This is a genomic window from Lysobacter antibioticus, from assembly GCF_001442535.1.
GTDB classification, from domain to species: domain Bacteria; phylum Pseudomonadota; class Gammaproteobacteria; order Xanthomonadales; family Xanthomonadaceae; genus Lysobacter; species Lysobacter antibioticus.
In genome coordinates this window covers 3,886,979-3,942,696 of record NZ_CP013141.1, presented here as the reverse complement: position 1 = coordinate 3,942,696, position 55,718 = coordinate 3,886,979, and the positions used below count along the sequence as shown (strand labels likewise).

The window sequence follows — 55,718 nt, the reverse complement described above, 5'->3', positions numbered from 1 at the left end:
GCCAAGTACCGCATCGTCCTGTTCGACCAGCGCGGCAGCGGCCGTTCGACCCCGCATGCCGACCTCGTCGACAACGGCACCTGGGAGCTCGTCGCCGATATCGAAAAACTGCGCGCCAAGCTGGGCATCGACCGTTGGCAGGTGTTCGGTGGTTCCTGGGGCTCGACCCTGGCGCTGGCCTATGCCGAAACCCATCCGCAGCAGGTGACCGAGCTGGTCCTGCGCGGCATCTTCATGCTGCGCCGTTGGGAACTGGAGTGGTTCTACCAGGAAGGCGCCTCGCGCTTGTTCCCGGATGCATGGGAGCACTACGTCAACGCGATCCCGCTGGTCGAACGCCACGATCTGATCAGTGCCTTCCATCGCCGCCTGACCAGCGAAGACGAGAAGACCCGTCTCGACGCCGCACGCGCCTGGAGCGTATGGGAAGGCGCGACCAGCTTCCTGCATGTCGACGACGATTTCGTCAGCGGCCACGAAGACGCGAAGTTCGCGCTTGCCTTCGCCCGCATCGAGAACCATTACTTCGTCAACGGCGGCTTCTTCGAAGTCGAAGACCAGTTGCTACGCGACGCGCACAAGATCGCCGACATCCCGGGCGTGATCGTGCACGGCCGTTACGACGTGGTCTGCCCGGTGCAGAACGCCTGGGAACTGAAGAAGGCCTGGCCGAAGGCCGAGCTGACGATCACCCCGGCGTCCGGGCATTCGGCGTTCGAGGACGAGAACGTCGATGCGCTGGTGCAGGCGACGGATCGGTTTGCCTGATCGGTTTCGCCTGCGCGGCGACCCGCTTGCCGCGAGTTCCCGTAGGAGCGGCGTGAGCCGCGACCGCTCCGCCTGGGCTTGCGTCGTTACTAGTTGGAGCCAAGGGTAGGAGCGGCGCAAGCCGCGACCACGGAGCCACGATCGCCCACGCCGGCAGCCGCAGATTCGCCGTCGCGGCTTGCGCCGCTCCTACCCCAAGGCTCCGAACGAGCCGTCGTAGTGGTTGCTGTTGCTGTGCGCCGATTCGTACTCGCGAAGGCAATCGAAGACCCGAAGGGCGGCGCGCAGGGATGCGCGCCGTTTTTCATCGGGACAAGGATGTCCCGTATGAAAAAGCCCTGCGGCTGCATCGATCGTGCGGGTCTGTGGTTCGAAGAAAAACAACTTCTTTAGTTGCATTTCTTTTGTTGCTTTAGACAAAATAAAAGTAAGCCGCTGCTTTAGTGGCGGAAGCTTTCGGCGTTTGATCTCGAGTTTGCTTGAGCGAGACGCCGCAAGACCGAAGCAGCGCGGCCGCGGCTTGCACCGCTCCTGCAAGGGGCTGATTCGCAAACACTCTCGTTATATTGGCGAAAGCTGGTCGCAACCTCGCAGCTTATTTGCCATATGCATTTTTTGAGTAGGTGTCTCGATCTTGTGGCAGGCCTATTAGCCCTAGATCGCTCATATTCTTTAGGATTGCATATTGTTCAATTAGGGGCTTGAATTTTTCCCCATATTTACTGATGCCGTTGTAGTGCAGGAGCGTAAGCTCACTGCTTGAGAGCTGTGCTCGAACGATTCCAGAGTAGCTGTTTTTATTTGTTATGTCGCTTTCGTCGAGAAACTTGTAGATTCGATAGAGGTGCCGAAAGTAGTGTCCAAGGTTCTGTTCGTTTTGCTTCCAGAACTCTTCGTAGCAGGTGTGGAACCCTTCGTCTTCGTCAGGATGGTAGTCCCCACGTCTGAGTTTTAGCATTTCATTCATCAAGCGCTTACGAAATACCGAGAAGCAGTCCCTTCCTTGAATGGTAACCTGCCCAGCACTGCGGAGATCTAGGCTGGAAACAATGTCGTTGTGAAGTCGTATCAGCTGAAAGAATGTGTTCTCGAAAGTCTGAGTCGCCAAAGATTTATTTTGCTCGTCAAGCGCCTTGGCTGATCGCCGTAGCTCTTCCGTAGATAATTTTAGCTCAATGCTTTGGACTCGAAGGGTTAACGCGAGTGCAATCAAGGCGAGGAAGGCAAATGTGGCATTTAAGGTGCCTCCTACATAGTCACCGAATTCCGCCCAGGCTGATTTTTCTTCACTGAACGATCCTCCGAAATTAAACGCATATAGTCCTATCGCAATGGTTCCTGCTGCTGCAGCGATGACGACTAAAGATACAAGAATCTTCGATAAGTGCGTGACAAGCCATGGGGTCTGTTCGACTACGGATTCGTTTGCCATCGCTATGTCCTCCATGAATGACTCGGGTTTTCCTTGGCGTCGAACCTTGGCAACTATTGAGCGGATGTGCCGTCCGGGTTGCGTTCGATCATCCACAGACCGGCCCACAGTTTGAGGTCGAGCTCGAAACCCTCGGCCTGTTTGCGCATCAGCCAGGCCGGGGCGTCGGCGCGCGGGACTTCGTGGACGAGGATGTCTTCGCCGTCGACGCCGCCGCCGTCGCCGACTTTGCGCATGCCGGTGGCGCGGACGAAGGCGATGCGTTCGCTGCTCATGCCGGCCGAGGTCGGGCCGGTCAACAGCACTTCGACGCGGGCAGGCTCCCAGCCGGTTTCTTCGACCAACTCGCGGCTCGCCGCCGATTCGAGGGTGTCGTGGGCGTGGTCGTCGCCGACCAGGCCGGCCGGCATCTCGATCGTGCGTGCGGCCAAGGGGACGCGGTACTGCTCGACGAACAGGATCCGGTCCTGCGGCGTCACCGCGACGATGATCACCGCCATGCCCTTGCCGTGGGTGCGTTCGGCGTACTCCCAATGGCCGCGGCGCATCATGCGCAGCCACTGGCCGTCGTACAGGGTCTCGACGCGTTCGGCGTCGTGCCCGGGGGGGTGTCGGTCGGAGTGTCCGTGGTCGGCTGGCGTCATTGCGTTCCTCGCGTCATCGCATCGCAGTCTTGTTGCAAGAGAAGGATGCTACGACGGAACCTGTGACGTCGCGAAGTCGAGCCCGACCGCTTCGTGCAGACGGCGACGGGTCATCGGCCCGAAACGCAGGCGATCGCACAGTTCCACCAGGCCGGCAGCGTCGGCCTGGCCGCGCACGAAGTGGCCGCTGCTGTCGCCGAGCGGGGCGTCGACCGCGATCGTGGTCAGTTGCCGGCACAGCAAAGCCTGGGCGCGGTGCTCGCGCAGGCGCGCGGCCGCGCTGGCGGCGCCGCGCACGCGCAGGAACGGCACTTCCTCGACCCGTGCCAGCAAGGCATCGAGGGTGTCGAAGTGGCCGAGCAGGGCGGCGGCGGTCTTGGCGCCGATGCCGGGCACGCCGGGGATGTTGTCGACCGCATCGCCGGTCAGGGCCAGATAGTCGGCGATCTGTCGCGCCAGCACGCCGTGCCGCGCCGGCACGCCCTCGGCGGTCCAGCGCTGGCCGCGGGCGAAGTCCCACTGTTCGTCGTGGCCGTCGAGCAATTGCGACAGGTCCTTGTCGGCCGAGACGATCACGCCGCGGTAGCCGTGCGTGCGCATCGAGGCCAGGGCGCTGCCGATCAGGTCGTCGGCTTCGTACTCGACGTGGGCCAGCACCGGCAGGCCGAGCGCGCTGCACAAGGCCTTGCAGTGGCCGAACTGGCGGCGCAGCGCTTCCGGAGCCGGGTCGCGGTTGGCCTTGTAGGCCGGGTACAGCGCGTTGCGGAAGCACGAATCCAGGGCTTCGTCGAAGGCGATGGCGATGTGGCGCGGCCGCTCGCGTTCGATCAGCTCGAGCAGGAAGCGGGCGAAGCCGTGGACGGCATTGGTCGGCCAGCCCTCGGCATCCTGGAACTCGTCCGGGATCGAATGCCAGGCGCGAAAGACGTAGAGGCTGGCGTCGACCAGATAAAGCGGAGTGCGCGGCGCGATAGTCATGGCGTCATTCAAACACGCGGCGCTCAGGCCGGCGACCAGATCTGGGTCAGGTCGGCCGGGTCCGGGCGGTCGCGCTCGGGCGCTTCGAGCTTGGGCGTGCCGATATGGATGAAGCCGGTGATGCGTTCCTCGGCGGCCAGGCCCAGCCATTGCTTGACCTGCTCGTCGTAGGCCGGCCAACCGGTCAGCCAGACCGCGCCGAAGCCGAAGGCCTGCGCCGCCTGCAGCAGGGCGAAACAGACGCAGCCGGCGGTGAGGGTGCGCTCGAACTCGGGGATCTTTTCATCCGGTCCCAGGCGGGCGATCACCGCGACGATTATCGGCGCGTGAGAAAAGCGTGTGCGATCTTTCTCTACGGCGCTGGGACCGGCCTCGGGAAACAGTTCGATGCCGCGTGCGGCGACGCGTTCGCCGAGCACGTGGCGGTCGTCGCCGCGCAGGACCAGGAAGCGGAAGGGCACGCGCTTGCCGTGGTCGGGCACGCGCACGGCCGACCGCAACATACGCTGCAGCGTCGATTCGTCCGGTCCGGGGCCGGAAAGTTGCTTCGCCGGCACCGAACGTCGGTTATCTAGCGCGCGCAGCAAGTCGAGATCATTGGGTTGCATGGAAGACAAATTGACTCCTGTCACAAAAATGAACGGCGAAGCATTAATGGACGCATCTTGGCACTATCCTGCAGAGGCAGTCGGAAACCGACGCGCTTGCGTCAAGCATCCAGGGGAACTTCGTTAGTGTCCGGTCATTTGCACGGCGTCGCTCAGACCACGCGCACCGACCCGTCGCGCGTGCTCGAAGAAATCAAACGACAGACGCTCGAGCAACTCGGGGGGCTGCCCGGCACCCTGTACGCGCCTATCGAAGAAGCCCTGAAGGCCGAGTCGCTGAAAGGCGACGGCCGCAATCACCAGTACGAAGACCAGGCCGCATTGTGGGTCCTGCGCCAGCAGCAGGCCAGTCATGTCATGGCGTTTCGGCAGCAGGTCGGGCTCGGTTTCGAGGCTTTCCGCTCGCCGGCCTCGGCGGTCGGCGGGCTGGGCGGTTCGCCGCTGCAACTGGTCGGCGAGCAGCAACTGGCTTTCGATCTCGACGGCGAACGCCTGACCGAATCGCTGGAACAACGCTATCTGCGCCCGTTGGAGATGCTGCAGGGCCGGCTCAAGATGCTGTCGGCCTCGATCGGCTCGCCGACCGGCATCAATCCTTTCGGCCCTTACCGGCTGGTCAAGGCCTTCATCTCGGTCTACGCCGAAACCCAGGTCACCGAGAGCCTGCGGCTCCGCCTGTTCCGCGAGTACGAGCACGAACTCGCGCGGCTGCTCGGCGACCTCTACGGCCGCATCAACAACTTGTTGGCGACCGCGGGTTACGGCGTCGGTCTGGGCGCGCCCGGCGCGCCGGTACGCGCGGCCGAAGAACGGCGCGAGCGCAACACGCTCGACGACGTATTCGACACCGTGCCTCATCGCGAGTCTTCGACGCCTATGCATGATTACAACGCCGCGATGGGCGGCTATGGCGGCGAAAGCCATGCCGCTCACGGTCATCCGAGCGGAGCGCGAGCGCCGAACTACGGCAGCCACGATCCGTCGCAGCCGGTCTCGCAGGCCGACGTCGCGGCGATGGCGAACGAACTGGCCGAACTGCGTTCGCAGCTGCACGCCTGGCGCGAAGGCCTGGTCAAGTCCGGCGGGCTGCCGCCCGCGCACATGCCGCAGCGCTCGATGGCGCCGCGGCGCGAGTTGCGCGTCGACGAAGTCGTCGGCATGGCCTCGTTGCTGCAGCCCGAGCCGCCGGACGCCTATGCCCGTGCGCTGGCGGTGTCCGGACGCCTGGGCGAGACCATCCGCGACCAGCTCTACGACGGCGCGCGCCGGCTCGGCTTCAATCCCGACCAGACCTGCTTCAGCGCCGAGGAAGACGATGCGATCGACCTGGTCGCCTTGTTGTTCGACTCGCTGTTCCGCAACCACGCCCTGCAGGACCGCGCGCGCCGCGTCTATGCGCGCCTGGTCATGCCTTATGTGAAGGTCGCGCTCACCGACAACGAAGTGTTCGTCAAACGCGAACATCCGGCGCGGCGCCTGCTCGATGCGATCACCGAAGCCTGCGAAGGCAACGACGGCGAGACGCCGCAGGACCGCGATCTGCTCGAGCGCGCCTCGTCGATTTCGCAGCGCATCGTCTCGGACTACAACGAAGACCTCGCGGTGTTCGAGTTGGCCCATGCCGAACTCGACGCCTTGCTGGCCCAGCACCGGCGCCGCATCGAATTGCAGGAACAGCGCGCGGCCAAGGCCACCTACGGCCGCGAGCGCCTCGGCGCGGCACGCGGCCAGGCCGATGCGGCGGTGCGCGAGCGCATCGGCGAAGCGCGCCTGACCCAGGCGGTCGCCGATTTCCTGGCCACGCCCTGGCGTCATCACATGGTCCAGGTGTTGTTGCGCGAGAACGAAGATCCCAAGCGCCGCGCGCAGGCGCTGGCGCTCGGCGATGCCCTGGTGATGGCGGACCGCCTCGCCGCCGAGAACCGCGGCCGCGAGTTGGCCGACCAGTTGCTCGCGCTGCAGCCGATCATCGTGCAGTGCCTGGCGAGTTCCGGCCTCGACGACAGCGCCGCCCAGCACGGCATGGCCGGCCTGGTGCGCGCCCTGGTGACGCCGGACAACGAACGTGCCGAGCATCCCTTGCCGAGCTCGGCCGAGGTCGAGGAAGACGTCGCCGAGGAACGCCGGCTCTATCTCGCCGCCGGCACCACCTCGGCCAATCACGACCCCTTGCTGGCCGAACGCATGCGCCAGCTCGAACCCGGCGATTGGTTGCGGCTTACCAACACCCAGGGCGAAACCATCGCGGTCAAGGTCGCCTGGAGCAGTCCGCTGACCTCGCGTTTCCTGCTGGTCAACCGCCGCGGCGTACGCACGCTGGTCGCTTCGGCGGAGGAGTTGGCGACGCTGGCCTCCGTCGGCCGTCTCGTGGTCGGCGCCGAACGCACCGCGTTCGACGAAGCCATGCGCCAAGTGCGCCGGCATCTGGACCGGGTGATCTGAGGCGGGCGGCCGTGCCGGCCGACCGTTGCGGCGTCTTTACCCCGACCCGCCGCAAGGCGGGTTTCGCATTCAGGCCTCGCCGAGCACATTCGATCCGAGCGTTCGATCCGGGCAATGGGTCCGCTTGCCGGGGCCATCGAGATCGCACGGCTGCCGGTCATTCCGCTACGATGCGGCGAACGGGGCACGGAGCGAAGCATGTCGGGCATTACGATTGGCGTTGCGAGCGAGACGGCGGTTGGCGAGAAGCGCGTGGCGCTGACGCCGGAGACCTGCAAGAAACTGGTCGCCCGAGGTGCGCGCGTGCGCATCGAGCGCGGCGCCGGACGTGCCGCCAGCTTCACCGACGAGGCCTATGTCCAGGCCGGTGCGGAACTGGCCGACGATGCCGCCGCGGCCCTGGGCCAGGCCGATGTCGTGTTGTGCGTGCAATCGCCCGATCCGGCCCGGCTGAGCGCCTTGCGCGAAGGCGCGGCCCTGGTCGGCCTGCTGGCGCCGCAGGCCGACGCCGCCCGCGGCGAGGCCATCGTCGCCCAGCGCCTGCAGGCCTTCCCGCTCGAACGCCTGCCGCGCACCACCCGCGCCCAGGCCATGGACGTGCTGAGCTCGCAGGCCGGCATGGCCGGCTACAAGGCGGTGTTGATCGCCGGCCAGCTGACGCCGCGCTTCTTCCCGATGCTGACCACCGCGGCCGGCACGATCCGCCCGTCGAAGGTGTTGATCGTCGGCGCCGGCGTCGCCGGACTGCAGGCGATCGCCACGGCCAAGCGCCTCGGGGCCCAGGTCGAAGGCTTCGACGTGCGCCCGGAAACGCGCGAGCAAATCGAATCGCTGGGCGGCAAGTTCCTCGATCTCGGCGTCAGCGCCGCGGGCGAGGGCGGTTATGCGCGCCAGCTCACCGAGGAGGAGCGCGCCGAACAGCAGCGCCGCCTCGGCGAGCATCTCAAGAACATCGACGTGATCGTCTGCACCGCGGCCGTGCCTGGGCGCCCGGCGCCGAAGATCGTCACTGCGGCGATGATCGCCGGCATGAAGCCGGGCAGTGTGCTGGTCGACCTGGCCGCCGAGACCGGCGGCAACTGCGAACTGACCCGGCCGGGCGAAACCATCGACGTCAACGGCGTCACCATCGCCGGTCCCCTGAACCTCGCCAGCAGCGGCGCGGTGCATGCCAGCGAGATGTACGCCCGCAACGTGTTCAATTTCGTCAGCCTGTTCGTCAACGACGGTGCGGTGACGTACGACTGGAACGACGAGTTGCTGGCGAAGACCGTATGGCCGGAGCGTCCGGCGGCTGCTGCACCTGCGGCGGCGTAAACCCTTCGACGGCGTTATCCATTCGCGGTCGCTCCTGTGTAGGAGCGGCGTGAGCCGCGACCGCGGGACGCGCAGAAGCCGCAACGCCGGTGTTGTTCATCGAAGCGGCGTGCCATCGCAGGGTAGGAGCGGCGCGAGCCGCGACCGCGCCGCAACAATCTTGCGCCGATGGTGGCGGTAGCCCGTCAGGGTAGGAGCGGCGCAAGCCGCGACCGCGGCGCGTCGGAGTTGCCTCGCTCCCATCAAGCAACATCTAAATAAAACGCCAAAAGCTTCCGCCACTAAAGCGGCGGGTTACTTTCTTTTGTCATAAGCAACAAAAGAAAGGTAACCAAAGAAAAGTGCTTTTCTTTGAATCAAGGGCCCGCACGAGCGATGCCAACGCAGGGATTTTTCATACGGGACATCCATGTCCCGATGAAAAACGGCGCGCATCCCTGCGCGCCGCCCTCCGGGTCTTCGATGGCCTTCGCGAGTGCTCAGCGACGCACAGCAACAGCTAAGGCTAAACCATGGCCGAGGACTTGACGTCGGCTACGAAATATCGTCACCGCCCACAGTTCGTGGTCGCGGCTCACGCCGCTCCTACAGGTGATCGCCCCCGTTGCCGTAAACAGCTTGGCGCAGTTTCGAGCTTGCGATGCGATCGTAGACCCGGAGGGCGCCGCACAGGACGTGCGGCGTTTTCCGATAAGACAAGGATGTCTTATCGGAAAATCCCGACGCGCGCTGCGTGCTCGCAGGGGGGCTTCGTCAAGGAAGGCCTTTTCTTTGGTTAGCTTTCTTTTGGGCCAGCAAAAGAAAGTAACCCGGTCGCGTCAGCGGACGGAAGCTTTGCTGTTGCTGTTGCTGTTGCTGTGGCTTCGCCGCGCTGCGGTCAGAAACGCCGCAATCGCCAGCTGCGCGGTCGCGGCTCGCGCCGCTCCTACCCAAGAGCGGCACGCCGTTGCCGTTAGCTTGGCGCAAAGAAGTCTCGGTGCGCCGCAAACTCAATCGCGCGGCGGACGCGGCCGGTCCGGCTTCGGCGGCGCCGGGTTGGCCTGGGCCCAGGCGCGGCGCTGTTCCGGGGTCATCGCGCGCCACTTGGCCATCAGGGCGCGCCGGCCCTCGTCGTCGAGGCCGTGCATCTTGGCGTACAGGGCGCGCATCTGGCCGCGATCCTCCGGGCTCATGTGCTCCCAGCGCTTCATGCCGCGGCGGGCGTTCTTGCGCTCTTCCGGGGTCATCTGCTGCCAGCGGCGGGCGTGCTCGAACATGCGCTGGCGCTCGTCGGGCGAGTTGTTCCAGCGGTCGCGCATCGGTGCGATCAGCTGTTCGCGCTGGGCCTGGGTCAGTTGTTCCCAGGCCGGCAACGGCGCGCTGGTGCGGCCGGCGGCCGGCGGATCGTCGGCGAAGGCCGGGGCGGCGGCGAGCAGGGCCAGGGCGATGAAGACCAGGCTGAGGCTGCGGCCCGTGAAGGTGCGGCTCGTGAGGGTGCGGCGCATGGCGCTTACTCCGAAGGATTCGGCAGGGCGTCGCCGTTGGACGCCAGCCACAGGTAAAGGTCGGGATTCTCGTCGAGCGCGGCGACCGCGGTGTCGGGGTCGTAAACCGCGTCGACCGCCGCCGCGCTGGCCACGGCCGGCGCCGATTCGGGCACGGCGGGCGCACCGCCGTTGCCGCCGACGAACTGCAGGCCCAGGGCCAGGGCGAACGCGGCCACGCCGCCGCTGGCCAGGGCCCAGCCGAGCACGCCGGAGCGGCGCACCGGCGCGGCCGCGGCCTCGCTGCGGATCGTGCGCAGGCGGGCGCGGGTCTGCGGGGTCACCTGATCGACGGCACGTGCGTGCAGGGCGCGCATGGCCTGATCGAAGCGCTGGTCGCGGTCCGCGGCGGGTTGAAGCTGAGGGCCCGGTCCGGGCCGTTCGTTCGGGGTCGTCATCGCCATTCCTCCAATTGCCGCTGCAGGGCTTCGCGCGCGCGCGACAGATGGGTTTTCACCGCGCCTTCGCTGCAACCCATCGCCCGCGCGGTCGTGGCGACGTCGAGTTCTTCCAGGATCCGCAGGCTGAAGGCCTCGCGTTGCCTGCGCGGCAGCTTGGTCAGCGCATCGCTCAGACGCGCATAGGCTTCGCGGCCGTCGTGGGTGCGCTGCGGGTCGGGGCCGTCGTCGGCCCAGTCCAGCGGCGCGTCGTCTTCGCGCGGGGCCGGTGCCAGCCAGCGCAGACGGAAGGTCCGCCGGCGTTGGATGTCGACGATCCGGCTGCGCAGGATGCTCCAGAACAGCGGGGTCCATTCCGACGCCGGGCGCTCGCGATAGGCCAGCATCTTCATCATCGCGTCCTGGACCGCGTCGAGCGCATCCTCGCGGTGGCGCAGGCCGAGCTCGGCGAAGCGGAACGCCCGCGTGCCCAGGCCGGCCAGGAAGGCCTCGATGGTCGCCGGCAGGCGTACGGCCGGCTCCGGCGGCCCGTCCTCGGGCAGCGGCGGCATGTCCTGGACCCGCGGATCGGCATCGATGCTCACGGTATCCAGCATACGGGCGCCTGGCGGTTGCAGCACCTGGACGGCTCCTTAGTGTGCTGCGGCCGGGCGGCGAGCGCGGCGGTCGGGTGGGGTCGGCATCGGGATTCCTGTGCGGTGGAATGTGCACCGGCTACGGAATCTGGCAACGCCCCGGCATCGGATCGGTTGACAACGCTGGCGCCGCATTCATGGCCGGTTATGATGCGGCAGACATCGCATGGGGAAAGAACGGATGAGCGACGGGTTCGTGGCGCTGTACATCTTCATGCTGGCGGGTATCGCCGGCCACGTAATCATCTCGCGGGTGCCGGTGATCCTGCACACACCGCTGATGTCGGGTTCCAACTTCATCCACGGCATCGTCCTGATCGGCGCGATCATCGTGCTGGGGCATGCCGAGACCACCCTGGAAAAAGCCATCGGCTTCGTCGCCGTGCTGCTCGGCGCCGGCAACGCCGCCGGCGGCTACGTGGTGACCGAACGCATGCTGGAGATGTTCAAGTCCAGCAAGAAGCCGGCCGGCAAGGGAGGCGCCTGATGGTCCTCGTCATTCCGGCCGGGCCGCAGCGCCGGCCGTCGCCGCTGTCTTCCTCGTCGCCGGGCACACGCTGCCGGGTCGGGGCCTGCCGTTCCGGCAATGGTGGTTTCATGAAGCGGGCGGTCCGATGAACCTGATGCTGATCCTGGTCAAGTGCAGTTACCTGGTTGCCGCAACCCTGTTCCTGCTGGGCCTGCAACGCATGGCCTCGCCGGTCACCGCGCGCAGCGGCATCCGCTGGGCCGGTGCGGGCATGGTCATCGCGACCGTGGCGACCTTCTTCCAGCCCGACCTGCACAACATGGGGCTGATCCTGCTGGCGGTCGGCATCGGCACGGCGCTGGCCTGGGTCTCGGGCAAGAAGGTCGCGATCACCGACATGCCGCAGATGGTCGCCTTGTACAACGGCATGGGCGGCGGTTCGGCGGCGGCGATCGGCGCGGTCGAGCTGTTGCGCCTGTCGGCGCGGCTGCCGGCCGACCCCTTGCAGGCGCAGATCGAGCGCGGCGTCATCGACATGCAGACGCCGAACATCGCCCTGGTGCTGGCGGTGGTCGGCGCGGCGATCGGCGCGGTGTCGCTGTCGGGTTCGGTGATCGCCTGGGCCAAGCTCGACGGGCGCCTGGACCGGCGTGTGGTGTTCCCCGGCCAGCAGATTTTCAATGGGCTGATCGCGTTGGCGATGGTGGTGTTCGGCATCGCCGCGGTCATGACCCTCAACGTGCCGGTGATCATCGCCTTCTTCGTGCTGGCCTTGCTGCTCGGCGTGCTGATGACGTTGCCGATCGGCGGCGCCGACATGCCGGTGGTGATCTCGCTGTACAACGCCTTCACCGGCCTAGCCGTGGCCTTCGAGGGCTATGTGCTCGGCAACGAAGCGCTGATCATCGCCGGCACCATGGTCGGCGCGGCCGGCATGCTGCTGACGCGCCTGATGGCCAAGGCGATGAATCGCCCGATCAGCGGCGTGCTGTTCTCCAATTTCGGCGGCGGTGGCCAGGCGCAGGAAATCAGCGGCACCCAGAAGCCGATCGAAGCCGGCGACGTCGCCGCGATGATGGCCTTCGCCGAACGCGTGGTGATCGTGCCGGGCTATGGCCTGGCGGTGGCGCAGGCGCAGCACAAGATCTGGGAGCTGACCCAGAAGCTGACCGAGCGCGGGGTCAAGGTGAAATTCGCGATCCACCCGGTCGCCGGGCGCATGCCGGGCCATATGAACGTGTTGCTTGCCGAAGCCGGCGTGCCCTACGACATGATCGCCGACATGGACGACATCAACCCCGAGTTCGCCAACACCGACGTATCGCTGGTGATCGGCGCCAACGACGTGGTCAACCCGGTCGCCAAGACCGACCCGTCCTCGCCGATCTACGGCATGCCGATTCTTGACGTGGTCAATTCCAAGAACACCATCGTGATCAAGCGAGGCAAGGGTACGGGTTTTGCGGGCATCGAGAACGCGTTGTTCTACGCCGACAACACCCGCATGTTGTACGGCGACGGTGCGGAAATGGCCAGCGCGCTGGTCTCGGAGCTGAAGGCGCTCGACGGCGGGCATTGAGCCCGCCGGTTCGGGGAGTGTCGGGGCCCAGCACGACGCTCGCGGTTTCCGGCTGGAGCCAAGGGTAGGAGCGGCGGGAGCCGCGACGGGTACTCGCAATCTCGCTTCGTCGCTTCGCATGGCCTCATGTAGGGGCGACGTCCTACTGGATTTCCTTCGGTCATAAGTCGCGACCGCGGGACGCATGAAGGCAGCAAGGCTGGTGCCATGTATCGAAGCGGCGTGGCGTCGCAGGGGTAGGAGCGGCGCAAGCCGCGACCGCGCCGTTTCGGTTTCGCGACGCATCGCTCAAGCAAGGTCAGGATCAGAATCAAACGCTAAGAGCTTCCGCCACTAAAGCGGCGGGTAACTTTCTTTTGTCTAAAGCAACAAAAGAAAGTAACTGCACTGTCTAACCTCAAGCGCATCACCCACCCTTGAGGTCAGCGCATGGGAACCCAGTACAGCCACTTCAGCGCCGAAGAACGCGGTGTGCTCATGGCCATGAAGCAGCATGGCCATAGCGGCCGCGCTATCGCCCGAATGTTGGGGCGTGCCGATAGCAGCGTGTCGCGCGAATTGGCCCGCAATGGGGTGCGTACGCCGGGGCCCACCCCGGCGCTGGGTCGACCCCGGCGAGGCTATGATGCGGTTCGTGCTGGCGAACGGGCGCGGCGCTTGCGCCGTCGAGCGCGACGCGAGCGCAAGCTGAGCGCCGACAGTGCCTTGTGGCTGGAGGTGCAGCGGCGACTGGCACGTTATTGGTCGCCACGTCAGATCAGCCAGGGACTGCGCGAAGAATATCCTGACCGACCGGAGTGGCGGGTGTCGCACGAGACCATCTATACGGCGATTTATGCCATGCCCCGTGGCCCCATTCGGCGGGAGCTGACTCGTTTACTGAAGCAGCAGCGCGCTGCCCGCCATTCGTCCGCACGGGGCCCGGAGCGGCGCGGTCGGATGCTGGATGTGCAGAGTATTCACCTGCGTCCGCCCGCCGCCACCGAACGCCTGGTGCCCGGCCACTGGGAAGGCGATTTCCTGGTCGGCGCACGCAACGCTTCGGCGATCGGCGTGCTGGTGGACCGCAAGACCCTGTTCACGGTGCTGGCGCGGATGCGTGGTTGCACGGCCGCTGACGCGCTGGAGGGATTCAGCCGGGTGCTGCGTCGTTTGCCGCTATCGGCGAGGCAGACGCTGACCTACGACCAGGGCAAGGAGATGGCGCTGCATCGGGTATTGACCCAGCGCACCAACGTATCGGTCTACTTCGCTGACCCAAGCAGTCCTTGGCAGCGCGGCATCTGCGAGAACACCAACGGTCTGCTCCGGCAATATTTTCCGAAGGGCACCGATCTGTCGGGCTACACGCAACGGCAATTGGATCGAATCGCTCATGAGTTCAACACGCGGCCACGGGCGTCGTTGGGCTATCAATTCCCGGCGGTGGTGTTCTTGCGTGAGCTGGGCATGCCTGAGTTAGCCGCGAAGGTTCGTCAGAGTGTTTTCGACTCGTTTGCTGCACTTAGACGTTGACAGTGCAAACCAAAGAAAAATGCTTTTGTTTTGAATCACAGGCCCGCACGAGCGGTGCATGCGCGGTGATTTTTCATACGGGACATCCCTGTCCCGATGAAAAACGGCGCGCATCCCTGCGCGCCGCCCTCCGGGTCTTCGATTGCCTTCGCTAGTACGAAACGGCGCACAGCAACGATAACAGCAGTGCGGCTTCGGGGTAGGAGCGGCGCGAGCCGCGACCGCATTCGTTTAGCGGCCATCGTTGGCCGGGATAGGCGCCTATGTCTCAATAGCGTTGCTGTTGCTGTTGCTGTTGCTGTTGCCGTGAAGAGCTTGGCGCAGCGACGAACTCGCGAGAATGCCTGGAGACCCGGAGGGCGGCGCACAGGACGTGTGCCGTTTTCCGATAAGACAGGGACGTCTTATCGGAAAATCCCGGCGCCAGCTGCGTGCTCGCAGGGGGGCTTCGTCAAGGAAGGCCTTTTCTTTGGTTAGCTTTGACCGAAGGGAATCCAGACGGACTTTTGGGCCAGCAAAAGAAAGTAACCCGGCCGCGTCAGCGGACGGAAGCTTTGCTCTTGCCTGAAGCTTCTAGAGAAGCAAGATCAAACGCCAAAAGCTTCCGCCACTAAAATGGTGGGTTACTTTCTTTAGCGCCAACGGAGGGTGGCAGGCAGCACAGGGTTGAACTGCGCGGCAGCCGGTTTCGATGTGCGCAGCGAATCCAGGGCACCTCTGTCAGTCTTGCTGCGCCGGCGCAGGCTCCAGCCCCGAATCCTCGCGCCAGCGGCTGAACACCTGGTCGTTCTGCTTCTGGCTGGCATGGCAGGCGGCGCAGCCGTCGCGTTGGACTGGGCGCAGTCGGTCTTGACGCTCGCCGGCGGCGAATTCGGCGTAGCCCCAGCCGCCGGTTGCGGCGAAGCGCGTGTCGTCCTTGACCATCACGTCGATGTGCCGGCGCGGTCCCTGGTCGATGGTGGCATCGCCTTTGTCGGTGGCCTCGAACAAGTCGTAGACCAGCACCGAACCATCGGGAAAACGCCCACTGCGGTAGCCCTCGAGCGCAGTAGCGTTGGCGTAGATGTGGTGCAGCCCGCCGAAACGTGCGTAGGCGGCATGGCCGGGGTTGATCAGGCCGCTCTTGATGTGGGTCCAGCGCGAGTAGCCCACCGGAAAGAGCAGCGTCTGCGTGTCGGAAGCCGCTGTCGCCGTCGCGGCTTTGGCGGCATTGCGCGGGCCGGTCTCGGCGAATCCGCCGGCGGCCAGCACGCCGCTCGCCACGACCAACGCGACGGCGGCGATCGAGAGTGCCGCGAGGTTCGGACGCCAGGCTTCAGCGGCCACGTGCGGTGCCGCCGGGTCGCAAGGCATGGCCCACGCACCAGGCGATCGGCCAGGCCACGAAGCAGACGTGCACCAGGATGCTCAGCACGATCCACAGCACGTCCTTCGGAATGCCGCCGCCACCGGCGCGCGACAGCGGCACGACGATGAAATTCATCGCCACGAACAGCCACAGGCCGTAAAGGGTCGCCGACAACCACGGCCGCCGCAGCATCCAGGTCAACTTGGTCGCCGCATAGGCGTAGACCGCGGCCATGATCAGGGCGATCAGATAGTGCAGGGCGAGCCCGAGCGCGGCGGTCGAAGCGCCGCCGGCCAGCGCCGCTTCGCGCCCGATCAGGCCGGACGCAACGCTGTGCAGGATGCGTTGCGCCGGCACGCCGGCGGTGATGCCCCAATAGCTGATGGCGTAGGCGATATCGAGCGTCGCTGCGATCAGGCCGCCGATCACGGTCCATAGCGGCAGCGATCGCGCACTGCGGTTGGCATAGGTCATTGCAGAGGTCCTGGAGAAGAGCCGCGAGGAAGTGCAGCGAAGCGGTGCGGTGAAGCGTAGCGAGAGGTGCGGTGCAACATCGAAGCCGCTGCGCCGCGTGGCGCGTTTCAGGCGGCGCAGGTGGCCGCGCGCACGAGCTGCCGGTCGAGGCGCCGTGCCTGAGTTGCGGTGAGGCCGAACGAATTCTTGAACGCGCGGCAGAACGCGCTCTGGCTCTCGAAACCCAGGGCCTCGGTGATCTCGCACACCGGCATGCGGGTTTCGCGGACCATGCGCCAGGCGCGATCCGAACGCAGGCGCGAGGCGAATTCGGTCGGCGTCTCGTCGAACACCTCGCGGTAGATCCGGATCAAGTGGCAGGGCGAGTAGTTGGCGCTGCGCGCAAGCCGGTTGAGGTCGAGGCGGATCTCCGGATGGCGGCGAATCAAATGCTGCACGCGCAACAGTCTCAGCAAGGTCTGCTGGCGTCGACGCTGGGTGCGGCCGCTGCAACGCGGCAACCGTGTCTGCAGATCGCGTTGCTGATCGATCAACAAGGCGCACAGAGTCCGCAACAGGGCGTCGCCGTTGTCGCCCAGCGCGCCCAGTGCGGTCGGTTGAGCGGCCAGCCGCGCCAGTCGCACCATCAACCGTTGCGCATCGCGCGGCGCCGGGCCTTCCCAGGGGAACAGTTCCTCGCTGGTATTGTCGGCGCTGGTCTGCAGATAGCCGCGCCAGGCGGTGTCCGGGCCGCACAGGCACAGCCACCAGCACGGCAGGCGCGCGCTGGTGCGCAGACGGCCGTCGCGCCAGATCTGCAGGTGGCCGGGCTCCAGCTCCCACATGCTGTCGGCGGCTTCCAGGCGCAGCGGTCCGCGCAGCGGCAGCCACAGCGACAGCCAGCCGGCCGGCAGGTCGAGCTGGACGGCGCGTCCGGAGGCCCGGACCAGGTGCAGGGTCGGCCGTGCGGCCGACTGCGAAAGATCGAGATGCTCGGCGAAATGAATCCGGTGATGTTGCAAGTTCATGCGACCCTCGTCCGGGAGGCGTGGCGGGCAGGCGCCACGTTCGTTGGCTCCTAAGCTAGCCATCCTGGGCCGTCATCTGGAGGGCCAATAATCCCGGCCTCGAGGGAGCCAATCGGCCTCGGCCGCTTGTGAGCGCGACAGCGGTCACGAAACACGTTGCGCCCCGCTTGTCATGCGCATGTGCCGACTTGGACCAAGTCGCTGATCGGCCCTCGCAACTCGCCCATTGGCTTGGCAATATCGATGGCACAGGCGGCCCGAGGGGGCCAATCCGGAGCCGCGAATGTACCTGCCGCTCGATGGCCGAGGACCGTTGCACGGGCAATTGGTTCGGTCGCTCAAGGACGCGGTGATGACCGGGCGGCTGCCGTCCGGGCTGCGTTTTCCACCGACCCGGCTGCTGGCCCAGCAGTTGGGGGTGTCGCGCAACACCGTGCTGGCCGCCTACGAGCAATTGCGCGCCGAAGGCTTCATGCAAGCGCGGGTCGGCTCCGGCAGCTATGTCGCCATGCCCGGCGCGCCGGTGCAGCCGCGTTCCGAGCCGCCGCAGCGGGTGGCGCCGCAAAGCGCCTATGCCCGGCGCCTGCGCCGTTATCACGACCACGCCCACATGCCGGGCCGGCGCGTGCCCGGTGCCTTGCACAGCTTCCAGTACGGCGTGCCGTTCACCAATCCGCTGCTGACCTCGGCCTGGGCGCGGGCGCTGTCGCATGCGGCGGTCTATACCCAGCCCCATTACCCGACCGCACAGGGCCTGCCGGCCTTGCGCGTGGCGGTCTGCGAATACCTGTCCCTGCGCCGCGGCGTGCATGCACGGCCTGAGGACATCGTGATCGTCACCGGCACCCAGCAAGCGGTCAGCCTGACCGCGCGCGTGGTGCTAGACGAAGGCGACGAGGTGGTGATCGAAGAGCCGCAGTACTTCGCCGTGCGCGAAGCCCTGCAGATCCACGGCGCACGCCTGCTGCCGGTGCCGGTGGACGGCGAGGGCCTGTGCACCGATCTCCTGCCGGAACGGCCGCCGCGGCTGATCTGCGTGACGCCTTCGCACCAGTTCCCCACCGGCGCCCTGATGTCGCTGGCGCGCCGTCGCGCCTTGCTCGACTACGCCTGCCGCCACGATTGCTGGATCTTCGAAGACGACTACGACGGCGAGTTCCGTTACGACGCCCAGCCGCATGCGGCCTTGTGCGGCCTCGACGACAGCCGTCGGGTGATCTACACCGGCACCTTCTCGAAAGTGCTGTTTCCTTCGTTGCGCCTGGGCTACATCGTCGCCCCGCCGGGTCTGCGCGACGACCTGATCAGCGCCAAGTGGGTCGACGATTTCGGTTCCCCGGCGATCGAACAGGCCGCGCTCGCGCACTTCCTCGCCGATGGCGGCTTCGAACGTCACCTGCGCCGCACCGCGAAGACCCTGAAACAACGCCGCGACGCCTTGCTGGGATCCCTGCGCCGCCTGGCCGGCGATGCCGTCGACATCGACGACTCCCATGCCGGCATGCACCTGGTGGTCTGGCTGCGCGACCGCAACGTCGCCCAGGGCGAGGCCTTCATCGCCTTCGCCCAGAGCCGAGGCCTCGGTTTGTACTCGATCTTGCCGTACTACTTCGAGCCGCCCGCCCGCGCCGGCCTGTTGCTGGGTTTCGGCGCGATGTCGGTGGCGGAGATCGAGGAAGCGGCGCGGGTATTCGCGGTGTGTTTGGGCGAGATGGATTGGGGGAGTGTGGGGTAGGGGAGTGGTTGCCTGGCTCGGCGATGCGGTTGTCTCCGCCGTCGCTTGTGCATCTTTTTGCCATTGCCATTGCCATTGCCATTGTCCTGGTCCTGGTCCTGGCCCTGGCCCTGGCCGTTGCTGTGCGTCGCCTCGCACTCGCGAAGGCAGTTGAAGACCCGGAGGGCGGCGCGCAGGGATGCGCGCCGTTTTTCATCGGGACAGGGATGTCCCGTATGAAAAATCCCCGCGTATGCATCGCTCGTGCGGGCCTGTGATTCAAAACAAAAGCATTTTTCTTTGGTGACTTTCTTTTGTTGCTTTAGACAAAAGAAAGTTACCCGCCGCTTTAGTGGCGGAAGCTTTAGGCGTTTGATCTTGGTCTTTGAGAAGCATCAAGCAAGTGCAGAGCTTCCGTCCGCTAACGCGGCCGGGTTACTTTCTTTTGCTAAGCCCAAAAGAAAGGTAACCAAAGAAAAGGGCTCTCCTTGCAAGGGCACAGGCCACGAGTGCGATGCCCGCGCCGGGATTTTTCGATAGGACATCCTTGTCCTATCGAAAAACGGCGCACGTCCTGTGCGCCGCCCTCCGGGTCTCCAGGTGTTCTCGCGAGCCCGATGCTGCGCCAAGCTCATCATGGCAATGGCAATGGCAATGGCAATGGCAATGGCAATGGCAATGGCAATGGCAACGGCCTAGTTGTTGTTGCCGTTGCCGTTGCCGTTGCTGTGCGTCGCCTGGCACTAGCGAAGGCAATTGAAGAACCGGAGGGCGGCGCGCAGGGATGCGCGCCGTTTTTCATCGGGACAAGGATGTCCCGTATGTAGATCCCCGCGTCGGCATCGCTCGTGCGGGCTCGTGATTCAAAAAGAAGCATTTTGCTTTGGTTACCTTTGACCGAAGGGAATCCAGACGGACTTTTGTTGCTTATGACAAAAGAAAGTAACCCGCCGCTTTAGTGGCGGAAGCTTTTAGCGTTTGATCTAGATCTAGATCTAGATCTAGATCTCGGTCTTGCTTGAGCGTTGCGCCGCAAGGCCATGACAGCGCGGTCGCGGCTTGTGACCGAAGGAAATCCAGTAGGACGCCGCTCCTACCCTTCGCGAAAGCACGCGGCTTCGATGGATAACCACAGCGATGCAACTGCTGCGCGTCCCGTGGTCGCGGCTTGCGCCGCTCCTACCCCTGCGACAGCACTCGGCTTCGATGGGTGGCCACGGCGATGCAATCGCTGCGCGTCCCGAGGTCGCGGCTCACGCCGCTTCTACAGTGGAGAATTCGCCACCTGCCTTCAGGCAAGCCGAAGCTCAGCGCGAAGCCACCACCGCCGCCACCGCCCCGGCCGCCAGCCAGGCCAGGTCGGTGCCGGTGTTGGCCAGCTGGATCAGGGTCCAGGCGAAATGCGGCCCCAGCTTGGTCGCCGCCTCGAGCGGGTCGAGTCCCAGCATGGCGCCGACCTGGGACGAAGCGATGCCCCAGTTGGCCACCACCACGATCACCACGGTCGCCGCCAGGCCCAGCGCCGCCCGGCGCGGGCCCGGGCGCCAGCCGCCCAGGCGCAGCATCCAGGCGATATCGAGCGCCCCGAACACCGCCATCCAGCTGAATTGATGGTCGTAGGCGACCGAAAACAACACCCAGAACGCCGCGAAACCGAAGGTGCCGAGCAACAGCAGCAGCCACGAGAACGGGGTGATGCGGCGTTCGCGGCGATCGGCCGAGGCTGGGCTGCGCTGTTCGGTCGGGCGGGCGACGGTCATGGGCGGAACACTGTGGGCGGGGCAAGCCCTACAGCATAGCGGTCCCAGGCCGGTAGAATGGTGCGACTTGTGCTGCGGCACGGCATCCCCATCTTTCCGCCATGTATTCCCGCAGCAGCGAACCCGTCCGTTTCGAGCGCGATTGCGCCGTCGTCCTTGTGCCGCAGGGCGATCAGGTCACCTTGCCCGCGGGCAGCGTCGGCTATATCACCCAGGCCCTCGGCGGCAGTTACACCGTTTTCGTCGAAGGCAACCTGTTCCGCATCGCCGGCCGCGACGCCGACGCGATCGGCAAGAAGCCGCCGGAACCGCTCGAATTGCCCGAGGGCGCCGACGACGAAGCCGTCGAGCAACTGGTGTGGCGGCAGCTGCGCACCTGTTTCGACCCGGAGATCCCGATCAACGTGGTCGAGCTGGGCCTGGTCTACGAGGCGACCGTCAAGCACCGCGACGACGGCCAGCGCATGGTCGAGGTCCGCATGACCCTGACCGCACCGGCGTGCGGCATGGGCGACATCCTGGTCGACGACGTGCGCGCGAAGCTCGAGATGATCCCGACCGTGGCCGAGGCCGACGTCGAGCTGGTGTTCGACCCGCCGTGGAACCGCAACATGATGTCCGAGGCCGCCCGGCTCGAAACCGGCATGCTCTGAGCGGCGCTGCGGCACCGCCGCCGGCGTTGGAACCGCGCCTCGTCCGGCCCCCGCCGACCCGCCGCTTGGCCACCTGAATACGCTGAACCGACACGGCCCGGGCCGCCGTCGTCGTGCCTCGCCGTGTCACTCGGCGAGGCCATTCATCGCGCTGCTCCGCCGCCGGTGCGACGCGTTCACGCTATCCGCCGTGAGGCCGCATGCGCCTGCGCACTGTCGGAATGCGTGACAGAAGACACGTCCGGGGCCCTGTTAATTGGTCCGTGCCGGCTTGAAGGCACATTTGCCCAGCGCTTAGCGTGATAAGGCGGACCGGGTCATAGCGAGTCCGTACACAAACAGCGCGGACGCTGTCGCGGACAACGAAGGATTGGGTTCGGGCAGACCACCGCGCGTTGACGCCGTCATTCGGCACTTCGTTTTTGGGGGTTCCATCCATGTCCGATCGTTCCATGCGCGCGATGCGCAAGCACGCGCTCGCCGCCGCCACCGTGACCGCGCTGTCCTGCGTCGCGATGTCCGCTTTCGCCGCCGATCGCATCAACCTCGCCGCCCTGGCCAATGAAAGCCAGGACGAATTCATCGTCAAATACCGCGACGGCAGCGCCCAGCGCAGCAATGCCGCCACCCTCGAGCGTTCGCTGAGCAGCGCCGCGACCGGTTTCGCCGGCAAGGGCAAGGCCCTGGGCCTCAAGCACCTGCGCCGCACCGCGCTCGGTTCGGACGTGGTCCGCGCCGGCCGCAAGCTCGACCGCGTCGAAGCCGAATCGCTGATGCGCCAGATCGCCGCCGACCCGAACGTCGAATACGTCGAGCCGAACGCGCGCATGTACCCGACCGCCACCCCGAACGACACCCGCTTCGGCGAGCAGTGGGGCTACACCGATGCCGACGCCGGCATCAACGCCACCACCGCCTGGGACATCAGCACCGGCACCGGCGTGGTCGTGGCCGTGATCGACACCGGCATCGTCAGCCACACCGATCTCAACGCCAACATCCTGCCCGGCTACGACTTCGTCAGCGACGCCACCGCCGCGCGCGACGGCAACGGTCGCGATTCCGATCCGAGCGATCAGGGCGACTGGTTCGTCGCCGGCGAGTGCGGCCGCACCTACAACAGCAATTCGAGCTGGCACGGCACCCACGTCGCCGGCACCGTCGCCGCGGTGACCAACAACGCCAAGGGCGTCGCCGGCACCGCGTACAACGCCAAGGTCGTACCGGTGCGCGTGCTCGCCAAGTGCGGCGGCAGCCTGGCCGACATCGCCGACGCCATCACCTGGGCGTCGGGCGGCACCGTGTCGGGCATCCCGGCCAACGCCAACCCGGCCGAAGTCATCAACATGAGCCTCGGCGGTTCCGGCGCTTGCGGTTCGACCTACCAGGCCGCGATCAACGGCGCCGTTTCGCGCGGCACCACCGTCGTCGTCGCTGCCGGCAACAACAACGGCAATGCCGCCGACGCGCGTCCGGCCAACTGCACCGGCGTGATCACGGTCGGTGCGGTCGACAGCGCCGGTGCGCGTTCGGTGTGGAGCAGCACGCAGAAGTCGAACTACGGTGCGGTGGTCGACATCGCCGCCCCGGGTTCGAACATCCTGTCGACGCTCAACGCCGGCACCACCACCCCGGGCGCGGAGAGCTATGCGTCCTACGGCGGCACCTCGATGGCGACGCCGCACGTCGCCGGCGTGGTCGCGCTGCTGCAGGCCAAGGCGACGACGCCGAAGACCCCGGCCGAGATCGAGACCCTGCTCAAGAACACCGCACGCGCTTTCCCGCAGACGCCGGACCAGCCGATCGGCGTGGGCATCGTCAACGCCAAGGCCGCGCTGGATGCGCTCGGCGGCACCCCGAACCCGGGCACGCAGACCTACAGCAACGGCACCGACTACAACATTCCGGACAACAACACGACCGGCGTGTCGAGCAGCATCGCGGTGTCGGGCCGCACCGGCAACGCGCCGAGCAACGCTTCGGTGACGGTCAACATCATCCACCCGTACAAGGGCGACCTGAAGGTCGACCTGATCGCGCCGGACGGTTCGGTCTACAACATCCACAACCGCAGCGGCGGCAGCGCCGACAACGTCAGCGGCACGTTCACCGTGAATCTGTCGAGCGAAGCGCTCAACGGCACCTGGAAGCTGCGCGCGGTCGATGCCGCGGCGGTCGACGTCGGCCGCATCGATACCTGGAGCATCACGTTCTGATCGACCGCCGAGGCGCTGCATAAAGCCAAGGCGCAACACCGACCCCGGCTTCGGCCGGGGTTTTTTTCGCCGCGGGCAGGGTAGAGCGGCGGCCGCGACGCGGCGCCCGAGCGAGTCGCATGGCTCAGCTCGCTGCGTCCGGTGCGGATGCGACCCGTCGCCAGGCACGCATTCAGCGATGCGTTCATGCCGATGAATGTGGACGTACAGCGAGAAATGCAGGGGCTCGGCGATGCGTGTGCAACGCATGGACATCGCCTCGTCGCGATGCCGGTGGCACCGTGCAAACAGATTTGTTCGCTGTCACTTTTTCGCGGCAGGGGTAGGGGGTTTTTGCGTTTTTGCGTTGTGACGCCTGCCACACAAGTGCGTAGCAAATGCGTGATTTATTTCACTTTTACGCCACAAAACGGTGACGCCCATCTCTTGTCGTAGCCGCCGCGCAATCGTTAGCGTGGATCGACGGATCGCATCGACATTTCGCCGAATGCGCTTCGCGAACAAGTCCGGGCATCGCGGCGTCCTCGTCGTTGCCGCCGGTTCACCGGACGACTCCGCCGCAACTGCGGCCACTTCAGTTTAGGGGTTCTCAACAGATGTCCGTTCGTTCGAATCGCGTACACGCCCTTGCCGCCGCCACCGCCCTGGTGCTGGCTTCGACCGTCGCCGGATCGGCTTTCGCCGCCGAGCGCGTCAACCTCAGCGGCCTGCAGACCGCCGCCAAGTTCGACCGATTCATCGTCAAGTACCGCGACGGCAGCGTCGAGCGCAGCAGCGCCGCCAGCGTGCAGAGCGCGCTCAGCACCGCCGCGACCGCTTCCGTCGGCAAGGCCAAGGGCAAGGCCGCACTCGGCCTGAAGCACCTGCGCCGCACCGCCATCGGCGCCGACGTGGTGCGCGCCGACCGTTCGCTCGACCGCGTCGAAGCCGAATCGCTGATGCGCCAGATCGCCGCCGACCCGAACGTCGATTTCGTCGAAGTCGACGTGCGCCGCCATGCCCTGCTGACTCCGAACGACACCCACTACGGCGTGCAGTACGGCTTCAACGGCGCCAACGGCGGCATGCGCGTCGACCAGGCCTGGGACGTCTCCACCGGCAGCGGTGCGGTCGTCGCCGTGCTCGACACCGGCATCACCCCGCACAGCGATCTCAACGCCAACATCCTGCCGGGCTACGACTTCATCACCGACACCTTCGTCTCGCGCGACGGCGACGGCCGCGATTCCAACCCGAACGACGAAGGCGACTGGAACAACGCAACCGAGTGCGACCAGCCCGGCTACGACGTCGACGCCAGCGATTCGAGCTGGCACGGCACCCACGTCGCCGGCACCGTCGCCGCAGTGACCAACAACGCCAAGGGCGTCGCCGGCACCGCGTTCAACGCCAAGGTCGTGCCGGTGCGCGTGCTCGGCCGCTGCGGCGGTTACGACTCCGACATCTCCGACGCCATCGTCTGGGCCTCGGGCGGCAGCGTGTCGGGCATCCCGGCCAATGCCAACCCGGCCGAAGTGATCAACCTCAGCCTCGGCGGCGGCGGCGCCTGCCCGAGCAGCTACCAGACCGCGATCAACGGTGCGGTAGGCCGCGGCACCACCATCGTCGTGGCCGCCGGCAACGAAAGCGCGAACGTCTCGACCTCGACGCCGGCCAACTGCGCCAACGTCATCGCCGTTGCGGCCACCACTTCGACCGGCGCCAAGGCCAGCTACTCCAACTACGGCACCGGCATCGACGTGTCGGCGCCGGGCGACCAGATCGCCTCGACCCATAACGGCGGCACCACCACCCAGGGCGCCGAGCAGTACGTGTACATGAGCGGCACCTCGATGGCTTCGCCGCACGTCGCCGGCGTGGTCGCACTGCTGCAGTCGAAGGCAACCACGCCGAAGACCCCGGCCGAGATCGAGACCCTGCTCAAGAACACCGCGCGCGCGCTCCCCGGCTCGTGCTCGGGCGGTTGCGGCGCCGGCATCGTCAATGCCAAGGCCGCGCTCGACGCGCTCGGCGGCACCCCGCCGACCGGCGTGCAGACCTACACCAACGGCACCGACGTCGCCATTCCCGACAACGCCACGGTCGAAAGCAGCATCGTCGTGTCGGGCCGCACCGGCAACGCGCCGAGCACCGCCTCGATCTCGGTCAACATCGTCCACACCTACAAGGGCGACTTGAAGGTCGACCTGGTCGCGCCGGACGGCACGCTCTACAACATCCACAACCGCACCGGCTCGGGCACCGACAACGTCATCGGTACCTTCACCAAGAACCTGTCGACCGAAACGCTCAACGGCACCTGGAAGCTGCGCGTCAACGATAACGCGAGCCAGGACACCGGCCGCATCGATACCTGGAGCATCACGTTCTAAACCCGCCGGCAGGCCGCCCGTGAGGCTCGCCGTGCGTTCAGAACCCCGGTTTCGACCGGGGTTCTTTTTTGGGCTCGCGCGCAGTCACCGAGGTGAACGCACGCCGACTCCGGGTTGTGCCACATAGCGCGCTCACATCCGTCGCCGGATGCGGGGAGTAAGCTCGGGACGTCGCTGGAAGCGGGCGGAACGGTCGCGGCGCTCCCGGTTTCGCATCGCGAGCCGCAACCCCGAATACCATGCTCATGCGTTCCATCGATACCCGATCCCAGGAGAAGCCCGCATGCCGTTTCCGATCCGCGCTCTGTGGCTGTCGTCCACGGCCTTGTTCCTTTCCTTTGCGATGACCGCCTGCATGGCCTCCAGTACGACTCCCGACAGCGCTCCCGACGCCAATCCGCAAGTCAACTCCGAAGTGAACCCGGAAGTTAACCCGTCTCCGAGGAAGGCGCCGGCCCAGGTCGGCGAACCGGTCGGTGGTGGGCCGTTCGCGCAGTTCATCGTCAAATACCGCGACGACAGCGCGCCGCTCAAGCAGCAAGGCGTGGTGCAGACGCGCCTCAACCAGACCGCGCAGCGCCTGCAGGGCGTGGCCGGCAAGGGCGGCGCACCGACCCTGACCTGGAAGCATCGCATGGGCATCAATGCCGACGTGTTCAGCGTCAGCCCGGCGCTCGACCGCGCCGGCGCGCAGCGCCTGATGCAGGCATTCGCCGCCGATCCGGACGTGCAGTTCATCGAGCCCGACAACCACATCGCACTCGATCCGATCATCCGCGGGCCGGAGGTCATCGAGAAGTAATCGGCGGAGCAACGCGTCGCCGGGACCTCCTGAAAGACTGCAAGAAATTCATTGACGCAAGGCACGCAATCTTCGCTGCGAAGCACAAAAAACCCCGGTAAAGCCGGGGTTTTTTGTTGCGCGAAAGGCGCCGTCGTGTGGAGGTTTTATCGCTCGGCGAGCAGCGGATTTCGCGTGCCCGAAAGAGTTTTCCGATGCATGACCTGCATCACGAACGGTGCCGCCGAATCGGTCGCCGAACCATTGCCGCGGCCTTGCGCGAAACGTTAGCGTCGAAGTGCGGACGGAACGACGACTCGATCCGCAATCAAGACACGAAACGCCAGATCGGACACGAGGGCGAACAGGTGCTGGCGAACAGGCCGCCTGCCTTCGATGTTCCGGCGATTACCTTTCGGCCGCGCTTGCGGCTTTACTTCCTTCGGGGGTTCCACCAATGACCAGCAAGTCTCGCAACCGCGTCCGTGCGCGCGGTCTGAACACCGCTCGCGTCGCCGTACTCGCATCCGCGATCGCCGCATTGCCGGCCTTCGCCGCACAACCCTTGTTCGTCGGCGACGCCACGCCGCGCGCCGGTATCGCCGGCAGCCAGGGCTCGTCCGCCCTCGGCCGTGCGCAGAGCCTCGCCGCCGCGCCGGCCACCGCCTCGCTGCGGCTCAAGCGCGCCGATGCCGCCGTGGTCAGCGCGCAGACGCGCGAAATCGAACTGCAACTCGGCGGCCACCTGGTCAACGCCGTGCTCGACAACGTCCGCGAAACCCGCGGCGGCAGCACCGTCTGGATGGGCCATCTGCGCGGCACCGGCAAGGCCGCCGCCGCTCGCACCGCACGCGAAGTGCGCAGCGACGAACGCAACTCGGTCGCCCTGGTGCGCCGCGGCAACGGCGTCACCGGCAACGTCCGCGTCGACGGCCAGCTGTATCGCATCCGTCCGCTCGCCGACGGCAGCCATGCGGTGATCGAGGTCGACGAAACCCGCATGCCGCCGGACCATGCCGCCGACTACAACGAGGCGAGCCTGCCCCAGATCGACATGCGCGCAGCCGCCACGCAGGCCGCTCGCAGCGGTGGCCTGGTCGGTCCGGCCGCGACCGAGCCGGGCGCCACCGCCACCATCCGTGTCCAGGTGGTCGCGACCAACGACGCGGTCACGGCTTATGGCGGCGACATGGAGGCGCTGGTCGAACTGGCCGTCGCCGAGAGCAACCAGGGTTACCTCAATTCCAACGTCGGCATCAATATGGTGCTGGCCAACTACCGCACCGTCCAATACACCTCGGTCGGCGACGGCCACGCCACCGACGTGGACCGCTTCGAAGGTACCAACGACGGTTACATGGACGACATCCACGGTACCCGCGACACCAATGCCGCCGACGTCAACGTCCTGGTCATCAACGACGACAGCAACTGCGGCCGCGCGGCCGCGATCGGTTCCAACGCCGCCACTGCGTTCGCGACCGTGCACTACGATTGCGCGACCGGCTACTACAGCTTCGCCCATGAGGTCGGCCATCTGCTGTCGGCCCGCCACAACCCGCAGAACGATCCGAACACGCTGCCTTACGCTTACGGCCACGGCTACCAGTACATGCCCGCGCAGGGCGCTCGCTGGCGCACCATCATGGCCTACCAGTGCCCGGGCACGGCCTGCACCCGCCTGAACTACTGGTCGAATCCGGACATCACCTACGGCGGCGTGGCGATGGGCACGGCCGATGTGCACCACAACCAGCGCGTACTGGTGCAGACCAAGGCGGCGATGGCGGCATTCCGCGCCGACCCGGGCGCCAACGTCGCACCGGTGGCGAACTTCAGCTCCAGCGCCAGCGGCCTGAGCGTGAGCTTCACCGACAGCTCCACCGACAGCGACGGCAGCATCGCCTCGCGCAGCTGGAACTTCGGCGACGGCACCAGCTCGACCGCGACCAACCCGAGTAAGGCCTACACCGCGGCCGGCACCTACACCGTCGTGCTGACCGTCACCGACGACGACGGCGCCACCCACAGCAAGACCGCCTCGGTCACGGTCAATGCCAGCGGCGTGCAGACCTATACCAACGGCGCCGACGTCAACATTCCGGACAACAACGCCACCGGCGTGAGCAGCAGCATCGCCGTGTCCGGGCGCAGCGGCAATGCGCCGAGCAACGCCAGCGTCTCGGTCAACATCGTCCACCCGTACAAGGGCGACTTGATCGTCGACCTGATCGCGCCGGACGGCTCGGTCTACAACCTCCACAACCGCAGCGGCGGCAGCGCCGACAACGTCACCGGCAGCTTCACCAAGGACCTGTCGAGCGAGCCGCTCAACGGTACCTGGAAGCTGCGCGCGGCCGATCGCGCCTCGCAGGATATCGGCCGCATCGACACCTGGAGCATCACGTTCTGATAAGCCTCGCGTTTTGAGGAACCTCCGTCTGGAGGGACCTCGTGTCCGGGGAGCCCCGGCTTTTGATAAGCCGGGCTCCTGAAACACAGGCGGGCTTAGGGGAGTCCGCTTTCCGCTCGACGATGACCTGAAACGACTCTGGCGAAGTGCGATCCGGACGCGGGCCGCAGCTCGCTGTGGACGCGCCCGCCCGGCATCCGGCCCTTCGCCTCGAGGGGCCGGATGTTCCGGGCCGGTCCAGGCCTCGTTGCGGAACCTCGCCACCACGTCGTCCTTCCCAACATGGAGCAAGTAATGAAACGACTGACCGCTTCCCTGGCCCTGCTCGCACTGTCGATCGGCAGCGCGCTCGCCGCCCCGACTCTGCGTCCGGCGGCTTTCGACAACGCCCGCCTTTCGCGCATCGACCGCATCGCCCTGCGCAGCATGCCGGCAGTGGACGTAGCCAAGCTGCGCGCCGAAGACCTCAAGCGCGGCCGCAACGAAGCGCCGCGCTTCGCCACCTCGCTGCCGGTGGACATGAACACCCTCAACAGCGGCACCTGGGAAGACCTCGACGCCGACCATGCGGTCTGGCGCACGCGCATCGAATCCAAGAACGCGCTGACCCTGAATTTCCATTTCGATCAGTTCAAGCTGCCCGCCGGCGCACGCATGCTGATCTATCCGGCCGACCAGACCCCGGGCTCCAACGCCTCGCGCGTGCGCAGCTTCACCGCGGCCGACAACAACGCCTTCAACGAGCTGTGGACGCCGGTGGTGATCGGCGACGAGGCGGTGATCGAAGTGGTCGTGCCGCGCGCCAAGGTCGGCGAGCTCAAGCTGCACCTGGCCGGGGTCCAGCACGATTACAGGGGCCTGGCCAGGCTCGCGCGCGAAGCCGCGCTGGAGCAGGCCACGGGCGTGTCGGGCAGCTGCAACATCGACGTGGTCTGTCCCGAAGGTAACGCCCACCGCGACGTGATCCGCTCGGTCGCGGCCTACTCCAAGCAGGGCACGATGTGGTGCACCGGCTCGCTGGTCAACAACACCGCCAACGACAAGAAGATGTACTTCCTGACCGCGAACCACTGCGGCATGACCACCGCGGCGATCGCCGCGAGCATGGTGGTGTACTGGAACTATCAGAACTCGACCTGCCGCGCGCCGGGCTCGTCCTCCAGCGGCGCCAACGGCGACGGCTCGCTGTCGCAGTCGCAGACCGGTGCGGTGGTCCGCGCGACCAACGCCGCGTCAGACTTCACCCTGCTCGAACTCAACACCGCCGCCAACCCGGCCCATAACCTGTTCTGGGCCGGCTGGGACCGCCGCGACCAGAACTTCTCCGGCGCGACCGCCATCCATCATCCCAACGTGGCCGAGAAGCGCATCAGCCACTCGACCACCGCGACCCAGATCAGCGGCTACAACGGCGCCAGCGGCAGCACTCACCTGCATGTGTTCTGGCAGGCCAACGGCGGCGTGACCGAGCCGGGTTCGTCGGGTTCGCCGATCTACAGCCCGGAGAAGCGCGTGCTGGGTCAGCTGCACGGCGGCCCGTCGAGCTGCTCGGCGACCGGCGCCGATCGTAGCGACTATTACGGTCGTATCTTCACCTCCTGGACCGGCGGCGGTTCCGCGGCCACGCGTTTGAGCAACTGGCTCGACCCGAGCGGCAGCGGCGCGCAGTTCATCGACGGCATCGATTCCAGCGGCACGCCGACCAATACGCCGCCGGTGGCCAATTTCAGCTCGAGCGCGAGCGGCCTGACCGTGAGCTTCACCGACAGCTCCAGCGACAGCGACGGCAGCATCGTCTCGCGCAGCTGGAACTTCGGCGACGGCACCACCTCGACGGCGACCAACCCGAGCAAGACCTACAACACCATCGGTACCTACACCGTCACCTTGACGGTCACCGACGACGACGGCGCCACCCACACCAAGACCGCTTCGGTCACGGTCGGCACCGGCGGTGCGCAGACCTACACCAACGGCACCGACGTCAACATTCCCGACAATGCCACGGTGGAAAGCTCGATCGTCGTGTCGGGCCGCAGCGGCAACGCGCCGGCGAGCACGCCGATCTCGGTCAACATCGTCCATACCTACAAGGGCGACCTGAAGGTCGACCTGGTCGCGCCGGACGGCACGCTGTACAACATCCACAATCGCAGCGGCGGCAGCGCCGACAACGTCACCGGCACCTTCAACAAGAACCTGTCGAGCGAAGCGCTCAACGGCACCTGGAAGCTGCGCGTCAACGACAATGCGAGCCAGGACACCGGCCGCATCGACAGCTGGAGCATCACCTTCTGATCGACCGGGGCATCGATGCGATGGCCCAGTAAAACCCCGGCTTCGGCCGGGGTTTTTCTTTGCGGAAGGCACTTCGAATCGTTCGCGAATCTGCCTGTGGGGCATAAGGACGTGGAAGCGACGATGTCGATGGAGCGGGCGAAGGCGACCGCGCTGAGCTGCAGAGACCCGAGCGCAGCTTCGTCGGCACGAACGTGCGCCTCTCTGCCGAATGAGGTCGTTCTTGATGGGGCAGACCGTAGCCGAAGAGGTATCTCACCGCGCTGGAACGGCACCGGAAAAGCGGCGCCGGCGATGGGCCGTCGACGCGGCTGCGCCGGAGTTCCCCGGGTTCGTGTCGTGCATTGCATCATGAACGCGGACGGGTTCTCAGTTTCTATTTCCGGTCCAGCACACCGATTTCAATCGAAACAAATCTTCGTTGTATGCGTGACGTCAGGCACGGATGCGATGTCGACTCGACGCGTTTGCGTCTTGTTGTGCGCGACGCGTGTGCCTCAGAGTCGCGCCGTGGTCGCAAAGGCACGGTAGCAGCGCGCACCACGCGTCGTAGAAAAAACGCACGCTCAGGGGAAGCATGCGGCCTCGCCTGCATCAAACGCTGGAGCATCCAGTTCCCATCGCCTGACCCCGTCGCCATCGCCATTGTCGAACACACCGGCCCAGCCGGCGTCGCGGTCTTGCCTCTACTACGGACGGAGAGACTCATGAAACGACTTTGTGGTTCCTTGTTGTTGCTCGGACTGTCGATCAGTGCCGCACTTGCTGCCCCGGCCACGCGCCCGGCGGCTTTCGATCACGCGAACATCTCGCGAGTGGACAAGATCGCGCTGCGCGCGATGCCGGCGGTGGACGTCGCCAAGTTGCGCGCGGAAGACCGCGTGCGCGAAGCGCGCAACGAGATTCCTCGCTTCGCCGCGCCGATGGACGTCGACATGACGCCGCTGAATTCGGGCGTGTGGGAACAACTCGACGACGAGAACGTCATCTGGCGCCAGCGCGTGCGCTCGGATAAGGCGTTGTCGTTGAACTTCGGCTTCACCCGGTACCACATGCCCGCCGGCGGCCGACTGCTGGTCTATCCGGCGACCCAGACCGCAGGCGGCGATCGCAGCCTGATCCGCGAATACACCGACCGCGACAACAGTCCTTCCGGCCAGTTGTGGACGGCGATCGTCGACGGCGAAGAGGCGGTGATCGAAGTGGTGGTGCCCAGCGCGAAGATGGGCGAGCTCAAGCTGCAGCTGACCAAGGTCAACCACGGCTACGAGGCGTTCGGACAAGTCGCGGGCCGTCTGATGGCGACCCAGGGCGAAAAGGGCGTCTCGGGCGCCTGTAACATCGACGTGGTCTGCCCCGAAGGCGACGGACGTCGCGACATCATCCGCTCGGTCGCGGCCTACTCGAAGAACGGCTCGCTGGCCTGTACCGGTTCGCTGGTCAACAACACCGCCAACGACAAGAAGATGTACTTCCTGACCGCGCACCATTGCGGCATGGGTACGGCGTCGACGGCCGCCAGCATCGTGGTGTACTGGAACTACCAGAACTCGACCTGCCGCCCGCCGAACACGCCCGCCAGCGGCGCCAACGGCGACGGCTCGATGGCCAACACCCAGTCCGGTTCGACCTACAAGGCGACCTACGCGACCTCCGACTTCACCCTGCTCGAACTCAACACGCCGGCCAACCCTGCGTTCAATCTGTTCTGGGCCGGTTGGGACCGCCGCGACCAGAACTATCCGGGCGCGATCGGCATCCATCACCCGAACGTGGCCGAGAAGCGCATCAGCAACTCGACCAGCCCCACCTCGTTCGTGGCCTGGGGCGGCGGCGCCGGTACCACCCACTTGAACGTGCAGTGGCAGCCGACCGGCGGCGTGACCGAGCCGGGTTCTTCGGGTTCGCCGATCTATAGCCCCGAGAAACGCGTGATCGGCCAACTGCACGGCGGTCCGTCGAGCTGCAGCGCCACCGGCACCAACCGCAGCGACCAGTACGGCCGCGTGTTCACCTCGTGGACCGGCGGCGGTGCCGCGGACTCGCGCCTGAGCAACTGGCTCGACCCGGGCAACACCGGTGCGCAGTTCATCGACGGCCTGGATTCGGGCGGCGGCACGCCGAACAATCCGCCGGTGGCGAACTTCACCTCGTCGGTCAGCGGCCTGACCGCGACCTTCACCGACAGCTCCACCGACAGCGACGGCAGCATTGCCTCGCGTAGCTGGAACTTCGGCGACGGCACCACCTCGACCGCGACCAACCCGTCCAAGACCTACAGCGCCGCCGGTACCTATACCGTCACGCTGACCGTCACCGATGACGACGGTGCGACCAACACCAAGACCGGTACGGTCACGGTGTCGGGCGGCCCGGGTGCGCAGACCTACACCAACGACACCGACGTGGCGATCAGCGACAACGCCACCGTGGAAAGCTCGATCACCGTGTCCGGCCGCAGCGGCAACGGCTCGGCGACCACGCCGATCCAGGTGACGATCTACCACACCTACCGGAGCGACCTGAAGGTCGACCTGGTGGCGCCGGACGGCACGGTCTACAACATCCACAACCGCACCGGCGGCAGCGCCGATAACGTCATCGGCACCTACACCAAGAACCTGTCGAGCGAACCGCTCAACGGTACCTGGAAGCTGCGCGTCAACGACAATGCGAACCTGGACACCGGCCGCATCGACAAGTGGAGCATCACGTTCTGATCCACCGACGCCGCGCGCCGTAACGGCGCGCGGCGTTTCGACTGGCGCCTGTCCGCATGCGGGCAGGCGCTTCGGGCGAAGACGTCGCCCGACCGCGACGGCACCGCAGTGCGTGACGCCGCCGCATGCCTACCGACCCAACGACGCGCCATGCGTCGTCGCCGATCACTGCGCCGTTCTGCCGTACGCATCACGAAAGCGAGGCATGGCCGCGACGGGCGACGCTTGTCAGCCCTCGTGCCGCGTACTCAGCATGGTGGCCGCACCCACCGCATCGCTGTTCAACGTACCGGTACATGGAGAGTCTCCCAATGCGCTTCCAATACGCCGCGCTGCCCCTGTTGCTGGCCTTGTCCGCCGGCGCAAAGGCGGCCGATGACCTGCCTGTCTTCGTCACCGCCAAATACACCAACAGCGCGCAGCTGCAACGCATCGCGTCGCGCTTCCAGCATCTGATCGTCGACCGCGACGCCAAGACCGTCCGCGTCGAAGCCATGCCCGAAGATCTGGCCGCGTTGAGCCGCGCCGGCTTCAAGTACGAGATCGATCGCGACGCGACCGAGAAGCTGCAGCGGCTGCAGACCGCGCTGCAGAGTTCCGCGCTGGGCATCAAGAGCATTCCCGGCTACGCCTGCTATCGCACGGTCGAGGAAACCTACACGACCATGGACCAGCTGGCGACGAGCAAGCCGCAGCTGGCGCGCGTGACCAACATCGGGCCGAGCTGGCAGAAGACCCAGAGCGCCGGCACCGGCTACGAGATGAAGGTGCTCAAGCTGACCAATTCGGCGACCGACGCCGCGCTGCCGAACAAGCCGACCCTGGTGCTGTTCGGTTCGATCCACGCGCGCGAGTACACGCCGGCCGAAACCGTCACCCGTTTCGCCGAATGGCTGGCCAACAACTACGGCACGAACGACGAGGCGACCTGGTTGCTCGACAACTTCGCCTTCCAGTTCGTGCTGCAGGCCAACCCCGACGGCCGCAAGAAGGCCGAAGCCGGCTCGTCCTGGCGCAAGAACGTCAACAACAGCAACGGCGCCTGCAGCGCCTCGTCGATCGGCGTCGACCTCAACCGCAACTTCCCGTATCACTGGAACAGCGCCGCCGGCGGCTCCAGCGGCAACGCCTGCGCCGAGACTTATCGCGGCCCGCTCGCGGCGTCGGAGCCGGAGACGCAGAACCTGATGCGCCTGGTCGCCGGCACCCGCAACAGCAGCGGCGTGTACACCGGCGGCATCTTCCCGGATCGTCGTCCCGACGACGTCAACACCGCCGCGCCCGAGGATTACCAGGGCATCTTCATGGACATCCACAGCGCCGCCCAACTGGTGCTGTGGTCGTGGGGCGATACCAGCAACCCGGCGCCGAACAGCGCGGCGCTGCGTGCGCTCGGCCGGCGCATGGCCTTCCACAACAACTACCGCCCGCAGCAATCCGACGAGCTTTACGCCACCGACGGCACCACCGACGACACCATGTACGGCCTGCTCGGCGTGCCGGCGTACACCATCGAGCTCGGCGTGTCGTTCTTCGAGAGCTGCAGCACCTTCCAGGGCACGACCCTGCCGGACAACCTGAAGTCTCTGCGCTACGCGGCGCGCAGCCTGTGGGCACCGTACAAGCTGCCGTCCGGCCCCGACACCACCGCGGTCAGCGTGTCCTCGGCGAGCGTGCCGGCCGGCACCCCGGTGACGTTGACGGCGACCGTCGACGACAGCGTGTTCAACCAAAGCAACGGCACCGAGCCGGTGCAGAACATCGCCTCGGCCCGGGCCTATCTCGATGCGCCGCCGTGGGCGGCCGGAGCGGTTTCGTATCCGCTCAACGCCAGCGACGGCAGCTACAACAGCAGCCGCGAAGTCGTGAGCGCGAGCATCCCGACCACCGGCCTGGCCAATGGCGTGCACACCTTGTACGTGCAGGGCACCGATGCCGCCGGCAAGCCGGGCACGCCGAACGCGGTGCGCTTCACCGTCGGCGGCACCGGGCCCATCAATACCCCGCCGGTCGCGAATTTCACTTCCAGCGTCAGCGGCCTAAGCGTGAACTTCACCGATAGCTCCAGCGACAGCGACGGCAGCATCGTCGCGCGCAGCTGGAACTTCGGCGACGGCACCACCTCGACCGCGACCCATCCGAGCAAGACCTACGCCGCATCGGGCACTTATACGGTCACCCTGACGGTCACCGACGACGATAACGCCAGCCATAGCAAGACCGCCTCGGTCACCGTCAGCGGAGGCGGCGGCACCCAGACCTACAGCAACGGCACCGACGTGCAGATCCCCGACAACGCGACGGTCGAGAGCAGCATCGTGGTCTCCGGCCGCACCGGCAACGCACCGAGCGACGCGTCGGTGACGGTCAACATCCTGCACACCTACAAGAGCGATCTGAAAGTCGACCTGGTGGCGCCGGACGGCACCCTCTACAACATCCACAACCGCAGCGGCGGCAGCGCCGACAACGTCGTCGGCACCTTCGTCAAGAACCTGTCGAGCGAGCCGCTCAACGGCACCTGGAAGCTGCGCGTCAACGACAACGCCACTCAGGACACCGGCCGCATCGACAGTTGGAGCATCACCTTCTGATCGTTTCCGGACGGTAGGCGAGTTGCAGCGCGCATCCCCGGCTCCGGTCGGGGATGCGCGTTTGTGGGGCGGCACACGCCATCGAACCGCGTTCGCCCGCATGTTGCACTGCATGACCGTTGCGGCCGAGCTCCGATTCGACGATGTTTCCATCGCCGAAACAGTGAAAATTCCGTGGTTTTAATAGCGATTTCGCGATCCTGACGTGCGCGGTAAGCGGTTACTGCGCGTATGCATGACCGAGGTCACGAACGCGAATGTGCGCTCGAACAGGTTGTCGCTTGTTCGTCATATCGGATCGCGCTTAGGGTCGAGTCCCGGGCGTATCGGAACGTTTCCCCCCGCACCGTTCGGCGCCGCTTTCACGCGCAGCAAACTCTCGCGACGAACCGCACTCTGCGGCCGTCATCCCAGTCCATCGCGTCCCTGCGCCGATGCCGCCCGCATCCGGCCGGGCGACGCCGAACAGGAGCGTCTTCCGTGAACAAGCACTTTGCCCCGTTGCCCGCTTTGCTCGCCCTCGCATTGTCCGCCGTCATCGCACCGGCGATGGCGCAGACGCACAGCCACGATCACGCACGTCCGGCCGATGCCACCGACGATCCGTTCCAGCCGGTGTTCATCGTCACTTCGCGCGAGACCTTCGATGCCGGCGTGCAATCGCTCGCGCGCAACGCCACCGGCGTCAGCAACCCGGCCGGAGCCAAGCTGGTGGTGGCCGAACTGAAGACCCATCAGCTCGCCGATGTGACCCGTCATGTCCACGAGAAGGAAAAGCGCTGCGGCGGCTTCGTCGCCTTCGACACGCGCGAAGAAGCCGAAGCCTTCGTACGCAGCGAGCGCAGCGTCGAAGCGATGAACACCAAGTTCGCGACCTACACCATCGACAACCAGGCCACGGTCACGCCGTGGCTGAGCCAGGTTGCCGAAGCCAACATCCGCGGCACCATCACTCACCTGTCGACCCAGTATCCGAACCGCTATTACGCCTCGACCCACGGTCGCACCTCGGCGACCTGGATCAAGGACACCTGGGCCGGCCTGGCCAACGGCCGCAGCGACGTCACCGCCGAGCTCTACACCGGTTGCACCACCTGTTCGACCCAGCCCTCGGCGATCCTGACCATCCAGGGCAGCGAGTTGCCGAACGAAGTAGTGGTGCTGGGCGCGCACCTGGATTCGATCTCCAGCAGCGGCAGCGGCGACTCGATGAACGCACCGGGCGCGGACGACGACGCCTCGGGCATCGCCACCCTGACCGAAGTGCTGCGCGTGGCGATGGCGAGCGGCTACAAGCCCAAGCGCACGATCAAGTTCATGGGCTATGCCGCCGAGGAAGTCGGCCTGCGCGGCTCCAAGGCGATCGCCACCGATTTCAAGAACCGCGGCGTCAACGTGGTCGGCGTGTTGCAGTTGGACATGACCAACTACCGCACCAGCGGTGCGCCGGCGGTGCGTCTGGTCAGCGACTATTCGAACTCCAGCCTGCAGCAGTTCCTGCGCGATCTGTACACCACCTACCTCGGCGGCACCGTCGGCAGCTACACCTGCGGCTACGGTTGCTCCGACCATGCCTCGTGGACCTCGGCCGGCTTCCCCGCGGCGATCTACTTCGAGGGCGGTAACTCCAGCGGCGGTTACTTCGGGTCCATCCACACGCCCAACGACACCCTGGCCAACATGGGCAGCTCGGCCGCCAACAGCGTGCCCTTCGCCAAGCTCGGCCTGGCCTTCCTCGGCGAACTCGGCAAGACCGCCGGCACCGGCCCGGGTCCGGGCACCCAGACCTATACCAACGGTACCGACTACGCGATCAACGACAACGCCACCGTCGACAGCCCGATCACCGTGTCCGGCCGCACCGGCAACGCGCCGACCAGCGCCTCGGTGTCGGTCAACATCATCCACACCTATCGCGGCGACATGAAGGTCGACCTGGTCGCGCCGGACGGCTCGCTCTACAACATCAGCAACCGCGCCGGCGGCAGCGCCGACAATCTGAGCGGCACCTTCAACTTCAACCTGTCCAGCGAACCGCTCAACGGCACCTGGAAGCTGCGCGTCAACGACAACGCCAATGCGGACACCGGCCGCATCGACACCTGGAGCATCACCTTCTGATGCGGGCCGGTAGCTGATCGAACCGAAACGGGCTCCGCGATGGAGCCAGTTTTTTTTGAATGCTCGCCATGCGAACGCCGGTACGCGCTAGGCCGAACGTACGGTCGCGCCGATGACGCATGCCGCCCGATACCGGCTCGGCTGGTCTCCGGTTAGGATCGAGGCCCGCACCGTGGCCGCTCGAGCCGACGATCCCCTACGCCCCTGGTGGAGCAAGTCGGTGTTCTTTCGGTTATTTCGGCTGTAACGCTGTCCGTCAAGGCGCTTCCAGGGCGGCTTTCCACTTCCCTTTGAACCGCGGCAGTCGAGGCTGGCTACTGCCTTATCCTGGCGAGTCGCGGTCGAACCGCGCCTCAGCGCGTGCAGCTCTCGCTGGCCTCGAGCGCGCCGCGTTCGCTGATGCGCCAATGGGTGACCGTGCCGAGTGCGTCGGTCTCGAAGGTCAACTGGCTGTGCTTGGCCTGCGGCGCGGCGACTTCGATGAAGGCGGAGCCTTCGAAGGTCGGATTGGCGACCTGCTTGGTCTGGCCGGCGTAGGTCTGGTTGATTTCGGCGATGCTCATGCCGATGCGGCCGCCGCCCGGGGCGATGGCCTTGGCGTCGTAGACGTCGATGCCGGCGAGCTTGTCGCCGGCCATGAGGAAGGCGTACTGGTGGGTGACTGCGCCGCGCACCGGATAGAGCAGGTGGCAGGCCGCGTCCGGGCGCTGATCGCGGTTGTCCTTCATCTCGCCGCCCCAGGCCTGGCGGACGCTCGCGCTGTCGGCGCCGAACTTCGCGGTGACGCTGCCGGCCTGGTCGCTGCCGTTGAAGCCGTCGTAGCCGATCGCGTCGCTGCGCAGCACCCGTTCCGGCGGCAATAGAGGATTGGCCGACGCCGCAGGCGATGCGGAGGGGGCCTGGCCGGTGTCGTTCTTGGCCGTCCGGGTGGAATCCGCACTGTCGGCGGGTTTCTGACAAGCCGACAGTGCCAACACCGCCAAGGCCAGGACGAGTACGCGCATCGCGATCACCATTGCTATCGGACAGCCCCAGATCCTAATACATCGATCCGGAAGCATCGCAGTGCAGCAAAGCGAGGCTTGCGCGAACTGCGGCGCGATGCGCCGCTCAGATCGCTTCGAAGCGGTTCGCGTCGACGTTCTTGCGGACCTTGCTCGGGTCCCAGATGCGGCCGTTCATGGCGATGTAGACGCCCGGCGGCAGCGACTGCACCGCGCCGACCGCGGTGCCGATGTTGAACTCGGCATCGGAGCCGCGGAAACGCGCCGGATTCAGCGCGCCGGTCATGACGATGGTCTTGTTCGGAATGGTCGCCAGCACCTTGGCCGTCTCGACCATGCTGTCGGTGCCGTGGGTGACCAGCACGTGCTGCGCGTCCTGCGCGGCGATCGCGGCGCGGATCAGCTCGCGGTCGCCGGCGTTGATGTGCAGCGAGTCCTTGCGGATGATCGGGATCACGCTGTAGCGGAAGGCCACGCCGAGCTCGTCGAGGATGCGGCCGATCTGCGGTTCGCCGATCTGGTAGTCCGACTTGTCGTCGAAGTAGATCTTGTCGATCGTGCCGCCGGTGGTGACGATGCAGAGCTGGTCCATCGTGGGTAAGGTCGCGAGGTCGGGGAAGCGGAGATTATAGGCCCATGGCCAGGGCCCGGCCGGATCGTTCGCTGCCGATACCGGCATCGTCGTGCCGCGTGGTTTTCGCGCCGCGGGCTCGGGATGCCCGCAGGGCCGGATCAGGATTTCCTGCCGAAGCGGGCCTGGATGCCGGGCAGGTTGGCGGCGAACACGACGGTCACGGCCAGGGCCAGTTCGATCCAGCCCTGCAGGCGTTCCGGCGGCCGCGACCAGGCCACCATCACCCCGTGGCTGAACCAGCCCAGCGCCAACACCCCGGCCCAGTAGGCGGCATGGCGGTTTTGGCGCCACACGCCGATCGCGAGCAGCAGCGGCGGCAGCACGAACACGACCAGGGTCGCGGCCAGATGGCGCTGCGACAGCATCCACGCCGCATACAGCGCACTCAGGCCCAGCAGGGCCAGCAGCAGGACGAGGTTGGAGCGGGGGCGCGGCGCGGCGGCGCTCATCGGCTCACCTTGGCGACCAGTTCGGCGACACGGCGGCCGAGGGCGCGCGCCAGCACGGCTTCGTCGTCGCTGAGCTGCGGGTCGTCCTGGGGCCCGGCGACATGGCTGGCGCCGTAGGGGCTGCCGCCGCCGCGCGTGGTGCTGAGCAAGGGTTCGGTATAGGGAATGCCGACGATCACGCAGCCGTGGTGGAGCAACGGCACCATCATCGTCAGCAGGGTCGATTCCTGGCCGCCGTGCTGGCTCGCGGTCGAGGTGAACACGCCGGCCGGCTTGCCGACCAGGGCGCCGCTGGCCCATTCGGCGCCGAGCCCGTCGAGCCAGTGCTTGACCGGTGCGGCCATGTTGCCGAACCGGGTCGGGCTGCCGAGCACCAGCCCGGCGCATTCGGCCAGGTCGCGGGCTTCGACGTAGGGCGCGCCGTCCTCGGGCACCGGCGGCGCCGCGGTCTGGGTGATCGCCGCCACCGGCGGCACGCTGCGCACCCGCGCGGCGATGCCGTCGACTTCGCCGATCCCGCGCGCGATCTGCCGCGCCAGCCGCGCCACCGATCCGCCGCGGCTGTAATAGAGCACCAGAACTTCGGTCATCGATCTCTCCTGTAGGCGGCAAGGATAGAGGATGGGGGCAGGGCGATTGGGGTTTTTGGGGACGAGGGCGGTTGGGGTGTCGATACGAACCCCCAGCGCATGCCCCCGTGACGCGCCATCGGTTACCCTGCGCCGGATGGAACCTTTGGACTCGATCTATCGCTGGAGCGACCGGGTGCGCGATCGCGCTCGCGCCGGGACGTTCTTCCGCTTCCTGGCCCGCCGCTTTCTCGACGACAACCTGTTCCAGGCCGCCGGCGCCTTGTCCTACACCACCGTGTTCGCGCTGGTGCCGCTGTCGATGGTCGTGTTCGGCGTGCTGTCGGCGTTCCCGATGTTCGGTGAATGGAGCGACCGCCTCAGCGACTACATCTTCTCCAACTTCGTGCCCTCGGCGGCGCGCTCGGTGGAGAGCTACCTCAAGCAGTTTTCGGCCAACGCCGGCCAGCTGACGACGGCGGGCGTGATCGCCTTGGTGGTCTCGCTGTTGATCACCCTCAACGGCGTGGAGTCGGCGTTCAACCGGATCTGGCGCATCCATTCGCCGCGCCCGCGCCTCGGCCGCTTCCTGGTCTATTGGACCGTGCTCACGCTCGGCGCCCTGATCGCCGCGGCGAGCCTGGCGATCTCGGCGCGCTTCTTCGCCATGGACGTGTTTTCGACCCAGCCCGGGCGCTGGCTCGAAAGCCTGTTGCTGCGGGTCGCGCCGATGTTGTTGGAATGGCTGGCCTTCGCCGCGATCTACCGGGTCGTGCCGCATCGCACGATCAAGTGGCGGCACGCGGTTGCCGGCGCTTTCCTGGCGATGCTGCTGTTCGAGACGATCAAGAGCGGCATCGGCCTGTACCTGGGCAGTTTCGGCTCGTACTCGAAGATCTACGGCACCCTGGCGTTCGTGCCGATCTTCCTGCTGTGGATCTATCTGAGCTGGATCGCGGTGCTGCTCGGCGCGTCGCTGGCCTCGTCGATCTCGGCCTTCCGCTACCAGCCCGCGTCGATGCGCCTGCCGCTCGGTTTCGAAATGTACGGCCTGCTGCGCCTGCTTGCGCGCTTCAACGAGGCGCGCAAGCGCGGCCGCGGCCTGCACATCGACGATATCCAGCAACTCGAGCCGATGCTGACCGATTCGCTGGTCCAGCAGATGCTCGAGCAACTCGGCGAGATCAGCGTGGTGCGTCGCGCCGAGAACGGCGAGTGGCTGCTCGCGCGCGATCTCGACGAGCTTTCGCTCGGCGAGTTGTACGAAGCCTGCAACCTGCGCATTCCGATCGCCGAGGCGATGCTGCCCTGCCGCGACGACTCGCTGGGCCAGTCCGCGGTCGCGGCGATGGACGAACTGCGTGTGCCCCTGCGCGCGCTCATGAAACGACGCGTGTCCAGCATTCACGCTGAAGAGGAAGGAACATGATCCCGAGTCATCGCAAGTCCACCCTGCCTTCGTTGTCCGCATTGGCGCTCGCCGTTGCCGTGTTGTCGCTCGGCGCTTGCAAGCAGCCGCAGACGCCGGCCAGGGACGACAACCCGGCCGCGACGACCGACGCCAAACCTGCGCCGGCCCCGGTCGTGGACACGAAACCGGCCGATGCCAAGCCGGCCGACGCGCCGCCCGCCGATGCCGCGGGCGACACGCCCGAGTTGCGCATCGCGACCATCGACGGCAAGACCTACGATCTGGGCGAGCGCCGCGGCCGTTGGGTGGTGGTGAACTTCTGGGCGACCTGGTGCGCACCGTGCATCAAGGAAATGCCCGAGTTGTCGGCGCTGGACACCATGCGCGACCACATCGAAGTGATCGGCCTGGCCTACGAGGAAATCGAACTCGCCGACATGCAGGCCTTCCTCAAGAAGCACCCGGTGTCGTATCCGATCGCGATCCTCGACGTCGCCGACCCGCCGAAGGCCTTCGATACCCCGCGCGGCTTGCCGATGACCTATCTGATCGGGCCCGACGGCAAGGTCGCGGAGAAATTCCTCGGCCCGGTCGACGCCAAGAAGATCGAGGCCGCCATCGCCAAGGCCTCGGCAAAGGTGGCCGTGCCGAAGGCATGAGCGCGGCGCGTTTCTTCGTGGCCGGCAAGGTCCAGGGCGTGTGGTTCCGCGCCTCGACCCGCGAGCAGGCGCTCGCCCTGGGGCTGCGCGGTTACGCCAACAATCTCGCCGATGGCCGGGTCGAAGTGCTGGCGGTGGGCGACGAAGCGGCCTTGGCGCGTCTTGCCGAGTGGCTGGGGCATGGTCCGGCGCAGGCGCGGGTGGACCGCGTGATCCGCGAGCCGGCGCGCGAGGACGAAGCCGGCGCCGACTTCGTCTGCGGTTGAGCCGGGCTACAACGCGCCCGGATTCGCCATCAAGCGTCCGTTGCGCCATTCGCGCTGCTCGCTGATGTGCCCGCCGCGCGCCAGGTAGTCGACGATCGAACGCACGGTCACCACCGGGTAGTCGCCGGCGAGGCGGGTGCCGATCGGGTGATCGCTGAAGGCGACATTGGCCGTGAACAAACCGCCGAGCACGCGCTTGGAATAGGGAATCCGCACGCGATCGGGGCGAAAGCCGTCGGCGATCGCAACGCGATAGGCCTCGCGCCGATTGCCGGGCGCGGATGCGTCCGGCAGGGTCGCGGCGAACAGCTCCAGCACCCATGCGGTCGAGTTCTGGTAGTCGGCGCTGCCGGGGCGTGCGATCAGGTTGTAGTGCGGCTGGTGCAGGCCCCGGCTCGGCAGGCCGCGCAGGTGGGCGGCGAGGCGTTCGGCCTGGGCCGGTTGCAGCCAGACGATGCGTGCGTCCTGATTGACCAGGTCGTCGGCGAAGAAGTTGACCAAGCCTTGCGTGTACAGGCCAGAGCGGTCGCTGCCGCACTCGTTGAGCAAATGCACCGCGGTCCAACGGCCGGCGGCATGATCGCGCACGACGAAACCGACATGGCTATAGACCAGGCCCTGCGCCGACAAGTCGGTGCCGACGCGGGCGACCAGTGCGGCGGGTGCATCGCGTTGGTCGAGCGCGGTGGCGACAGTCAGCGCGGTTTGCGCCGCCGCGGCCAGTTTCTGTGGGGTGACGGTCTGGTTCTCGCAGCGAGTGCCTGCACGTCCCTGTGCAGGCAACACTCCCAGGACCACCACCGCCAACGCGACCATGAGCATCCTGCAGGTCGCGAATCCGGAATAAACAAACCGAGCGCGCGCCGCGCTCATGCGCCGATCCGCTCGCTGTGCATCAGCGAGCGGGCGCGTTCGTTGGGGATGAAGCAGAACGGGTCGCCATCCGCGCCGCTGAGCAGCCAACCGCCGGCGACCGCCGACACCGTCAAGGCCTGGCCGACCCTGAGGCCGAGCTGTTTGACCGCCTGAGCCGACAACACGACCGTGAACGAGGTGCCCAGGCCCACCGCCGAGACGGTCAGCGTTACGCCCTGGGCGCTGGCCTCGACCCCGGCGACCGAGAATTTCGCCCCGGCCGACAGCGCCCGCGCCGCAGCCACCGGCACTTCGACCGAGGCGTTGAGGCTGAGCTCGGACTGGCGGCTGAGGCCGTCGGACTGCGCCGCCGCAAAAGCCGGCGTCCCTGCCAGCAGGCCAGCGGCGGCCGAAACGGACAGGGCGAGGGAAAACATGCGGCTGGCAATCCTTGGCATCTCGCACCGTCTCGTGAAGGTCCGGGGCCACCCTCGGTGGGACGCGAGGCGAATGCAATAATCATCGACAAAGTGTCTCGGAATTCGCCAGCGGGTAGCGTATTTTGATACGCATGGCGATTTCCATTGAACTCATCGACGGCCTGAAGCGCTTTCTGCGCGCCCAGGACCTGACCTACCGCGACCTGGCCCTGCGCCTCAAGCTCAGCGAGGCGGCGGTCAAGCGGATGTTTTCGCGGCGGGCGATGAGCCTGCAGCGGCTGCAGCAGATCTGCGACGTGCTCGATATCGGCCTGGTCGAGTTGAGCGCCGAAGCCGGCCGCGGCCGCGCGCCGATGGCCATGCTCAGCGAAGAGCAGGAGCAGGCCCTGGTCGACGATCCGGCCCTGCTATTGGCCTTGTTCCTGACCTTGAACCGATGGAAACAGGCGGACGTGCAAGCGCATTTCACCTTCGACGACGTCAAGTGGACGGCGTTGCTGGTGCGGCTGGACCGGCTGGGCATCATCGAGTTGATGCCCGGCAACCGCGGCCGGCCGCTGACCGCGCGCAACTTCCGTTGGCGCGCCGACGGCCCGATGGAGCGGCATTTCCGCCTGCGCATGCTCGGCGACTATTTCGCCGACCCCTTCGACGGCGAACAGGACGTGTTGTTGCTGCTCAGCGGCGCGCTCAGCGTCGCCGGCATCCGTCAGCTCAAGCAGCGCCTGGGCGAGGTCGCGCGCGAGTTCGACGGCTTGTTGGCGCGCGATGCTGCGTTGAGCGCGCAAGAGCGGATCGGCGTGAGTCTGGTGTTGGCGCAGAAGCCGTGGCTGTTGCAGTTGTTTCACCCGTATCGGCGTTCGCAGGGATAAGGGAGAGGAGTGGCGGGCCTGACTTGCCCGGCTCCTTCTGCAACTGTCTTGCTGTCCTTAGGGTAGGAGCGGCGTCCTACTGGATTTCCTTCGGTCACAAGCCGCGACCGCGCAGCCAGCGGTTGCTGCGCTTCTTAACGCGGAGCAGTGAAACAACAATCACAGCAAAGCTTCCGTCCGCTGACGCGGCCGGGTTACTTTCTTTTGCTAAGCCCAAAAGAAAGGTAACCAAAGAAAAGGGCTCTCCTTGCAAGGGCACAAGCCACGAGTGCGGTGCGCGCGCCGGGATTTTCCGATAAGACGTCCCTGTCTTATCGGAAAACGCCGCACGTCCTGTGCGGCGCCCTCCGGGTCTCCAGGTGTTCTCGCAAAGTCGAAACTGCGCCAAGCTTTCACGGCAACGGCAACGGCAACGGCAACGGCAACGGCAACGGCAACGGCAACGGCAACGGCAACGGCAACGGTCACCGAGGTGGCTTGAAGGGTAGGAGCGGGCGTCCTACTGGATTTCCTTCGGTCACAAGCCGCGACCGCGATGCATCGACCTCGCGGCGTTACCGGCCGTTGTCCCCTTAGGGGCAGCGTTTTACAAGCTGCGGCCGCACTACCTGAAAGACGGCTCAGCCCTTCTTGCCAGCCCGAATCGGCTTCAACACACCGTATTTCTCTTTCGACGGCTTGCCCTTGAGCGGCGCGAATTCGAGTTCCGAATCCGGCAGTTGGGTGTCGGGCAGGCGCGACAGCAGGTCTTGGATCAGGGTCAGCCGGCCTTGGCGCTGGTCATTGAAATCGACCAGGGTCCAGGGGGCGTGCTCGCTGTGGGTGGCCTTGAGCATGGCCTCGCGGGCGCGGGTGTAGTCGTCGTAGTGCCTGCGCGCCTGCAGGTCGATCGGCGAGAGTTTCCAGCGCTTGAGCGGGTCTTCCAGGCGTTCGGCGAAGCGTTCTTCCTGCTGTTCCTGGTCGCAGCACAGCCAGTACTTGAACAGCAGGATGCCGTCGTCGGTCAGCAGTTTCTCGAACACCGGCGTCTGCTGCAGGAAGGCCTTCACCTGCGCGGGTTTGGCGAAGCCCATGACCTGCTCGACGCCGGCGCGGTTGTACCAACTGCGGTCGAACAGGCTGATTTCGCCCGCGCCCGGCAGATGCGGTACGTAGCGCTGGAAATACCATTGGCCGCTTTCGCGCTCGCTCGGCTTGGGCAGGGCGACGATGTGGCATTGGCGCGGATTGAGGTGGTCGGAGATGGCGCTGATCGCGCCGCCCTTGCCGGCGGTGTCGCGGCCTTCCAGCAGCACCACCACGCGGCGGCCGCTGTGCTGCAGCCAACGCGCCATCGCCACCAGCTCGACTTGCAGCGTTTCGAGTTGGGCCTCGTAGTCCTTGCGCTTGAGCTTGCTCATCGCTTGTTCTTCTTGGCCGCGGCCTTGCGCGGCGCCGCACTGCGCGGGGTGCCGGCCATGCTGGTGGCGACTTCGAGCAAGGCGCCCTGTTGGCGCGTGTTGAGCGCGCGATAGGCAGCGAGCAGGTCGTGTTCGCCCTGGGTGCGGGCCGGGTCGAGCGTGCTGGCGAGTTCCGACAGCAGCGCGCCCGCCGGCACGCCGAAGGCGCGTGCGAGCGCATCGAGCTGGTCCTTGCCGGGCAGCTTGTCGCCGCGCAGCCAGGCGCTGACCGTGGCGACGCCGGCGCGAGGAATCGCGGTGGCGATGTCGGTGGCGTTAAGGCCGCGGGCCTTGGCAAGCAGGCGCAGGGTGGTGTCGAGCGGCATGCCGATCACTCCTTGAGGCGGGGACGCAGGGTGGCGAGGTTGCACGGCCGGGTACGCGCGTCGAGCTGTGCGCTGACGATCTTTTCCCAGGCGGTGCGGCAGGCCGAGGTCGAGCCCGGCAGGCAGAACAAGAAGGTCGCGTTGGCCAGGCCGGCGAAGGCGCGCGATTGCAGGGTCGAAGTGCCGATTTCGCCGTAGCTGATCGCGCGGAACAGCTCGCCGAAGCCGGGCATTTCCTTGTCGAGCAAGGGCAGCAGGGCCTCGGGGGTGGAATCGCGGCCGGTGAAGCCGGTGCCGCCGGTGACGAGGATGCCGTCGATGCCGTCGTCGGCGATCCACTGCGATACCGCGGCGCGCAATTTATAGCGATCGTCGGGCAGCAGCTTGCGCTCGGCGAGGCGATGGCCGGCCTGGGTGAGGGATTGGACGAGATAGTCGCCGGAACTGTCGTCGGCCAGGGTGCGCGAGTCCGAAACGGTCAGCACGCACAGCGAGAGGGGGATGAAATCGCGTTCTGCGGTCATGGGCGCAGCCTAGCGCAAACCGGGTGGGGCGGATCAAGTCAGGCGGATCAACTCAGGATGTTCAATTCAGGCGGTTCAACCCGGGTCGATCCGATCGAGTGTGTCGGAACGGCTGCGCGCCGGCCCGCGCAGCGGCGTCGGCGCTTCGCCCTTGCGCTGCCTGCGCGCCATCGCCATGGTCATCGCCGCGAAATCGACGGCGAAGCCGTCCATGTCGAACAGGCCGCTGTCGTTGCGGCGCGCGGCAAGTTCGTTGCGCAAGGCCTGCAGCGCAGTGGGATCGTTGCCGAGCGCGACCGCACGGGCGACGAAGGCGTCGTCGTCGGCGACGTTCATCGACTCCAGGCCGAGGTGGTGGTTGAGGCTGCCGGCCACGCGCGCGGCGAAGGTCGCGCCGGGGCAGGTCAACACCGGGCAGCCGGCCCAGATCGCGTCCGAGGCGGTGGTGTGGGCGTTGTAGGGATCGGTGTCGAGGAACAGGTCGGCATGGCGCAGTCGCGCCAGGTAATCGGCATGCGGCTGTTTGCGCATGAACACCAGGCGCTCCGGCGCGATGCCCTGGCTGCTCGCGAAATCGCGCAGGCGCTGGTCGGCGCGGCCCGGGCCGGACAGCAGCCACAGCACGCTGCCGGGTACGCCGCGCAGCACCGCAAGTGCGCGCGCGACGCTGCGCGGATTGAGTTTGTAGCTGTTGTTGAAGCAGCAGAACACCACGCCCTGCTCGGGCAGGCCGCATTCGCCGCGGCTCGGCGGCGTGGCCGGTTCGCGGGTGGTGTCGGAGGGCTGGAAGCAGCGCGGCAGCCAAGCCACGGTTTCGCTGAAATCGGCGCTCAGCGCTTCCGGCAGGACGTAGCGGTCGGCCAGTACGTAGTCGATCCACGGTGCCGCCGAGGTGCCGGGATACGCCAGCCAGTTGACCTGCACCGGGGCCGGCCGCATCGCCAACACCTCCGGCGTACCGCCGCCGCCCCAGCCGCGCAGGTCGAACAGCACGTCGATGCCGGCGCGGCGGATCGCCGCGGCGACCTGGGCATGCGGTTGCATGGCGACGTCGTGCAAAGCGTTTGCGGCGGCATGCAGGCGACGCCGGATGGGGCTGTCGTCGTCGCGATTGAGCGCGAACAGGTGCAGGTCGAGGCCGCCGCGCCGACGCAGCGCTTCCAGCAGGGCGACGATCAGCAGCCCGGTCGGGTGGGCGCCGAAGCCGTTGGAGAGAAAGCCGACCCGGATCGATGCCGAGGCGTCCTTCTGCGGTGCAGCCGGTAACGGCCGCACGCTGCCGGCGATCACCGTCGCGCGCAAGGCCGCGCAGCGGCGTTGTTCGGCGGCGCTGGCGTCCTCGCTGAGGAAGGCGAAGGGTTCGACCGAGGCCTGCCCGCGTGCGACCGCGTCGCGGACCTGGCCGGCGAGGGCATCGAGATCGCGCCAGTCGCACAGCTTGCGCCGCCACGCCAGCAGATAGGCAGCCAACTGCGGTTCGCGCGGGGCCAAGGCATAGGCGTGGGCATAGGCGTCGAGCGCGCCCTCGGCATCGCCGACGTCTTCGAGCGCGTGCGCCAGCCACACCGCGATTCCCGGGTGCTGCGGCGCGTTATGCGCGGCTGCGCGCAGGCTGATCACCGCGTCGTCGCGGCGGCCTTGCATCCATTGCGCACGGCCCAGGCGCGCGAGCGCTTCGGGGTGGCCCGGCCGCAGGCTCAAGGCGCGTCGCGCCGCCGCTTCGCCGCCGCGCGCATCGCCGGCGTCGAGTTCGTGTTCGGCCAGCATGATCCAGGCCATGGCATCGCCGGGATTGCGCTGCAGCGCCTGGCGCAGTTCGAGGCGCGGGTCGTTCATGGCGCCGACCTCGCGAGGAGGGCGTTCGCGCTGGGTTCGAACATGCGGCCGTTGCGCATGGCGCGGTCAGGCCGCACTGAGCGGCAAGTGGTAGCGCTGGGTGCCGTCGTAGCGCTGCCAGCCTACGCCGTCGTACAAGGCCTGGGCGGTGACGTTGTCGTGGTCGGTTTCCAGTTCCAGCCGCGCCGCGCCGTCGGCGCGTGCGAAACCGGTGGCGGCGTCGAGCAAAGCCTGGGCGACGCCGCGCCGGCGTGCGGCCGGATCGACGAACAGATCGTTGAGCACCCACACGCGCGCGGCGCGGACCGAGGAGAAGGTCGGATACAACTGGGTGAAGCCGGCGCCGTCGACGCCGTCGAGCGTAGCGAGCAGCACGACCGAGTCGCCGCGGCTCAGGCGTTCGCCGATGAAGGCGCGCGAGACGCTTTCGTCGTGGCGTTGGGTATAGAAGTGCCGGTAGTGATCGAACAGCGGAGCCAGCAGATCGAGATCGTCGAGGTTTGCGCGGCGAACTGAGAGGCTCATGGCAGGCGATCCGGCGGGAGAGGGCGGATTATGGCCGTTGAACGCGCGCGGCGTCATGACTGTGCGGCGCGACTTCGACGAATCGCGCAGCGGCGCACAAGGCGCGGGCTTTGGCTCAGGCGCTGTGCGCTATATGGCTCCATTCGATCGAGGAGGATGCCGCCGCTTCAACCCGCCGACAGGCGCGCCAGTTCGTCGGCCTGGTGCTCGTGGATCAGGCGTCCGATCAATCCGTCGAGATCGCCGGCGACGATGTTGGGCAGGTCGTACAGGGTCAGGCCTTCGACGCGGTGGTCGGTGATGCGGCCTTGCGGGAAGTTGTAGGTGCGGATGCGCTGGCTGCGGTCGCCGCTGCCGACTTGCAGGCGCCGGTCCTGCGCCTGTGCGGCCGCGGCCTTGGCCGCCGCGGCGTCGGCGAGCATCGCCTGCAGGCGCTTGAGCGCCTTGTCGCGGTTGGCGTGCTGGCTGCGTTCGGTCTGGTTCTCAACCACCACGCCGCTCGGAATATGGGTGATGCGGATCGCCGATTCGGTCTTGTTGACGTGCTGGCCGCCCGCGCCCGAAGAACGAAAGGTGTCGACCTTCAAGTCGGCCGGGTTGATCTCGATGGGTTCGCCTTCCGGCTCGACCGCGATGATCGCCACCGTGGCCGCCGAGGTGTGGATGCGGCCCTGCGATTCGGTTTCCGGCACGCGCTGGACGCGGTGGGTGCCGGACTCGAACTTGAGCCTGGAATAAGCGCCGCGGCCTTCGACGCGGGCGATGATTTCCTTGTAGCCGCCGTGTTCGCCGGCATTGGACGATTCGATTTCGACCTTCCAGCCCTGGCGTTCGGCGTAGCGCGCATACATGCGGAACAGGTCGCCGGCGAAGATAGCCGCTTCGTCGCCGCCGGTGCCGGCGCGCACTTCCAGGTACAGGTCACCTTCGTCGCGCGCGTCCTTCGGGATCAGGTGCGCCAGCAGTTCGACGTCAAGCTGTTCCAGGCGTGCCTGCGCGGCGGCGATTTCCTCGTCGGCCAGTTCGCGCAGCTCAGGATCGTTGCGCATCGCCTCGGCGGCGGCGAGATCGGCCTTCGCGCGCGCTTCCTCGGCCAGCGCCACCGCGACCGGTTCGAGCTGGGCGAATTCGCGCGAGAGCTTGCGGAACCGGTCGTTGTCGCCGATCACGCCGGGGTCGGCGAGCAGGCGCTCGAGTTCTTCGCGGCGTTCGGCCAGGGCTTCGAGCTTGCGGCGCAGGGTGGGGGTCATTGGAGAGCCAGGATTGGGGAATCGGGAGTCGGGATTCGGAAAAGCACAAGCGTTTGCGATCAGGTCTGGTCGCTAACGATCGTCCGACGAATCCGCAGTTTCGATTCCCGATTCCTGATTCCCGATTCCCGGCCCCACCGCCGGAAACAACTTGTCGGCCGCACGCGCGAGCTCGGGGTTGCCGGTCAGCGCGGCTTCGCGCAGGGCCACGGTCGGGGCGTGCAGCAGGCGGTTGGTCAAAGTGTGGGCGAGGAAGTTCAGCACTTCCGCCGGGTCCTGCCCGGCGCCGAGTTGCTGGCGCGCTTTGGCCAGCACTTCTTCGCGCGCGGCCTCGCCGTGGTCGCGCAGGCGCTTGATCGGCGCGGTGCGGGTGCTCGCGGCCAGGGTCTCGACGAAGCGGGCGACCTGCAATTCGACGATGGCCTCGGCTTCGGTCGCGGCCTCGCGGCGGCTGCGGCGGTTGTCTTCGATCGCGCGTTCCAGATCGTCGACGGTGTAGAGGAACACGTCTTTCAAACTGGCCACGTCGGCGGCGATGTCGCGCGGCACGGCCAGATCGAGCAACAGCATGGGGCGGTGCTTGCGCGTGGCGAGCGCGGCGGCGACCTGGGCGCGATGCAGCACCGGTTCGCGGCTGGCGGTCGCCGACAGCACGATGTCGGCCTCGCCCAGATGGCGTTCGAGTTCGCTCAGCGGCAGGGCCACGCCGCCGTGGCGGGTGGCGAGGTCCTGCGCATGGGCGAGGGTGCGGTTGGCGATCAGCAGGCGCTTGGCCTTGGCCTGGACCAGATGCCGTGCGGCCAGTTCGATGGTTTCGCCGGCGCCGACCAGGAGCACGGTCGAGTCTTCCAGGCGCGCGAACGACTCCTGCGCAAGGCGCACCGCGGCCGAGGCGACCGACACCGGGTTGGCGCCGATGCGGGTGTCGGTGCGCGCGCGCTTGGCGGTCGAGAAAGCTTGCTGGAACAAACGGTCGAGTTGGCTGCCCAGGGTGCCGGCGGCGCGCGCGGTCGCCCAGGCGTCCTTGACCTGGCCGAGGATCTGCGGCTCGCCGAGCACCAGCGAGTCGAGCCCGGTCGCGACCCGGAACAGGTGGCGCACGGCATCGGCGTCGCGATGGCGGTAGAGGTAGGCGTGCAGATCGCCGACTTCGTCTGGGTGCGTGGCCAGCCAGTCGGCGAGGGCGCGGCCGTCGTCGTCGGCCACCGCATACAGCTCGGTGCGATTGCAGGTCGATAGCAACGCCACCTCGCGCACCGGCGCGAGCGCGCGCAGGGCGTCGAGCGCGGCGGTGACGGTGTCGCCGGAAAACGCCACGCGCTCGCGCAGGCTGACCGGCGCGGTCTGATGGTTGATGCCTAGGACGAACAGACTCATCGGTGGGTGCGCTTCGATCCCGGGCGGCGGACGCAGTAAACCGCCGTCGCGGCGACGCAAGAAAGTTTCATGAGGCGGCGTGCGTCGCGGGACATCGGTTCAGGTGCTTGCGATAAGCTGCGGGCTGCTGAAGGCCGCCATTCTACCGGCCCACTGGTCCCGACGTGGTTCTCTACGATTCGATTTGCTCGATCGGTCCAATAGATGGCAACGATGACGGCAGCGAGCACTCGGCCGAGGCTGCGCGGCTCGCCTGCGCCGGCCTCGGTTCGCGCCCGCCTGGCGCGCCGCAGCGGGGCGTGCGGATCGCGGTTTTGGCCCTGGCCCTGGCCCTGAGCGGCTGGCTCGGCAGTGCCGCCGCCGAGCCGTCGACGCCGGTGTCGGCCGCCGCCCTGGCCACGGCCAAGTCGACGATCCAGGCGCGCGCCGCCAAGGACCCGACAGGGGCCTCGCTGGAATCGCTGCTCAGCGGTGAATTCGCCCTCCAGTCCGGCAAGCTGAACGAAGCCGCCGAGGCCTATCTCAAGGCAGCGCGCGCCGCCAACGACGTCGGCCTGGCCGAGCGGGCGACCAGCATCGCCGTGGTCGCCAAGCAGGACGCGCTGGCCGCCGACGCCTTGGCGCTGTGGCGCAAGCTGGGCGGCAAGGGCACCTCGATCGGCGCCGCCGAAGCGACCCTGTCGCTGCGTCGCGGCGACGACCGCGCCGCGCTGCGTCAGCTCAACGCTCTGATGCAGAGCGATCCCGAGGCCGGCTGGCGCCAGGCCCTGATCGTGCTGACCACCGGTTCCAAGGACCCGAAGCAGGCCGCGCGCGTGCTCGAGAAGCTCGTCGACGGCGGCAAGATCCCGTCCGGCAACCTCATGGCCTGGGTCGCGTTCGGCGGCCTGTCGCAGCGCCTCGACCAACCCAAGCTCACCGAACGCATCGTCGCCGAAGTGGTCGACCGCTTCCCCGGCGAGCCGCGCGTGGCGCTGTTGCGGGTGAGCCAGTTGCGCGAGTCGGGCAAGGACGATGAGGCCCGGCAACTGCTGCAGAGCATCGTCGCGCTGGCCGATCGCGACACCAATCTGCGCGCGCTGATCGCCGAACAGTACGAAGCGCTCAACGATTTCCAGGCGGTCGCCGCGACCCTGGCGCGCGGCCCGCAGGACGAGCAGACCTATTCGCTGCGCGCGTCCTACCTGGCCCGCGCCGAAGACAAGCCGACTCTGACCAAGCTCTACGACGAACTGCGCGCCAACGCCGCCAAGCCGGACCCGGCGCGGCGCCTGCTGCTGGGCCAGTTGGCCGAGTTCCTCGAACGCTATGAGGAAGCCCTGGGCTGGTACCAGGGCGTTCCCGCCGGGCAGCCGCGTTCGATCGCGCGCCTGCGCAGCAGCAACGTCCTGCACAAGCTCAAGCGCAACGACGAGGCCTACGCCAATCTGCGCGCGATCCAGTCCGACGCTTCGACCGGCGACGACGCCCGCCGCGACGCTTATATCGTCGAGGCCAATCTGCGCGGCGAGGACAAGAACGACGCCGGCGAGAACGATGCGTTCGCGCGCGGTTTGGCGGCGTTTCCGGACGAGCCCGAGATCCTCTACGCCCGCGCCCTGAGCTGGGAGCGCCGCGACGACATCGCCCGCGCCGAGGCCGATTTCCGCCGTATCCTGGTCGCCGAGCCCGACAACATCGCGGCGCTCAACGCGCTCGGCTACACCTTGGCCGACCGCACCACGCGCTTCCAGGAAGCGTTGGAACTGATCGAGCGCGCGCGCAATGCCGAGCCCGACAACTACGCGATCGTCGACAGCTACGGTTGGGTGCTGTACCGCATCGGCCGCATCAAGGAAGCCGAAACCGAGCTGCGCCGCGCACTGACCATGCAGAAGGACGCCGAAATCGCCGCCCATCTCGGCGAGGTGTTGTGGCAGAGCGGCCAGCGCGACGAGGCCCGCAAATACTTCGAGCAGGCGCGCAAGATCGACCCCGACAACCGCTCGCTGTTGCGCGCATTGAAGAAGCTGGGCCTGTGAGCGCGCCGTCGTTCGTTTCGCGTCTTAAGGCGCACTCTATTTCGGCGCGCCTTGTTTCGCGCCCGGCGAAGACTGTCGCGGTCGCCGTATTGGTTCTATTGCTGAGCGCCTGCGCCGGGCAGGGCGTCAAGCGCGCGCCGCCCGAAGTATTGCCGACGGCGGTGGCCGCCGAGCGCGAAGCCGGGCGCATCGCCCGCGTCCGCGCCGACGGCGAGTGGTCGCTGACCGGCCGCATCGCCGTGTCCAATGCCGGCAAGGGCGGCAGCGGCCGCATCGAATGGAGTCAGCGCGGCGAGCGCTACGAAGTCGCCCTCAGCGCGCCGGTCACCCGGCAGAGCTGGCGTCTTGCCGGCGGCCCCGGCGAAGCGCGTCTGGACGGTCTCGAAGGCGGCCCGCGCGAAGGCGTCGACGCCGCGGCGGTGCTGCACGAAGCCACCGGCTGGGATATCCCGGTCGAGGCCCTGGCCGATTGGCTGCGCGCC

Annotated in this window: 50 protein-coding genes and 1 pseudogene (2 of these 51 running past the window's edge); 26 read left to right on the top strand and 25 right to left on the bottom strand. The window is 66.8% G+C overall.

The features are described from left to right. Positions 1–768: the 3' portion of a prolyl aminopeptidase gene (gene pip, locus GLA29479_RS15910; protein ID WP_057918942.1), read on the top strand. The gene continues 174 nt to the left of window position 1, outside the view; only the last 768 of its 942 coding nucleotides appear in the window; its start codon lies off the left edge, out of view; its stop codon occupies positions 766–768. A 189-nt stretch (positions 769–957) separates the two neighbouring features. Here pip and GLA29479_RS24675 read toward each other — a convergent pair whose 3' ends face one another. The 5 genes from GLA29479_RS24675 to GLA29479_RS15895 are packed head-to-tail and all read right to left on the bottom strand — an operon-like array spanning position 958 to position 4,430. Continuing rightward, positions 958–1,320: a hypothetical protein gene (locus tag GLA29479_RS24675; RefSeq protein WP_144436549.1), complete on the bottom strand. Its 363-nt coding sequence runs from the start codon at positions 1,318–1,320 to the stop codon at positions 958–960. A gap of 43 nt (positions 1,321–1,363) precedes the next feature. Continuing rightward, the gene (locus tag GLA29479_RS23785) at positions 1,364–2,200 is read right to left on the bottom strand and encodes a putative phage abortive infection protein (RefSeq protein WP_169795677.1); all 837 of its coding nucleotides are present in this window, start codon (positions 2,198–2,200) and stop codon (positions 1,364–1,366) included. 53 nt (positions 2,201–2,253) lie between these two features. Further along, positions 2,254–2,844 carry an NUDIX hydrolase gene (locus tag GLA29479_RS15905; protein ID WP_057972155.1) on the bottom strand — a complete coding sequence of 197 codons (591 nt, stop codon included), beginning with the start codon at positions 2,842–2,844 and terminating at the stop codon, positions 2,254–2,256. A 48-nt stretch (positions 2,845–2,892) separates the two neighbouring features. Next, positions 2,893–3,822 carry a 5'-3' exonuclease gene (locus GLA29479_RS15900; protein WP_144436548.1) on the bottom strand — a complete coding sequence of 310 codons (930 nt, stop codon included), beginning with the start codon at positions 3,820–3,822 and terminating at the stop codon, positions 2,893–2,895. Between the two features lie 23 nt (positions 3,823–3,845). Then, a complete protein-coding gene (locus GLA29479_RS15895; protein ID WP_057972153.1) occupies positions 3,846–4,430 on the bottom strand; it encodes a nitroreductase family protein in 585 nt (194 codons plus the stop codon). Positions 4,431–4,556: 126 nt separating this feature from the next. On the opposite strand from GLA29479_RS15895, the gene GLA29479_RS15890 reads away from it, so the two are divergent. Next, the gene (locus GLA29479_RS15890) at positions 4,557–6,872 is read left to right on the top strand and encodes a DUF1631 family protein (protein ID WP_169795676.1); all 2,316 of its coding nucleotides are present in this window, start codon (positions 4,557–4,559) and stop codon (positions 6,870–6,872) included. A gap of 198 nt (positions 6,873–7,070) precedes the next feature. Beyond that, the gene (locus GLA29479_RS15885) at positions 7,071–8,189 is read left to right on the top strand and encodes an NAD(P) transhydrogenase subunit alpha (protein ID WP_057972151.1); all 1,119 of its coding nucleotides are present in this window, start codon (positions 7,071–7,073) and stop codon (positions 8,187–8,189) included. A gap of 989 nt (positions 8,190–9,178) precedes the next feature. On the opposite strand, the gene GLA29479_RS15880 is transcribed toward GLA29479_RS15885, so the two are convergent. Genes GLA29479_RS15880 through GLA29479_RS15870 form a run of 3 tightly spaced genes read right to left on the bottom strand, consistent with a single transcriptional unit; the run spans position 9,179 to position 10,661 of the window. Further along, the gene (locus tag GLA29479_RS15880) at positions 9,179–9,673 is read right to left on the bottom strand and encodes a DUF3106 domain-containing protein (RefSeq protein WP_057972150.1); all 495 of its coding nucleotides are present in this window, start codon (positions 9,671–9,673) and stop codon (positions 9,179–9,181) included. 5 nt (positions 9,674–9,678) lie between these two features. Then, positions 9,679–10,110, bottom strand: coding sequence for a hypothetical protein (locus tag GLA29479_RS15875; protein WP_144436547.1), 432 nt, complete (start codon positions 10,108–10,110; stop codon positions 9,679–9,681). Then, on the bottom strand, positions 10,107–10,661 hold the full coding sequence (locus GLA29479_RS15870; RefSeq protein ID WP_057973224.1) for an RNA polymerase sigma factor: 555 nt from the start codon (positions 10,659–10,661) through the stop codon (positions 10,107–10,109). The genes GLA29479_RS15875 and GLA29479_RS15870 overlap by 4 nt, the downstream gene beginning before the upstream one ends. Positions 10,662–10,926: 265 nt before the next feature. On the opposite strand from GLA29479_RS15870, the gene GLA29479_RS15865 reads away from it, so the two are divergent. From GLA29479_RS15865 to GLA29479_RS15855, 3 genes are all read left to right on the top strand, one after another. After that, positions 10,927–11,232, top strand: a complete 306-nt coding sequence (locus GLA29479_RS15865) for an NAD(P) transhydrogenase subunit alpha part 2 (protein ID WP_031374252.1) — start codon at positions 10,927–10,929, stop codon at positions 11,230–11,232. 127 nt (positions 11,233–11,359) lie between these two features. After that, positions 11,360–12,793 (top strand): NAD(P)(+) transhydrogenase (Re/Si-specific) subunit beta, encoded by a 1,434-nt coding sequence (locus GLA29479_RS15860; RefSeq protein ID WP_057972148.1) that lies wholly within the window; start codon positions 11,360–11,362, stop codon positions 12,791–12,793. 429 nt (positions 12,794–13,222) lie between these two features. After that, positions 13,223–14,308: an IS30 family transposase gene (locus tag GLA29479_RS15855; protein WP_082638210.1), complete on the top strand. Its 1,086-nt coding sequence runs from the start codon at positions 13,223–13,225 to the stop codon at positions 14,306–14,308. Positions 14,309–15,028: 720 nt separating this feature from the next. On the opposite strand, the gene GLA29479_RS15850 is transcribed toward GLA29479_RS15855, so the two are convergent. The 3 genes from GLA29479_RS15850 to GLA29479_RS15840 all read right to left on the bottom strand — a co-directional run bounded on the left by GLA29479_RS15850 (position 15,029) and on the right by GLA29479_RS15840 (position 17,137). Then, a complete protein-coding gene (locus GLA29479_RS15850) occupies positions 15,029–15,634 on the bottom strand; it encodes a cytochrome P460 family protein (RefSeq protein ID WP_169795675.1) in 606 nt (201 codons plus the stop codon). Beyond that, positions 15,624–16,130 carry a hypothetical protein gene (locus GLA29479_RS15845; RefSeq protein ID WP_057972146.1) on the bottom strand — a complete coding sequence of 169 codons (507 nt, stop codon included), beginning with the start codon at positions 16,128–16,130 and terminating at the stop codon, positions 15,624–15,626. The genes GLA29479_RS15850 and GLA29479_RS15845 overlap by 11 nt, the downstream gene beginning before the upstream one ends. A 107-nt stretch (positions 16,131–16,237) precedes the next feature. Further along, a complete protein-coding gene (locus GLA29479_RS15840) occupies positions 16,238–17,137 on the bottom strand; it encodes a helix-turn-helix domain-containing protein (protein ID WP_051885451.1) in 900 nt (299 codons plus the stop codon). 283 nt (positions 17,138–17,420) lie between these two features. Here GLA29479_RS15840 and pdxR point away from each other — a divergent pair, with 283 nt between their 5' ends. From pdxR to GLA29479_RS23780, 3 genes are all read left to right on the top strand, one after another. After that, a complete protein-coding gene (pdxR, locus tag GLA29479_RS15835; protein ID WP_057918932.1) occupies positions 17,421–18,872 on the top strand; it encodes a MocR-like pyridoxine biosynthesis transcription factor PdxR in 1,452 nt (483 codons plus the stop codon). A gap of 23 nt (positions 18,873–18,895) precedes the next feature. Beyond that, a complete protein-coding gene (locus GLA29479_RS15830) occupies positions 18,896–19,129 on the top strand; it encodes a hypothetical protein (RefSeq protein WP_144436546.1) in 234 nt (77 codons plus the stop codon). Between the two features lie 339 nt (positions 19,130–19,468). After that, complete coding sequence (locus tag GLA29479_RS23780) at positions 19,469–19,678, top strand: hypothetical protein (RefSeq protein ID WP_082638736.1); 210 nt, start codon at positions 19,469–19,471, stop codon at positions 19,676–19,678. A gap of 480 nt (positions 19,679–20,158) precedes the next feature. On the opposite strand, the gene GLA29479_RS15825 is transcribed toward GLA29479_RS23780, so the two are convergent. Further along, positions 20,159–20,611, bottom strand: a complete 453-nt coding sequence (locus tag GLA29479_RS15825) for a hypothetical protein (protein ID WP_248842741.1) — start codon at positions 20,609–20,611, stop codon at positions 20,159–20,161. Between the two features lie 101 nt (positions 20,612–20,712). Here GLA29479_RS15825 and sufT point away from each other — a divergent pair, with 101 nt between their 5' ends. The 11 genes and pseudogenes from sufT (at position 20,713) to GLA29479_RS15780 (ending at position 38,779) form a co-directional block, all read left to right on the top strand. After that, a complete protein-coding gene (gene sufT, locus GLA29479_RS15820) occupies positions 20,713–21,264 on the top strand; it encodes a putative Fe-S cluster assembly protein SufT (protein WP_057972144.1) in 552 nt (183 codons plus the stop codon). 437 nt (positions 21,265–21,701) lie between these two features. Then, positions 21,702–23,480, top strand: a complete 1,779-nt coding sequence (locus tag GLA29479_RS15815; RefSeq protein WP_057918930.1) for a S8 family peptidase — start codon at positions 21,702–21,704, stop codon at positions 23,478–23,480. 596 nt (positions 23,481–24,076) lie between these two features. After that, entirely contained in the window at positions 24,077–25,852 is a 1,776-nt protein-coding gene (locus GLA29479_RS15810; protein ID WP_057972143.1) for a S8 family peptidase, read from the top strand. A gap of 283 nt (positions 25,853–26,135) precedes the next feature. Next, entirely contained in the window at positions 26,136–26,654 is a 519-nt protein-coding gene (locus GLA29479_RS15805) for a hypothetical protein (RefSeq protein ID WP_057972142.1), read from the top strand. 194 nt (positions 26,655–26,848) lie between these two features. Then, on the top strand, positions 26,849–27,094 hold the full coding sequence (locus GLA29479_RS24670; protein WP_144436545.1) for a hypothetical protein: 246 nt from the start codon (positions 26,849–26,851) through the stop codon (positions 27,092–27,094). Next, positions 27,091–28,431: pseudogene (locus tag GLA29479_RS15800) on the top strand (M12 family metallo-peptidase); the annotation flags it as partial. The gene GLA29479_RS24670 and the pseudogene GLA29479_RS15800, both read left to right, overlap by 4 nt. Further along, positions 28,417–29,046: a PKD domain-containing protein gene (locus GLA29479_RS26140; RefSeq protein ID WP_425478948.1), complete on the top strand. Its 630-nt coding sequence runs from the start codon at positions 28,417–28,419 to the stop codon at positions 29,044–29,046. The pseudogene GLA29479_RS15800 and the gene GLA29479_RS26140, both read left to right, overlap by 15 nt. Before the next feature lie 294 nt (positions 29,047–29,340). Beyond that, positions 29,341–31,344 (top strand): PKD domain-containing protein, encoded by a 2,004-nt coding sequence (locus GLA29479_RS24665; protein WP_057972141.1) that lies wholly within the window; start codon positions 29,341–29,343, stop codon positions 31,342–31,344. Between the two features lie 707 nt (positions 31,345–32,051). Beyond that, complete coding sequence (locus GLA29479_RS15790) at positions 32,052–34,064, top strand: proprotein convertase P-domain-containing protein (protein ID WP_148649802.1); 2,013 nt, start codon at positions 32,052–32,054, stop codon at positions 34,062–34,064. Positions 34,065–34,375: 311 nt separating this feature from the next. After that, entirely contained in the window at positions 34,376–36,658 is a 2,283-nt protein-coding gene (locus GLA29479_RS15785; RefSeq protein WP_057972139.1) for a M14 family zinc carboxypeptidase, read from the top strand. 480 nt (positions 36,659–37,138) lie between these two features. Continuing rightward, on the top strand, positions 37,139–38,779 hold the full coding sequence (locus tag GLA29479_RS15780; RefSeq protein ID WP_057918923.1) for a M20/M25/M40 family metallo-hydrolase: 1,641 nt from the start codon (positions 37,139–37,141) through the stop codon (positions 38,777–38,779). A 353-nt stretch (positions 38,780–39,132) separates the two neighbouring features. Here the strand turns inward: GLA29479_RS15780 and GLA29479_RS15775 are convergent, their stop codons facing one another. The 4 genes from GLA29479_RS15775 to wrbA form a co-directional block, all read right to left on the bottom strand. Further along, complete coding sequence (locus GLA29479_RS15775; protein WP_144436543.1) at positions 39,133–39,783, bottom strand: hypothetical protein; 651 nt, start codon at positions 39,781–39,783, stop codon at positions 39,133–39,135. 106 nt (positions 39,784–39,889) lie between these two features. Next, positions 39,890–40,375: an asparaginase domain-containing protein gene (locus GLA29479_RS15770; protein WP_031373731.1), complete on the bottom strand. Its 486-nt coding sequence runs from the start codon at positions 40,373–40,375 to the stop codon at positions 39,890–39,892. 140 nt (positions 40,376–40,515) lie between these two features. Further along, positions 40,516–40,866, bottom strand: coding sequence for a DUF2069 domain-containing protein (locus tag GLA29479_RS15765; RefSeq protein WP_057972136.1), 351 nt, complete (start codon positions 40,864–40,866; stop codon positions 40,516–40,518). Further along, the gene (gene wrbA, locus GLA29479_RS15760) at positions 40,863–41,456 is read right to left on the bottom strand and encodes an NAD(P)H:quinone oxidoreductase (protein ID WP_031373733.1); all 594 of its coding nucleotides are present in this window, start codon (positions 41,454–41,456) and stop codon (positions 40,863–40,865) included. The genes GLA29479_RS15765 and wrbA overlap by 4 nt, the downstream gene beginning before the upstream one ends. Positions 41,457–41,592: 136 nt before the next feature. On the opposite strand from wrbA, the gene GLA29479_RS15755 reads away from it, so the two are divergent. Genes GLA29479_RS15755 through GLA29479_RS15745 form a run of 3 tightly spaced genes read left to right on the top strand, consistent with a single transcriptional unit; the run spans position 41,593 to position 43,771 of the window. Continuing rightward, positions 41,593–42,864 carry a YihY family inner membrane protein gene (locus GLA29479_RS15755; protein WP_057972135.1) on the top strand — a complete coding sequence of 424 codons (1,272 nt, stop codon included), beginning with the start codon at positions 41,593–41,595 and terminating at the stop codon, positions 42,862–42,864. Further along, entirely contained in the window at positions 42,861–43,505 is a 645-nt protein-coding gene (locus GLA29479_RS15750; protein WP_057972134.1) for a TlpA family protein disulfide reductase, read from the top strand. Before GLA29479_RS15755 ends, GLA29479_RS15750 begins: the two co-directional genes overlap by 4 nt. Further along, entirely contained in the window at positions 43,502–43,771 is a 270-nt protein-coding gene (locus GLA29479_RS15745; protein ID WP_057972133.1) for an acylphosphatase, read from the top strand. Before GLA29479_RS15750 ends, GLA29479_RS15745 begins: the two co-directional genes overlap by 4 nt. 6 nt (positions 43,772–43,777) lie before the next feature. On the opposite strand, the gene GLA29479_RS15740 is transcribed toward GLA29479_RS15745, so the two are convergent. Both GLA29479_RS15740 and GLA29479_RS15735 read right to left on the bottom strand, forming a co-directional pair. Continuing rightward, on the bottom strand, positions 43,778–44,587 hold the full coding sequence (locus GLA29479_RS15740; RefSeq protein ID WP_057972132.1) for a DUF2145 domain-containing protein: 810 nt from the start codon (positions 44,585–44,587) through the stop codon (positions 43,778–43,780). Between the two features lie 53 nt (positions 44,588–44,640). After that, positions 44,641–45,063: a hypothetical protein gene (locus tag GLA29479_RS15735; protein WP_057972131.1), complete on the bottom strand. Its 423-nt coding sequence runs from the start codon at positions 45,061–45,063 to the stop codon at positions 44,641–44,643. 134 nt (positions 45,064–45,197) lie between these two features. Here GLA29479_RS15735 and GLA29479_RS15730 point away from each other — a divergent pair, with 134 nt between their 5' ends. Continuing rightward, positions 45,198–45,938, top strand: coding sequence for a helix-turn-helix domain-containing protein (locus GLA29479_RS15730; protein ID WP_057972130.1), 741 nt, complete (start codon positions 45,198–45,200; stop codon positions 45,936–45,938). A 620-nt stretch (positions 45,939–46,558) separates the two neighbouring features. On the opposite strand, the gene ppk2 is transcribed toward GLA29479_RS15730, so the two are convergent. The 7 genes from ppk2 to hemA form a co-directional block, all read right to left on the bottom strand. Beyond that, positions 46,559–47,338: a polyphosphate kinase 2 gene (gene ppk2 / locus GLA29479_RS15725; protein WP_057972129.1), complete on the bottom strand. Its 780-nt coding sequence runs from the start codon at positions 47,336–47,338 to the stop codon at positions 46,559–46,561. Then, the gene (locus tag GLA29479_RS15720) at positions 47,335–47,703 is read right to left on the bottom strand and encodes a helix-turn-helix domain-containing protein (protein ID WP_057972128.1); all 369 of its coding nucleotides are present in this window, start codon (positions 47,701–47,703) and stop codon (positions 47,335–47,337) included. The genes ppk2 and GLA29479_RS15720 overlap by 4 nt, the downstream gene beginning before the upstream one ends. Before the next feature lie 5 nt (positions 47,704–47,708). After that, on the bottom strand, positions 47,709–48,227 hold the full coding sequence (gene moaB, locus GLA29479_RS15715; protein ID WP_057972127.1) for a molybdenum cofactor biosynthesis protein B: 519 nt from the start codon (positions 48,225–48,227) through the stop codon (positions 47,709–47,711). A 75-nt stretch (positions 48,228–48,302) separates the two neighbouring features. After that, the gene (locus GLA29479_RS15710) at positions 48,303–50,063 is read right to left on the bottom strand and encodes an O-linked N-acetylglucosamine transferase, SPINDLY family protein (protein WP_082638727.1); all 1,761 of its coding nucleotides are present in this window, start codon (positions 50,061–50,063) and stop codon (positions 48,303–48,305) included. A gap of 66 nt (positions 50,064–50,129) precedes the next feature. Then, positions 50,130–50,588, bottom strand: coding sequence for a GNAT family N-acetyltransferase (locus tag GLA29479_RS15705; protein WP_057972126.1), 459 nt, complete (start codon positions 50,586–50,588; stop codon positions 50,130–50,132). Between the two features lie 167 nt (positions 50,589–50,755). Next, positions 50,756–51,838 carry a peptide chain release factor 1 gene (prfA, locus tag GLA29479_RS15700; protein ID WP_057972125.1) on the bottom strand — a complete coding sequence of 361 codons (1,083 nt, stop codon included), beginning with the start codon at positions 51,836–51,838 and terminating at the stop codon, positions 50,756–50,758. 72 nt (positions 51,839–51,910) lie between these two features. After that, positions 51,911–53,215 carry a glutamyl-tRNA reductase gene (gene hemA, locus GLA29479_RS15695; protein ID WP_057972124.1) on the bottom strand — a complete coding sequence of 435 codons (1,305 nt, stop codon included), beginning with the start codon at positions 53,213–53,215 and terminating at the stop codon, positions 51,911–51,913. Positions 53,216–53,592: 377 nt separating this feature from the next. Here hemA and GLA29479_RS15690 point away from each other — a divergent pair, with 377 nt between their 5' ends. Together GLA29479_RS15690 and GLA29479_RS15685 are read left to right on the top strand one after the other, a co-directional pair. Further along, on the top strand, positions 53,593–55,236 hold the full coding sequence (locus GLA29479_RS15690; RefSeq protein ID WP_082639025.1) for a tetratricopeptide repeat protein: 1,644 nt from the start codon (positions 53,593–53,595) through the stop codon (positions 55,234–55,236). After that, positions 55,128–55,718: the 5' portion of a lipoprotein insertase outer membrane protein LolB gene (locus GLA29479_RS15685; protein WP_082638725.1), read on the top strand. It continues 24 nt past the right edge of the window; 591 of the gene's 615 nt are visible here — the first part of the coding sequence; it begins with the start codon at positions 55,128–55,130; the stop codon falls past the right edge of the window. The genes GLA29479_RS15690 and GLA29479_RS15685 overlap by 109 nt, the downstream gene beginning before the upstream one ends.

What these genes read in the sequence shown, in the direction of transcription:
- ppk2 (WP_057972129.1), bottom strand. Translation starts at nt 47,338, where the DNA reads ATGAGCAAGCTCAAGCGCAAGGACTACGAGGCCCAACTCGAAACGCTG.
- GLA29479_RS15720 (WP_057972128.1), bottom strand. Translation starts at nt 47,703, where the DNA reads ATGCCGCTCGACACCACCCTGCGCCTGCTTGCCAAGGCCCGCGGCCTT.
- GLA29479_RS15745 (WP_057972133.1), top strand. Translation starts at nt 43,502, where the DNA reads ATGAGCGCGGCGCGTTTCTTCGTGGCCGGCAAGGTCCAGGGCGTGTGG.
- GLA29479_RS24665 (WP_057972141.1), top strand. Translation starts at nt 29,341, where the DNA reads ATGAAACGACTGACCGCTTCCCTGGCCCTGCTCGCACTGTCGATCGGC.
- pdxR (WP_057918932.1), top strand. Translation starts at nt 17,421, where the DNA reads ATGTACCTGCCGCTCGATGGCCGAGGACCGTTGCACGGGCAATTGGTT.
- GLA29479_RS15865 (WP_031374252.1), top strand. Translation starts at nt 10,927, where the DNA reads ATGAGCGACGGGTTCGTGGCGCTGTACATCTTCATGCTGGCGGGTATC.
- sufT (WP_057972144.1), top strand. Translation starts at nt 20,713, where the DNA reads ATGTATTCCCGCAGCAGCGAACCCGTCCGTTTCGAGCGCGATTGCGCC.
- GLA29479_RS15770 (WP_031373731.1), bottom strand. Translation starts at nt 40,375, where the DNA reads ATGGACCAGCTCTGCATCGTCACCACCGGCGGCACGATCGACAAGATC.
- wrbA (WP_031373733.1), bottom strand. Translation starts at nt 41,456, where the DNA reads ATGACCGAAGTTCTGGTGCTCTATTACAGCCGCGGCGGATCGGTGGCG.
- GLA29479_RS15905 (WP_057972155.1), bottom strand. Translation starts at nt 2,844, where the DNA reads ATGACGCCAGCCGACCACGGACACTCCGACCGACACCCCCCCGGGCAC.
- GLA29479_RS15810 (WP_057972143.1), top strand. Translation starts at nt 24,077, where the DNA reads ATGTCCGTTCGTTCGAATCGCGTACACGCCCTTGCCGCCGCCACCGCC.
- GLA29479_RS15830 (WP_144436546.1), top strand. Translation starts at nt 18,896, where the DNA reads ATGCGGTTGTCTCCGCCGTCGCTTGTGCATCTTTTTGCCATTGCCATT.
- GLA29479_RS15705 (WP_057972126.1), bottom strand. Translation starts at nt 50,588, where the DNA reads ATGAGCCTCTCAGTTCGCCGCGCAAACCTCGACGATCTCGATCTGCTG.
- GLA29479_RS15855 (WP_082638210.1), top strand. Translation starts at nt 13,223, where the DNA reads ATGGGAACCCAGTACAGCCACTTCAGCGCCGAAGAACGCGGTGTGCTC.
- GLA29479_RS15845 (WP_057972146.1), bottom strand. Translation starts at nt 16,130, where the DNA reads ATGACCTATGCCAACCGCAGTGCGCGATCGCTGCCGCTATGGACCGTG.
- GLA29479_RS15870 (WP_057973224.1), bottom strand. Translation starts at nt 10,661, where the DNA reads ATGCCGCCGCTGCCCGAGGACGGGCCGCCGGAGCCGGCCGTACGCCTG.
- GLA29479_RS15750 (WP_057972134.1), top strand. Translation starts at nt 42,861, where the DNA reads ATGATCCCGAGTCATCGCAAGTCCACCCTGCCTTCGTTGTCCGCATTG.
- prfA (WP_057972125.1), bottom strand. Translation starts at nt 51,838, where the DNA reads ATGACCCCCACCCTGCGCCGCAAGCTCGAAGCCCTGGCCGAACGCCGC.
- GLA29479_RS15880 (WP_057972150.1), bottom strand. Translation starts at nt 9,673, where the DNA reads ATGCGCCGCACCCTCACGAGCCGCACCTTCACGGGCCGCAGCCTCAGC.
- GLA29479_RS15735 (WP_057972131.1), bottom strand. Translation starts at nt 45,063, where the DNA reads ATGTTTTCCCTCGCCCTGTCCGTTTCGGCCGCCGCTGGCCTGCTGGCA.
- GLA29479_RS15805 (WP_057972142.1), top strand. Translation starts at nt 26,136, where the DNA reads ATGCCGTTTCCGATCCGCGCTCTGTGGCTGTCGTCCACGGCCTTGTTC.
- GLA29479_RS15895 (WP_057972153.1), bottom strand. Translation starts at nt 4,430, where the DNA reads ATGCAACCCAATGATCTCGACTTGCTGCGCGCGCTAGATAACCGACGT.
- GLA29479_RS15860 (WP_057972148.1), top strand. Translation starts at nt 11,360, where the DNA reads ATGAACCTGATGCTGATCCTGGTCAAGTGCAGTTACCTGGTTGCCGCA.
- GLA29479_RS15765 (WP_057972136.1), bottom strand. Translation starts at nt 40,866, where the DNA reads ATGAGCGCCGCCGCGCCGCGCCCCCGCTCCAACCTCGTCCTGCTGCTG.
- GLA29479_RS15875 (WP_144436547.1), bottom strand. Translation starts at nt 10,110, where the DNA reads ATGACGACCCCGAACGAACGGCCCGGACCGGGCCCTCAGCTTCAACCC.
- GLA29479_RS15730 (WP_057972130.1), top strand. Translation starts at nt 45,198, where the DNA reads ATGGCGATTTCCATTGAACTCATCGACGGCCTGAAGCGCTTTCTGCGC.
- GLA29479_RS15740 (WP_057972132.1), bottom strand. Translation starts at nt 44,587, where the DNA reads ATGGTCGCGTTGGCGGTGGTGGTCCTGGGAGTGTTGCCTGCACAGGGA.
- GLA29479_RS26140 (WP_425478948.1), top strand. Translation starts at nt 28,417, where the DNA reads ATGGCGGCATTCCGCGCCGACCCGGGCGCCAACGTCGCACCGGTGGCG.
- GLA29479_RS24670 (WP_144436545.1), top strand. Translation starts at nt 26,849, where the DNA reads ATGCATGACCTGCATCACGAACGGTGCCGCCGAATCGGTCGCCGAACC.
- GLA29479_RS15885 (WP_057972151.1), top strand. Translation starts at nt 7,071, where the DNA reads ATGTCGGGCATTACGATTGGCGTTGCGAGCGAGACGGCGGTTGGCGAG.
- GLA29479_RS15825 (WP_248842741.1), bottom strand. Translation starts at nt 20,611, where the DNA reads ATGACCGTCGCCCGCCCGACCGAACAGCGCAGCCCAGCCTCGGCCGAT.
- GLA29479_RS23780 (WP_082638736.1), top strand. Translation starts at nt 19,469, where the DNA reads ATGCTGCGCCAAGCTCATCATGGCAATGGCAATGGCAATGGCAATGGC.
- GLA29479_RS15840 (WP_051885451.1), bottom strand. Translation starts at nt 17,137, where the DNA reads ATGAACTTGCAACATCACCGGATTCATTTCGCCGAGCATCTCGATCTT.
- GLA29479_RS15900 (WP_144436548.1), bottom strand. Translation starts at nt 3,822, where the DNA reads ATGACTATCGCGCCGCGCACTCCGCTTTATCTGGTCGACGCCAGCCTC.
- GLA29479_RS15815 (WP_057918930.1), top strand. Translation starts at nt 21,702, where the DNA reads ATGTCCGATCGTTCCATGCGCGCGATGCGCAAGCACGCGCTCGCCGCC.
- GLA29479_RS15710 (WP_082638727.1), bottom strand. Translation starts at nt 50,063, where the DNA reads ATGAACGACCCGCGCCTCGAACTGCGCCAGGCGCTGCAGCGCAATCCC.
- GLA29479_RS15785 (WP_057972139.1), top strand. Translation starts at nt 34,376, where the DNA reads ATGCGCTTCCAATACGCCGCGCTGCCCCTGTTGCTGGCCTTGTCCGCC.
- hemA (WP_057972124.1), bottom strand. Translation starts at nt 53,215, where the DNA reads ATGAGTCTGTTCGTCCTAGGCATCAACCATCAGACCGCGCCGGTCAGC.
- GLA29479_RS15755 (WP_057972135.1), top strand. Translation starts at nt 41,593, where the DNA reads ATGGAACCTTTGGACTCGATCTATCGCTGGAGCGACCGGGTGCGCGAT.
- GLA29479_RS15775 (WP_144436543.1), bottom strand. Translation starts at nt 39,783, where the DNA reads ATGCGCGTACTCGTCCTGGCCTTGGCGGTGTTGGCACTGTCGGCTTGT.
- GLA29479_RS15790 (WP_148649802.1), top strand. Translation starts at nt 32,052, where the DNA reads ATGAAACGACTTTGTGGTTCCTTGTTGTTGCTCGGACTGTCGATCAGT.
- GLA29479_RS23785 (WP_169795677.1), bottom strand. Translation starts at nt 2,200, where the DNA reads ATGGCAAACGAATCCGTAGTCGAACAGACCCCATGGCTTGTCACGCAC.
- moaB (WP_057972127.1), bottom strand. Translation starts at nt 48,227, where the DNA reads ATGACCGCAGAACGCGATTTCATCCCCCTCTCGCTGTGCGTGCTGACC.